This is a genomic window from uncultured Thalassolituus sp., assembly GCF_950066645.1.
Taxonomy (GTDB): domain Bacteria; phylum Pseudomonadota; class Gammaproteobacteria; order Pseudomonadales; family Oceanobacteraceae; genus Thalassolituus.
This window is the reverse complement of record NZ_CATMFB010000005.1, coordinates 170,596-218,147: the sequence shown is the minus strand read 5'-3', so window position 1 is coordinate 218,147 and position 47,552 is coordinate 170,596. Positions and strand designations below refer to the sequence as shown.

39 protein-coding genes and 4 tRNA genes (1 of these 43 running past the window's edge) are annotated in these 47,552 nt (G+C 54.1%); 16 read left to right on the top strand and 27 right to left on the bottom strand.

Annotation, left to right across the window (positions count from 1 at the left end):
- Positions 1–76, top strand: a tRNA-Lys gene (locus Q1L85_RS06695).
- An 85-nt stretch (positions 77–161) separates the two neighbouring features.
- A tRNA-Lys gene (locus tag Q1L85_RS06690) sits at positions 162–237 on the top strand.
- An 81-nt stretch (positions 238–318) separates the two neighbouring features.
- On the opposite strand, the gene Q1L85_RS06685 is transcribed toward Q1L85_RS06690, so the two are convergent.
- The 21 genes from Q1L85_RS06685 to Q1L85_RS06585 form a co-directional block, all read right to left on the bottom strand.
- On the bottom strand, positions 319–1,290 hold the full coding sequence (locus tag Q1L85_RS06685) for a lipopolysaccharide assembly protein LapB (protein WP_300426734.1): 972 nt from the start codon (positions 1,288–1,290) through the stop codon (positions 319–321).
- Between the two features lie 2 nt (positions 1,291–1,292).
- A complete protein-coding gene (locus Q1L85_RS06680) occupies positions 1,293–4,844 on the bottom strand; it encodes a DUF4157 domain-containing protein (protein WP_300432654.1) in 3,552 nt (1,183 codons plus the stop codon).
- A gap of 106 nt (positions 4,845–4,950) precedes the next feature.
- Positions 4,951–6,873 carry an ATP-binding protein gene (locus Q1L85_RS06675; protein ID WP_300426738.1) on the bottom strand — a complete coding sequence of 641 codons (1,923 nt, stop codon included), beginning with the start codon at positions 6,871–6,873 and terminating at the stop codon, positions 4,951–4,953.
- Positions 6,874–6,886: 13 nt separating this feature from the next.
- Positions 6,887–8,449, bottom strand: a complete 1,563-nt coding sequence (locus Q1L85_RS06670) for a hypothetical protein (RefSeq protein ID WP_300426740.1) — start codon at positions 8,447–8,449, stop codon at positions 6,887–6,889.
- 3 nt (positions 8,450–8,452) lie between these two features.
- Complete coding sequence (locus Q1L85_RS06665) at positions 8,453–12,163, bottom strand: hypothetical protein (RefSeq protein ID WP_300426742.1); 3,711 nt, start codon at positions 12,161–12,163, stop codon at positions 8,453–8,455.
- 10 nt (positions 12,164–12,173) lie between these two features.
- Complete coding sequence (locus Q1L85_RS06660; protein WP_300432651.1) at positions 12,174–13,898, bottom strand: hypothetical protein; 1,725 nt, start codon at positions 13,896–13,898, stop codon at positions 12,174–12,176.
- 52 nt (positions 13,899–13,950) lie between these two features.
- Entirely contained in the window at positions 13,951–14,847 is an 897-nt protein-coding gene (locus Q1L85_RS06655) for a hypothetical protein (RefSeq protein WP_300432649.1), read from the bottom strand.
- 11 nt (positions 14,848–14,858) lie between these two features.
- Positions 14,859–17,228: a phage tail protein gene (locus tag Q1L85_RS06650; RefSeq protein WP_300427255.1), complete on the bottom strand. Its 2,370-nt coding sequence runs from the start codon at positions 17,226–17,228 to the stop codon at positions 14,859–14,861.
- Positions 17,228–19,456, bottom strand: a complete 2,229-nt coding sequence (locus tag Q1L85_RS06645) for a putative baseplate assembly protein (protein WP_300427257.1) — start codon at positions 19,454–19,456, stop codon at positions 17,228–17,230. Before Q1L85_RS06645 ends, Q1L85_RS06650 begins: the two co-directional genes overlap by 1 nt.
- Positions 19,457–19,471: 15 nt before the next feature.
- Positions 19,472–19,867 carry a GPW/gp25 family protein gene (locus Q1L85_RS06640; RefSeq protein WP_300427258.1) on the bottom strand — a complete coding sequence of 132 codons (396 nt, stop codon included), beginning with the start codon at positions 19,865–19,867 and terminating at the stop codon, positions 19,472–19,474.
- A 2-nt stretch (positions 19,868–19,869) separates the two neighbouring features.
- Entirely contained in the window at positions 19,870–21,720 is a 1,851-nt protein-coding gene (locus Q1L85_RS06635) for a hypothetical protein (protein WP_300427260.1), read from the bottom strand.
- 8 nt (positions 21,721–21,728) lie between these two features.
- Positions 21,729–22,367 (bottom strand): phage baseplate assembly protein V, encoded by a 639-nt coding sequence (locus Q1L85_RS06630; protein ID WP_300427262.1) that lies wholly within the window; start codon positions 22,365–22,367, stop codon positions 21,729–21,731.
- On the bottom strand, positions 22,364–23,416 hold the full coding sequence (locus Q1L85_RS06625; RefSeq protein WP_300427263.1) for a phage late control D family protein: 1,053 nt from the start codon (positions 23,414–23,416) through the stop codon (positions 22,364–22,366). The genes Q1L85_RS06630 and Q1L85_RS06625 overlap by 4 nt, the downstream gene beginning before the upstream one ends.
- 5 nt (positions 23,417–23,421) lie before the next feature.
- Positions 23,422–23,586 (bottom strand): hypothetical protein, encoded by a 165-nt coding sequence (locus Q1L85_RS06620; protein ID WP_300427266.1) that lies wholly within the window; start codon positions 23,584–23,586, stop codon positions 23,422–23,424.
- A gap of 9 nt (positions 23,587–23,595) precedes the next feature.
- Positions 23,596–24,456, bottom strand: a complete 861-nt coding sequence (locus tag Q1L85_RS06615) for a hypothetical protein (RefSeq protein ID WP_300427267.1) — start codon at positions 24,454–24,456, stop codon at positions 23,596–23,598.
- The gene (locus Q1L85_RS06610; RefSeq protein ID WP_300427268.1) at positions 24,453–24,944 is read right to left on the bottom strand and encodes a phage tail protein; all 492 of its coding nucleotides are present in this window, start codon (positions 24,942–24,944) and stop codon (positions 24,453–24,455) included. Before Q1L85_RS06610 ends, Q1L85_RS06615 begins: the two co-directional genes overlap by 4 nt.
- Positions 24,937–26,436 carry a hypothetical protein gene (locus tag Q1L85_RS06605; protein WP_300432645.1) on the bottom strand — a complete coding sequence of 500 codons (1,500 nt, stop codon included), beginning with the start codon at positions 26,434–26,436 and terminating at the stop codon, positions 24,937–24,939. The genes Q1L85_RS06610 and Q1L85_RS06605 overlap by 8 nt, the downstream gene beginning before the upstream one ends.
- 7 nt (positions 26,437–26,443) lie before the next feature.
- Positions 26,444–26,905 carry a phage tail protein gene (locus Q1L85_RS06600; protein WP_300427270.1) on the bottom strand — a complete coding sequence of 154 codons (462 nt, stop codon included), beginning with the start codon at positions 26,903–26,905 and terminating at the stop codon, positions 26,444–26,446.
- A gap of 47 nt (positions 26,906–26,952) precedes the next feature.
- Positions 26,953–29,103, bottom strand: a complete 2,151-nt coding sequence (locus Q1L85_RS06595; protein ID WP_300427272.1) for a phage tail sheath subtilisin-like domain-containing protein — start codon at positions 29,101–29,103, stop codon at positions 26,953–26,955.
- Between the two features lie 21 nt (positions 29,104–29,124).
- Complete coding sequence (locus tag Q1L85_RS06590) at positions 29,125–29,907, bottom strand: hypothetical protein (RefSeq protein ID WP_300427273.1); 783 nt, start codon at positions 29,905–29,907, stop codon at positions 29,125–29,127.
- The gene (locus tag Q1L85_RS06585) at positions 29,907–30,494 is read right to left on the bottom strand and encodes a DUF4255 domain-containing protein (protein ID WP_300427274.1); all 588 of its coding nucleotides are present in this window, start codon (positions 30,492–30,494) and stop codon (positions 29,907–29,909) included. Before Q1L85_RS06585 ends, Q1L85_RS06590 begins: the two co-directional genes overlap by 1 nt.
- A gap of 642 nt (positions 30,495–31,136) precedes the next feature.
- Between Q1L85_RS06585 and nadA the strand changes: the two genes are divergently transcribed.
- A complete protein-coding gene (gene nadA / locus Q1L85_RS06580) occupies positions 31,137–32,174 on the top strand; it encodes a quinolinate synthase NadA (protein WP_300432642.1) in 1,038 nt (345 codons plus the stop codon).
- On the opposite strand, the gene Q1L85_RS06575 is transcribed toward nadA, so the two are convergent.
- On the bottom strand, positions 32,175–33,617 hold the full coding sequence (locus Q1L85_RS06575) for a M48 family metalloprotease (protein WP_300428121.1): 1,443 nt from the start codon (positions 33,615–33,617) through the stop codon (positions 32,175–32,177). It abuts the gene before it with no gap.
- A 129-nt stretch (positions 33,618–33,746) separates the two neighbouring features.
- Here Q1L85_RS06575 and Q1L85_RS06570 point away from each other — a divergent pair, with 129 nt between their 5' ends.
- The 7 genes from Q1L85_RS06570 to Q1L85_RS06540 all read left to right on the top strand — a co-directional run bounded on the left by Q1L85_RS06570 (position 33,747) and on the right by Q1L85_RS06540 (position 39,122).
- Positions 33,747–33,998 (top strand): sulfurtransferase TusA family protein, encoded by a 252-nt coding sequence (locus Q1L85_RS06570; RefSeq protein ID WP_300428122.1) that lies wholly within the window; start codon positions 33,747–33,749, stop codon positions 33,996–33,998.
- A gap of 1 nt (position 33,999) precedes the next feature.
- Positions 34,000–35,073 (top strand): AI-2E family transporter, encoded by a 1,074-nt coding sequence (locus Q1L85_RS06565; protein WP_300428123.1) that lies wholly within the window; start codon positions 34,000–34,002, stop codon positions 35,071–35,073.
- Between the two features lie 90 nt (positions 35,074–35,163).
- Positions 35,164–36,039, top strand: coding sequence for a 4-hydroxy-tetrahydrodipicolinate synthase (dapA, locus tag Q1L85_RS06560; RefSeq protein ID WP_300428124.1), 876 nt, complete (start codon positions 35,164–35,166; stop codon positions 36,037–36,039).
- 9 nt (positions 36,040–36,048) lie between these two features.
- Positions 36,049–36,702 (top strand): outer membrane protein assembly factor BamC, encoded by a 654-nt coding sequence (gene bamC / locus Q1L85_RS06555; RefSeq protein ID WP_300428125.1) that lies wholly within the window; start codon positions 36,049–36,051, stop codon positions 36,700–36,702.
- Positions 36,699–37,466, top strand: coding sequence for an MBL fold metallo-hydrolase (locus Q1L85_RS06550; protein WP_300428126.1), 768 nt, complete (start codon positions 36,699–36,701; stop codon positions 37,464–37,466). Before bamC ends, Q1L85_RS06550 begins: the two co-directional genes overlap by 4 nt.
- Before the next feature lie 55 nt (positions 37,467–37,521).
- On the top strand, positions 37,522–38,232 hold the full coding sequence (gene purC, locus Q1L85_RS06545; RefSeq protein ID WP_300428127.1) for a phosphoribosylaminoimidazolesuccinocarboxamide synthase: 711 nt from the start codon (positions 37,522–37,524) through the stop codon (positions 38,230–38,232).
- A 137-nt stretch (positions 38,233–38,369) separates the two neighbouring features.
- Positions 38,370–39,122, top strand: coding sequence for a TIGR04219 family outer membrane beta-barrel protein (locus tag Q1L85_RS06540; protein ID WP_300428129.1), 753 nt, complete (start codon positions 38,370–38,372; stop codon positions 39,120–39,122).
- A gap of 71 nt (positions 39,123–39,193) precedes the next feature.
- Here the strand turns inward: Q1L85_RS06540 and Q1L85_RS06535 are convergent, their stop codons facing one another.
- Positions 39,194–40,021: a hypothetical protein gene (locus tag Q1L85_RS06535; protein ID WP_300428130.1), complete on the bottom strand. Its 828-nt coding sequence runs from the start codon at positions 40,019–40,021 to the stop codon at positions 39,194–39,196.
- A gap of 154 nt (positions 40,022–40,175) precedes the next feature.
- Here Q1L85_RS06535 and Q1L85_RS06530 point away from each other — a divergent pair, with 154 nt between their 5' ends.
- Both Q1L85_RS06530 and Q1L85_RS06525 read left to right on the top strand, forming a co-directional pair.
- Positions 40,176–40,388, top strand: coding sequence for a hypothetical protein (locus Q1L85_RS06530; RefSeq protein WP_300428131.1), 213 nt, complete (start codon positions 40,176–40,178; stop codon positions 40,386–40,388).
- On the top strand, positions 40,378–41,139 hold the full coding sequence (locus Q1L85_RS06525) for an FKBP-type peptidyl-prolyl cis-trans isomerase (protein WP_300428132.1): 762 nt from the start codon (positions 40,378–40,380) through the stop codon (positions 41,137–41,139). The genes Q1L85_RS06530 and Q1L85_RS06525 overlap by 11 nt, the downstream gene beginning before the upstream one ends.
- A gap of 59 nt (positions 41,140–41,198) precedes the next feature.
- Here Q1L85_RS06525 and Q1L85_RS06520 read toward each other — a convergent pair whose 3' ends face one another.
- The 4 genes from Q1L85_RS06520 to galU all read right to left on the bottom strand — a co-directional run bounded on the left by Q1L85_RS06520 (position 41,199) and on the right by galU (position 42,719).
- Positions 41,199–41,450 carry a hypothetical protein gene (locus Q1L85_RS06520; RefSeq protein WP_300428133.1) on the bottom strand — a complete coding sequence of 84 codons (252 nt, stop codon included), beginning with the start codon at positions 41,448–41,450 and terminating at the stop codon, positions 41,199–41,201.
- A gap of 107 nt (positions 41,451–41,557) precedes the next feature.
- Positions 41,558–41,634 (bottom strand) — tRNA-Pro (locus Q1L85_RS06515).
- Positions 41,635–41,644: 10 nt separating this feature from the next.
- Positions 41,645–41,720: transfer RNA gene (locus tag Q1L85_RS06510), tRNA-Asn, on the bottom strand.
- Between the two features lie 162 nt (positions 41,721–41,882).
- On the bottom strand, positions 41,883–42,719 hold the full coding sequence (galU, locus tag Q1L85_RS06505; protein WP_300424904.1) for a UTP--glucose-1-phosphate uridylyltransferase GalU: 837 nt from the start codon (positions 42,717–42,719) through the stop codon (positions 41,883–41,885).
- A 329-nt stretch (positions 42,720–43,048) separates the two neighbouring features.
- Between galU and zwf the strand changes: the two genes are divergently transcribed.
- The 4 genes from zwf to eda form a co-directional block, all read left to right on the top strand.
- Positions 43,049–44,506 carry a glucose-6-phosphate dehydrogenase gene (gene zwf / locus Q1L85_RS06500; RefSeq protein WP_300424906.1) on the top strand — a complete coding sequence of 486 codons (1,458 nt, stop codon included), beginning with the start codon at positions 43,049–43,051 and terminating at the stop codon, positions 44,504–44,506.
- A 66-nt stretch (positions 44,507–44,572) separates the two neighbouring features.
- Positions 44,573–45,274, top strand: coding sequence for a 6-phosphogluconolactonase (gene pgl / locus Q1L85_RS06495; RefSeq protein ID WP_300424907.1), 702 nt, complete (start codon positions 44,573–44,575; stop codon positions 45,272–45,274).
- Position 45,275: 1 nt separating this feature from the next.
- Positions 45,276–47,102 (top strand): phosphogluconate dehydratase, encoded by a 1,827-nt coding sequence (edd, locus tag Q1L85_RS06490; RefSeq protein WP_300424908.1) that lies wholly within the window; start codon positions 45,276–45,278, stop codon positions 47,100–47,102.
- Positions 47,103–47,106: 4 nt separating this feature from the next.
- Positions 47,107–47,552: the 5' portion of a bifunctional 4-hydroxy-2-oxoglutarate aldolase/2-dehydro-3-deoxy-phosphogluconate aldolase gene (gene eda, locus Q1L85_RS06485; protein WP_300424909.1), read on the top strand. It continues 169 nt past the right edge of the window; only the first 446 of its 615 coding nucleotides appear in the window; its start codon is at positions 47,107–47,109; its stop codon lies off the right edge, out of view.

Below are 47,552 nucleotides of genomic sequence, written 5' to 3'. Positions count from 1 at the left end.
GGGTCGTTAGCTCAGTTGGTAGAGCAGTTGGCTTTTAACCAATTGGTCGCTGGTTCGAGTCCAGCACGACCCACCACTTCCACACGTTAAGTGGCATAAGGACTTAAGTTGCTGAATTTGTTGACATTTTCAAAGTATTCTTTAGAATGCACAGCAACTGGGGGTCGTTAGCTCAGTTGGTAGAGCAGTTGGCTTTTAACCAATTGGTCGCTGGTTCGAGTCCAGCACGACCCACCACTTATTCCGAAAAAGCTGAAGAGAAATCTTCAGCTTTTTTTTTGCTCCTCAGACAGGCGCTACATCTCCACGCGCTCTTCATCAGTGATGAACCTGCCTGATTTCTTCCAGTAGTTTCCCGGCGCGAGCCTGGTAGTCATTGTCTGTCTGAGACAGCTTGTTGAGTATACCGAACGCGCAGTCATCACGGTGCTCCCGTCGCAGCAGAATGGCATCGTAGTATCGGTATCTTGGTACTTGCCTGTATTCTGGCGAGACATCATCGAGCAGTGTCCGCGCCTCGGAGTTTCGTTTCAGCGAAATCATTACCACCGCCAGCTCGAGCTTGCAGGCATCGTCTTCCGGACTCAGCCTCAGAATCGCCGAAAAGTGCTCTATAGCCTGTGCTGTATCCCCCTCAGAGAGGTCAACAAGTGCGAGGTGGCGTCTGGCATTGGTATCCGTCGGATTGAGGGTTATCGCCCGGTTGAGAGCGCTTCGTGCATCGCCCAGATTATTCATCAGAAATGAGGCAATACCCGACTGTGCCCAGGCTTCGCTCTGGGAGGCGTCCAGTTGTATTGCCATGCGATACTGGCGTTGCGCTTCTTCAAAGCGTTTCTGAGCGGCCTGAGCGATTCCAAGGCGGACATAGAAGGCACTGTGGCCCGGTGCGAGGCTGACCGCTCTCTGCGCGGCATACTCCGCTGTGGTGTAATCACCGGCCAGTACCCGGAAGCGCGCGAGGGTGTCCCAGGCAATGGCGTTTGCCGGGTCCAGTTTTACCGCCTCATCGATGTGCTGCATCCCTTCGTTTACGTCCCCTGTAGCGATCAGCACCTGCCCAAGGTTGCAGTGAGTCATTGAAGACTGCGGATTAATGGAGAGGGCAGAGCGCAGATGTATTAATGCGGTAGGCCAGTTCTCCTGCTGCGCAAACAGAAATCCAAGGTTATTGTGGGCACTGGCATTGTCCGGGTCCTGATCAAGAACGCCGCGAAAGCACTGTTCAGCGTGCCCTGTTTTACCCTGCGACAACGCAGAAACGCCTTCATGAAGTAGTTCAGAGGTCATGGTCAGGTAATCCTTGATATCAGACCTTTAAGCAGGTCATTGGTGTTGATGTCGGGTACTTCGAATTCAATATCATCGGTCGAAATATCGAAAGGCTCGCCTTCGTGGTAGTGAACGGGCATTTTAATTCCGAAACGATAATCAGAGCCGAAGGTATAGGACGCAAACTGGAAGCGATCATCATATACGCTGAAACCAAATACCCGGACACTGACATAACCGCCAATATCAAAGGTAAAACTCGGTTGCGCATAGACTGAGAGATTGGCTGTCAGGTCCAGTCCGGTGGCGGGAGTCCAGTCAATGTGTACCCCGGCTTCTGCCGCTCCGGAAATTCCGAGTGTGCCACCGATATCGAGGCCCCCTGTGGCACTCGCACCTGTGATGCCCAGTCCGATACCTGCTCTCACTGACAGGCGCAGCCCCGCATCAGCAGGCACTTTAAGATGTGCGTCACCTGTGACTTTGGTGTCTTCTTCGCGTGCGGGGTTGTATTCAATTCCGATACGCAATTCGTCGATAACACCAGGGCCAATGCCGGCCGTTGCACTCAGGCCACCGCCAACTTCGGCAACGATTCCAGGAATGATGGGTGCCTGAACGGCGATGCTGAATATGGATTTATTAATTTCTTTTCGTGCAAAAATTTCCAGTTCGTCGGGAATGCCAATCTCACCAGACACAGTGACTTCACCATCAGGATCGAAACGGACACCCGCGGTTCCCTGCAGCCAGGGGGCAATCTGTATCGTCGCAGATCCTGAGCCGTACACCAGTAATTCACCACCGGGAAGGGGATCTCCTGAGGGTTGGCCATCTTCACCGACGGCACGGTTGCTTATTCCCACCATGACACGCCCGGACAGCATGCCACGCTGAAAAGCGCCGCTGAACTCTGCTTTAAAGCCGCCGTCTTCGTAACCAACGGTCAGTTCGGAATCGATGCCGGGAATTGCCGGCTGCGCCGTACCTTCACCACTGACTTTCCATTCCTCTCCCTGTTTATTCACTTTAACTTCGATGGAGCCGGAACGGATGGCAGGGTTTGCTGAAAGTTGCAGGCTACCACCTATGGTCAGGCCTTCTTCTTCAGAGTAATCGACTGTCAGCCCGGCCTGCTGGACTCCGGGAATATCAGGGTCGACAGTGCCTTCTGCAGAGAAATCTCCCTCTTTATATTCCATAGATAGATTTGCTGCCCGTATACCTTTGATTTTTCCTGGGTTATCTATACCAATTTCACCCCGGCCTCCCAGTTGATCTTCCTTGTACCAGAGTTCAATACTTGCCCGGTCAAACAGCTTGCTGTCGAAATCAAATCCACCCTCTAAAGCAAATCCCCCCTGAGTACTGGCTGCAGCTCCCAGATAGCCGCTACCAACTTTATCTACAGAAAAATCAGCGCGTCCTTCTATTCCAAGGCCTCGCTCCGTGCTGAAGAATACCGTCAGGTCACAGTTGTCTACAGTAAAGGGTGAAGGTACGTTTAATTCTTCCAGAGAAAATGTTTTGTACACCTGAACTTCAGTCCCGCTGATTCGAATTCGGACATCTGCCTGACTTATCAATGGGACCGTTGGCAGGACGCGTCCGTCGGCCTCGAAGCCAGCCGATGACAGAGTAAGAGAGTCCAGCTCTATCGGGCTCATGCCTGGAAGACGGAGGCTATTGCGTATTCCGCGGGTGTAACTGCTCGACTCAATGTACCCGGCATTCATGCCAGGTAGCTTCTTCACGTTCCAGTCCTGATTTGGATAATCAGGTGGTGTACCAACTTGCCGGTTCGCTGCTGTCTTTGCTTTGAACGCACTGATCGTCAGTGTGCCCAGATTACCATTCGTGACAGTTTGCAGGGGTGCCCAATTAATCAGGTCAACTCTTGGGATCCAGTTATCTTTTGGGGTGCTTATATCTGGAAGCGGGGTTCCTCCCTGTTCCGATGGATAAATAATAGGGGGCCCTCCTGCGCCTACCTGTTGGCGCTCAGCCTGGGTCATAGGTTGTAATTTTTGAACATGCTTGCCAGTGGTAATATCAGACAGTGACCAGTATCGACTACCATTTGCCGAGCCATCATGGGGAAGAGTCCAATCAAGTCCCCCAAAACTAACCTGATGCGATCGCTTAACTTTGCTCCAATTGGATTCTGTCGGTAGAGAAGCGTTCGGGTACTCTGTCGTTAGAGCTCCCAGTGTGCCTTTGATCTTTTCCCGGATTTCAGCTGCAATGGCTCTGCCTGCTCCCATATTGGCGTCACCTTCGAGAAGTTCGTAATTATCCTTATCGTCCTCACCATTTAGCTGCATCTCAAGAATATGGTCGACCTGAAAATTGGTGCCTTGTCCTGAATCATCCCATATGGGTATTTCAAGTCGCGTTTTAATATCTTCTGGTTTTCCGAATAGAAGCATCTGAGAATTATCTGAATGCTTAAAGAAATAAAAGGTCTCACCTGTCGCCTGATCAGTTTCGGCGGCTCCAGCTTGACTGGCCTGGGTGGTCATTGTATTTAACCTGGAGGTTGCAGATGTAGCTACCGCTTCTCGGAATTTTGTCGTTTGGGTAGTTCGTGGGCGCCGTCCCTTTCTTATATTAACCGTTGTTCCGAACAAGCTGCTGTTTCTGTTCTTCAGTGCGGGGACATTCAACTTGGGAATACTGAGTTTCTTAGCTCCGGGGGTTTGATCAATGACCGCTCCAGCAAAGGTTCCTGCACTTACAGTATATTGGTTACCTGTGGACTGCCGATTTCCAGTGCTCTGGGAATTTCTGTAGATCTTCCGCGTTACAGACTTCCCCTGTTGGACGACGTGGGTGAGTTCGTGGGCGATCAGTTCCTGTCCGCGCTCTGAGTCAGGATTAAATTCACCATTAGCAAAATAAATATCATTGCCAATAGCAAATGCGCGGGCATTCAGTTCTTTGCAAAGCTCATCTGCCTGCATATCCGAGTGAATGACAACCCCTGAGAAGTCTCTGCCAAACTGTTGTTCCATCTGGTTGCGAATTTTCTCGGGGAGCTGCTGACCATTTCCTCGGGTCTGTGCAATCCGGGCTTCGACGGCATCAAGCTCAGACTCATTATTTTCACTTTCCTGTTTGGCTTCACTTCTCCAGGCTTTTGTCTGAACGGCTTCCTCTTCTTCCTGGCGGTAAAGTTTGGTCTGCGCTTCTTCCTCTTCAGCCCTGAAGAGTTTTGTCTGAACGGCTTCCTCTTCTTCCTGCCGATAAAGTTTTGTCTGTGCTTCTTCTTCCTCAGCTCTGAAGAGTTTTGTCTGGATGGCTTCCTCTTCTTCCTGACGATAAAGTTTAGTCTGCGCTTCTTCCTCCTCAGCTCTGAAGAGTTTTGTCTGAACGGCTTCCTCTTCTTCCTGACGATAGAGCTTAGCCTGAGCCTCTTCTTCCCCAGCCCGTTTAATTCCTGCCCCCGTACTACCAACGCTGCGAGCAGCTGTGGCAATCTGGTTATTTCCGGATGAAATATTACGTTTTACATCAGCGGCGACGCGATCCGCCTCTTTTTCTTCACTGTCGCCGGGATCGCTAACCTGCATCTTTTTTTGTAACTTCTTTTGCAGATAAGCAGGCTTCCTGGCCTTATCTGAAGACTTCCGGCGAGCAGGAGTTGCTCCGGTCGCTTTTGAGGGCTTCTTAAGCGCTTTAGATTCCATGCTCGCCTCCGAGGTTCTGTAGTGCGGCTGGCAGACTGCGCCCAAGCTTCTGGTATTCACGACTGATGGCCGTAATCAGTACAGCTGCAGAAATGGCCTCAGTTTGACCTGCCTGATGTGCGGCGGCGGTAAGGACGGCATTACGAATCTGTCCACCCGCAAGATCAGTGTGGCTGGCAAGGCTTCGCAAAATGTTGTCGTCGGGCGAACGGTCGCCCAGGTGGCTTTTCCACAAGGCCAGGCGTTCGTTAAATCCAGGCAGGGGGAAGTCGATGATAATTTCGAGCCTGCGGTTGAAAGCAGGATCGATCCGGTCTTTATGGTTCGTGGTGAGGATGACAATGCCCGGATGGCTTTCAATTCTGGACAGCAGATAATTTGTCAGATTATTTGCGAAGCGTTCGCCACTGCTACGGGGATCAGTTCGCGTCCCGAAGACAGAGTCTGCTTCGTCAAACAGCAGAACGCAGTCTGCAGCTGCGGCTTCATCGAGCAGGCGGCCGAGGTTCTTTTCACTCTCACCAATATATTTGTTCATCACTGCTCCCAGGTCGACCCGGTATAGCGGTGCAGCCAACTGACTGGCTATGTAACTGGCGGCGAGTGTTTTGCCGGTACCACTGTCACCCACGAATAATGCTCTTACACCTGTGTTTTCGGTCGCTTTCATACTGGACCCCAGAGAAGACCACAGAGATTCCCGGTTTCTGGCGCGATGAATCAGCTCATGAATCTGTGACGTGATCAGAGGAGGAAATACGACGGCTCCTTCTGGCACAGAGCGGGTAATCAAGTGTCCGAGTTGCGACATCGAGCCGGTGGACACGTGATTACGTAAACTCCTGATGATGTCGCGATAATTGGTCTCTTCACAGTGTGTATATTGTTCAGCAAGCTTTTTGGCGAGTTCGCGGATTGTCGGTCCACTGAGGCGTGCATGTGCTGCCATGTCTCTGGCGATCTCGGTGTCCTTCAGACCCTGTTGCCAAAGACGTAAGCGCTGGTCCTGCGCTGGTACGGATATGTGAACGTCTACGCCTCGGGTTCCAGAAATACTGGCGTATTCCCCGGTAATCACAATCAGCTTCTGATCTCCCTCAGGAGGGCGTATCAACGTACTTTCACCGGGCGAAGGTGCAGCAGACGTCACAACTACCCACTCGGCCAGTTCGCTGGCTATTCTGAAAGAAGGGTCTTCATTCCATTGCTTGCTGCTGGCCTCGATGGCTTTGAGTCCCAACAGTTTTGCAATTTCGGCAGCCAGGATGCTGCGACCGCTGTTGAGTTGTCCGCGCAGGATAATACTCTGATGATCGTTCAGATCAGATGACAGCCGGGGAAGGGCGGTCTTTACGCTGTCGGGTAACAGGTCACGTTGACCAGAATTAATAAAGCGACATCCAGGCCAGGCGCGTTCCGAGCCCCTTAACAGGCTCCAGAAATTTCTGTTTATCTTTAATGATTGCAAGGGCAGTGGGCCTTCTCCCTCAAGCGTGAGGATTTCCTGTTCGATAAGCTCACTGCTTTCAATATCTAACGCATCCCAGTACGCGCTCTCGGGGAACAGAGCCTGAGCAATATCCGTTGCCAGATGGACGCTAAGGTATCCCGTATGTCCAGGCTGATGTAATTCCGCGAGCTGAAATGAAACTGCCGCGTCGCTTTCTGCCAGACCTGCAAGAAAAAGAATAAAAATCTCAGGGGCAGAGTATTTCTGAGTGCGTATCAGGTTTGCAGCGGGGCCTTCTGATTCCTGGTCTGATATTTTGGAATACCACTCCCTGAATGACGAAGTATCTGATGAGTCTTCCGGATCGAGCAACTTCAGATACAGTTCAAAACCTGTCAGCGCCCATTCTCTCAGTTCGGGAAAGGCCGGAGTCCGGGCTTTAATGAAGGCGAGATCGTTCATGGCACTCCCCCTGTTAAGGCTGTGATCGTCCCGGAGAGTACCCGGGTTCAAAGTTAATACGGACGACCTGTCCCAGCCAGGGCAGCCAGCCTGGTGTGTGATCCAGACCGGCGAGGCGTAGCTCTACACTGGCGGATTCTATCGCTGCGCTTATGGTGATCTGGTCGGGTGTGTCACGGATGTCTGCGTGCAATTCGAACAGATCTGAATTCCAGAGTTCATCACCGTAAAATTCTCTTCCTGTTTCGAGAAGTCGCCCCTGATCAGGCAAGGGAACTGATAGCATTGAAGGCTCCAGGCCGGCCTGTGCCCTGATAAAGTCGTAAACAGGGTCGGTGCAAAACAGTTCTGGACGCTCCAGAAGTTCTGCCAGCCCCAGCAGCCAACACCAGCCATTGGGCAATTCAGCCCATTGCTCTCTCATCAGGTTCTGGATTGGCGTGCGGTTGAGAAAATTCAGCAGAAAGAAAACGCCCGCGCGACGACTGAAAAACTGTGGGTAGGAGATTTCATCAATGGAGTTCAACCATTCTGGCAAAGCCAAGGGCTCATTTTCTGATTCTTCTGCTGCTTGCTGGTGTGAGGTATGCCGTTCAGAATAAGTGGTGTCAGAAGGTGGGGATAGTGTCGAGTCCAGACTGATGGTTGCCCGTGGATGCACAGGCGCTGTTCCAGGTTCGTTCTGTACAGAACGAGGAGAGGCATCGAAGCCCTCACCAGCTAGCTTTTCCGAGCGTTCTGATATGTCTGGCAGACGACTGTCGTTTGAGCGGTACTCGACGAACTGTCTATTTGTATCAGCTTTAAAGTCGGCAGGGCGTAACAGCGTCAGGCCTAACACAGAAAGTATTTCATCAGGGCTTTGTAACAGCATCAACGGCAAAAACTGCTGAGCGAGGATAAAAGCAATCAGGTAGCAGTGTTCGATACTGCATTGAGGCAGCGAAACCTGCCTGCGCCATTGTTCTGCCAATGCGCGTGGAATATGACGGTTAATTGTCTGGAGTATTTCAGGAGATACTGGGTGATGAGCACTTCCCATAATCCTTTCTGTTGGGTGGGAGTAACCCAGACTTGCAGTCACAGTGGCGAGAATAGCGACGCAGTCGTCACCCGAGAGTTGTTGCATGAACTGCGCAACCTGATTCCGTTGACAGAGTATCGATAATGCATGACCGACAGAGGCTGGAAATTCTTCACAGATCTGACGTATCGCTGCACTTCGGGGCTGGTGCTGGTACTGATGCCACTTGCGCCAGTACCAATGTCGGACAAGATCTCCACGTGCAGCATCAAGAAGGAGTTCGGCGAGCATCGTACTCTGGCATGAGAAACTTTTTGCATTATTTCCAAAGTCGTGATTTTCGATGTGCTGACGGGCGAGAGCACACAGTCTTTCCGTTATTTCATCAGCGTCGGCTGAGACTTCCAGACGCCGGATGAAAATGATGCGTTCACTGCTGGTTTCGGGCCAGTCTGCCAGCGCCAGGTCACGCTGAAGCTGACTCTGTAAGTGTTGCGGCGCCCGTACCTGCAATGTATGTATCCGGGTGGATGTCGTTGAGCGTGAAAACATAACTCACCGCACCCTGCCAATCACTGACACATTCGCAGAAAACTCTATGCTTTCGCGCAGCACTTTGCTGATGCGTACCCGCGTTCCTTCGGCGTCGTTTTCTTCGACGGTGATTTCCGCGGCGACTTCCTGTTCGTGCGTTAATAATTGCAGGACTTTTCCGGGAACAACCTGGCGGTTGAGCGCAACGCGGAAAAACTCACCCGCACGGAATAACCCAGGGGCCGCCGAAATCGTACCGCGAACGATTTCCTGAGGATTGCCAAGCGAGGCATAAATGACTGCGGCACGAATCATATCCCGCATGGTCTGCCTGCTGTCTTCATCTGCCTCTTCAATCAATTGCCTGAACCACCAGTCGATCAGCTCGGCAAGGGTCCGGGTGGTGTTGAAACTGCTTTCTTCAGCCAGTTTTAACCCCGGCCAACGGCTGATTGCTTCAACCGGCAAGCGGTTATCTTCGGCGAGCTGCCCCCAGCGCAGACGCACAGAACCCGGCAGTGCCGCAAGTGTATCCTGTAGGCAGATCTGGCACTGCTCCAGTTTTTCCAGCAGATCACGCCCTGCATGACGAAGGCGACGATTACTGTGATTCTGAATATCTTCCAGTGACAGAACAGAAGCGATAGTTGCCGGACGAACCTGCAGCAGGTTTTCGGGAACGGACACTGCGGCCCAGCGACTTATCCGCTTCTGACTTTGTTGCGCCATGTTGGTAAAGGCTGCACTGTCTGAGGTTGAGCGCAGCGCCATATTACCGCTGTTGAAAGACTGAGTGACCTTATTGGCGGCAAACAATGGGAGCGCATTATTCAGCCGGGTTTCGCGCATGGTTTTAATCAGTCCACCATCGGCCATTGCCATCAGTCGGGGCTTCAGTGAGGCCGTAGCTTTCCAGTTGCTGAGCGGAATTTCACGCACAGTTTTCCAGAAAGTGAGCAGGGCATCAGGAAGTTCGGCGTCGGCGTCTGGCTCACATCCGGGAACCAGATCATCAGGGTTATCCCGGCGCAAAGGGAGAGGGTCAGGCAGACGCCGGGAGACTTCGGTCTGACGTACCCTCACATACCAAAGGCTTTCAACCTGTGTGGTGAGTATCCGGGTACGCTCATTATTGGCGGCGAAGACCCGCTGCCAGTCTTCGTCGAGCAATTGCTGAGCGACGCTGTAATCACCGAGTGCTTCGTCAGCAATACTATCAAGTTGACGCAGTTTATGGCGGCTCTGAATAATTTCGACTTTGCGTTTTTCCTGACGGGAAATCAGCGCCTGTTGTTTCCTCAGAGCTTGCTGAAGGCTGTTTTCCAGCGTGTTATAGCGGGATTCCATAATACTGATCCAGCGCGTGAGCACTTTGCCAGCGGTGAATAGCGCTTCATAGCGTTTCTGGTTTGCAAACAGTCCGCGCAGATGTTCTCTCCTGGGCTCCTCATCAGCGTTGTCGTCAAGGTACTCGTTCAGTGCAGTATCGATATCTTCAGCGAGCTGCGTTGGTGAACGGAGTTTAAGAACATCTTCATCTTCGACAGCTTCCGAGCCACTTTCACTTTTATTCAGCTTCAGATCGTGACGTATTTCCTTGAATTCATCGTCGTCGGAAAACAGATCATCAATGGTCTGAAGCAGATCTTTCATACCCGAAAAGGTTTTGTTGTATTCGCTGACGTCCGGGCTGATGTGATCCATGACCCCGAAGCGGAATTCTTTGGTATTAAATGCGGGTTTACTTACCGCTGCTTTGGGTGCTTGCAGTCTGCTCAGGCGGTCCTGGTTAATTCCCTGTTCGAAGGCGGAATATTTATCCGGTGCAGAGTAAGTGAAAACAGTTTCTTTGCTTACAGGCGAGGTGATTTCTGCTGCGGTGCGTAACGAGGCCTCTTTAATTGCCAGTCTTTTTATCTGATCGTCGGTCAGCCCTTTGTATTCTGCAAGGCGGAGTTCTGTTGCGGTACTGGTACGTTCTGTCGTGTTGGCTTTTACGCTGGTGGACGCGGGTGCTGCGGCCGAGTCGACTTTTGCTGCGGCGCTGCTGGTTTCCTCGGGCACCATATCGGTATTGAGCGTGGCGTAAGGTAGCCAGCGCGCGACCTGCAGGCCCTTACCATCGCCGGCGACCCCGCCAGCAAGTGCCGCCAGAGAGACAGTCTGTGAATCCAGCTGCTGTCGTTTTAACAGCAGAATATCGCGCGTACGTTCAAGGCGTGTACGCAGTTTCCGAATTTTTTCTTCGAGTGTATCGAGAACATTTTCGGTAACTTTATACTGACCGAGCAGACCATAGCGGGTTCGCTCGGCGGGAGAGGGCGGCGTATTAACACCGTCGCTGTTTTTTGGTGCCCAGGTATCAAAAGCCTTTGTTGGTTCGGGAGCTTCCTTGTCGTAAGGAGGGGGCAGGCTTTGTGACGCGATACCCAGCCTTTTTCCGGCGGCGATTTTCAGTTGGCTGAATATCTGGGCAGGCAATGCGGGCGGTGGAGTCGGTTCTGGGAGGTCCAGTTCGTCGATGTCTTCGCTATTTAATGGCTTTTCGTCAGCATCCAGTACGACATCGTCGGAGACGTAGTAAAGATCCCGGAAGGCTTCGGACCAGGCCAGCCAGCGCACGTAAGCGGACTGGCAGTAAGTAAAAATATCCTGTTCCAGACGGGCGTCGGTTGCTGGTTTATCAAGAATATCAGCCCGGTAAACCGAACGTTTCATCGGCAGTACAAGCCGGATCCGGTCACCCGCAGAGCGCTTAAGGTCAATCACCCGCCGAGGCAGGTGTCTTTGTATTAAATCGTCCAGAGTATCTTCTGAGACCGGAATCATATCGATACCGAGGTGAGCGGGCAGGCCCACGACGCTGGGGCGATCCCCGGCAATATCCTCAAGCCATGCCAGCGGCAGGCGGCCTGCCGCTGGCAGGTAGCTCAGGGTGAACTGGTTGCGCAGAAAATCCGCTAGCGACTGAGGCGGAACGAGATCCCGATACCTGCGCATCAGATGTTCTAACGCAATATGGGTCTGGTTCTGTAAGGCGAAGTAGCCTGCGTCCGGGTGCGCGTAGTAACGACCAGCAGCCTCAGAAATCCACTCAAGTCTTGCCCCGTCACTGGTGTCATCAAAGGCAACTAAGCCAAGTACGACGGAGAAAGAATAGCGTGGCACGGATTCAACCCGCATGGCGCAGATTTCGTTCTGAAGCTGTTTACCCGGTTTGGATCTGACTTCTTCCTGAGTGACTGACAGGCGCTGCAGGCGCAAAGACACCATAGATACCAGCCTTGTATCCCGGGTCGGATCGAAGGCGGTTCGTTGGCACGGGTCTGCATTGGGTGGGTCGATACTGGCGTCGTCCTGGTGCAGAGTCAGGTAATACACGCCGGCGACATTATTGGCCTGAGATTTATCCAGATAATCGTTCAGCAGTTCCTGCCAGCTACACCGCAGCGGAGATCGTAGCGTCAGCGGAATCCCCTCTGGGGTCACTCCAGACCCTGGGGTGACGATCAGATTTATTTCATCAGCTGGTCCGGATTCATCCCGGTACTGAAGATTTAAACCGGATAATACGCCAGCGTTTTCGGATGTCAGCAACGCCGCCAGGCGGGCTTTTACATATTGTTGGCGCTGATCGAATTCGTCTTCACCTAAGTGACGTCCGGCAAAGAAATGCAGACGTTTTAAATCAGGATGACTGACGACGGGGCGGTGTAATGAGATCATAGTCATGGGCGATTCCTCAGACCGGAGTAACCTTTTCAGTCAGTTGTTTTACATCCTCCATCAGCGCATCATCGGCTCCTGAATCTTTGAGAAGCCCGTAGAGAATGTTGCCGGTGTTGTAGGGATGCCCATCGTCGTTAGCGAACAGCTCACTCGATACCTTATCCAGCATTTCGCGCTCGGCGCTCAATAGCAGGGTGCGCCATAGAATCGGGTCAAACCAGGGGCTGATACGGATCAACAGCAACAGAATCCACTGTACGGTTTCAGCTTTACGGCCGTAATTTTCGGTGAGTTTCTGGTATGCCTCGAATTCCCGCTCTCCTTTCGGTTGGCGATATTCGACCACCGACCAGAGGTTAAAGTAATTCAGGAATGCTTCGCCGTCGTCATAGCCCGGACCATCGATGTCTACCGGTGGTACGTAATCATCGACCGGGGGCGACCCCACGGGATCGCTGAAACCGTCTGCGATAACAATTCCGCTGACGCGGGTCTCGGCTGCGCGTGCAGGACGACGGACATAAACAATATTTTCCTGCTCACTGACTGCAAAAATCTCGCGCCAGGTATCGGCATCGGTATCTATTTCGTGGGGGGCAGGTCGTGGGTACAAGCTGAGTCGCAGAGGATCTGTCGACTTGAGGCGACGCTCGGGTAATTCAGTCCTACGTTCCAGTTGTGTGGCGTATTGCCCGAAGCGGTTGTTGGTCAATGGCACCAGCACCATGACATCGACAACATCTTTCGAATTCAGGTCCAGCGGGGGTAAGTGCAGAGATTCGCGAATTAACAGATCCACTTCAGCCATCCGCACGGGGGCGACATGAACATTGAAATGATCAGGAAAAAAACTCTGAACGCCACGCTCTGCATCCACACAGGCTTTTGGCATTGGGCCCGAGGCGGGCATCAGACTGAAGTATTCAGAAGCTGCAAAATTCTGGGATAAAGACGCTGACCGGCGATAGTCCATCACATCGTTAAATAACTGGCGATACTGGCGGAAAAGATCTTCGCGTTGTGCGCGCGTATCGTTGTGCTGTCGGGTCGGGTGTCGTAACAATTCGCTGTCGAGCCACAGCGGCGTATCATCACGGATAGCAAGAATTCCCAGGGGCAGACTGTCACCCGGAATCAGCGAATCGACCAGCTCATTATCCTGTAACGTACGTATCAGACTGGCGCGACTGTGCAGGGCATCCTGCTGAGATAACGGCAGAGGCAGAGGAACCAATCCAAGTTGTACGGCCTCTGTCACCGATGCGTAATCGGCACCTCGCTTACTGACCAGATCTGTCGGAAATATCTCGGCGAGATCGGTCGCTACTTCGGTATAGTTGAGTACGACGGCATAGAGGCCGCGATTAAACTGACGGTATTTCCCATCATTAAGTTGTGAAATCAGTGCTGAGTCTGTGACATTAACGGTCAGGGTTTCATCCAGCTGAAGAATTCGTCCCAGGCGGGTAATACCGCTACCTGGAGAAAGTGTCAGAATCCCGGAATAGAAATCGAAATTCAGCTCCAGGCCTGCTGCTACCCCCTCACCAATGACTTTGCCAGCTTCGCGCAGGCGCTCATCCAGATACACCTGATCCCGCTCCAGATCTTCTGCCGTCAGCAGTCGTCCATCAAAGTAATGGGTGCGACTGAGGCGCGAGTCGATATCGGCAATTTTTTCCAGTGGGCGACTGGCGGCCAATGGGTTTCCCAGTGGTTGGAAAAGAATCTCTGTCATGTCTCACTCCTTGCGGGGGCTTGTGCCCCGGTAAATTCCGTATCCCGATGCATTACTGGCGGTGTAACCAGGCCAGTTGACTGGCAGTGGCGATAAAAGGGCGCACCAGATTGTTGATCTGAATACGCTCGGGGTTAACGATGATGTCGTCGGGTTGGCTCACTTCCAGGCGGATACGGGCCAACAGAAGTCGGGCACCGGATTCGAGTTCATCCGCGAGGTTGCGGGTGCTCAGGCCGTTTCCGTCCAGGGCATGCAGTAATCGAGCGTGCAGCGCCAGTTGCGCACCAGCCGCAGCGCTGGCAGCGGTCGCTGCCTGAAGAGTGGCATCTTCTTCGCTGCTCAGAACGGGCAGGGTATCTGTTACCGGGACATGGCTTGCCCAGGGCTGATAGCGGTTATCTTCTGTGGGGGGGCGCTCCGGAATCAGCTCTAACTGAACGCTGTCTGCGGTACGGCTGGGTTGTACCGCGTCTGTACTCAGGTTGAGTTTACGTGCGAGCACAGGCTGCCGGGCGAGTGCGCAGTCCTTATGGCGGATAGTGACTTTGAGCCACAGATGTCCGGGGCCACCGTCATAGCCTTCGAGCAGACTGGCCTCAGTCTGGGCATCCAGCCACTGACGAAGATCGATGCAGTAAGTCTCATGCAGCATGACTTCCCGGCCCAGGCCATCGATGGCGATTCCGGGGCTGACATGAAGCCGTACGCGAGTGTTTTCGTTTGCATCTGCATGAGACTCAGGCGACATACTGACATTTAGTCCAGCCAGGGTGCCAAAGCCCTGTAACCAGTATTGATGACGCGTCAGCCGGCGACGGTGATAGGCCTGCTCGTCGCGGGTCGCTTCCAGGCCAAGCATCATGCCGGCTTCGTATGAAACCCGGCGTAGCGGTTCTGCCAATTGATCGTCCTGTTCTAATGTCGGGAGATCGTCCATATCAGCCATACCGGCCTCCTTCAGGTCATCGCGCCGCCAGAGCTCTGGCGGTGATTAATATCGGCGGGAGAAAATGCCAGTGGATTAACCAGCACTCCTTCGCGACCGATACGGGTTTCATTAACGGTTACCCGGACGTCAGCCGGGCGGGGTTCTATCCAGGTATCGACGTTCAGCAAGGGTGACGTACCGAGGATGAATGGGTGCTGAGTTTCGATAATCTGCCATTGCAGGTGTACAGGAAGCTGATCGGCAAGTAGTCCTTCAACTTCGTGTCGCTGTTGGCGGGCATCGCCGTGAAGAAGAATGCTGAGACGGTGCGCGTATTTTTCAAAAAAAGCAGCGACGGCAATACGTTCGTCTTCGTCAGCCAGTTCCGGCGCGAACAGGGTGAGAAACTCTCTGGCGTTCATGTCCGAGAGGATAAGGCTGTCGCCGATAATACTGTTGCCGGAAATGCCAGTGCCCAGGGTCAGAGGGTGGTCGCTGTCATCCATACTCACACCAAGAACGGTTGCCATAGTGCGGCGCAGCCGGAAATTTTCGACAATGACCACAGAACCTTTCTGGACGCCACCGTCGGTGGCAATATCGAGGGCCAGATTCAGTCCCGGCAGCGTCCCTTTGTATTGTTGGATCAGGGTCTGGTGCTGGAGCCAACGGCGTTTACGGGCTTCAGGCCATTGTGCAGGGAGAGGTCTGCCCAGCGTTTCGGCCAGCCAGCCAAGATTTGAACTGGGTGCCGTTGCCGGGTGCAGTAATTGCTCTGCGGCGGCAATACGGCCTTCGAGCGGTGTCAGAATACTTTCAAAACCTGCCAGCAGACGCTCCCGGACATCTGCCCCGTTTGCCGCCCCGCGACTGTTGTCAGGGTCGACGGTCTGTTCCTGACGGAAAAGCTCGGGGAGGTACGCCTCCTGATAGGAGAACCGCGGTCCATATACCCGGATGGCGTGAATTGCGGGCGCTGTCCGACCATTACTGGTCATGTGAAGCTGTAGCTGGAGATAGCGGCCATTCATGGTCCGCACCGGTCCTTCGGGGCGCTGAAGCAGTATTTCAAACAGCCCCCGACGTCCTTTCTCATACCCTGACAGAGCGGGCTGATAAGCGAGTTCCGACGGCAGTGGATTCCACACGGCTTCAGGCTGCATCAGAATGTCTGTCGCCCCACGGGCGTCGGCATCGTCATACACCCGAGCTGCAATGCGGATACTGCATCCGGCTGGAATGCAGGCATCCAGATACAGGCGGTGCCAGGTTGTGCCCGGTGCGCCGGAGTCGAGCACTTCTTTCAGCAGAGCTGAGGCGCTTTCCTCATAGCGTGGCTGGCGCAGGGCATGAAGTTCTCTTGGGCGTGGACTGAAGCCTGGATATTCGTCAGATTCCGGAGCCTGATAGCGCAGCTGCCCATCGGCACTGCTGGCAAAGCGCGGCTGAGCCAGTCCGAGCATGGGATAACGCTCATAAATCAGGATGGCTTTGCCTGTGTCGGTATCGTCACCAGCAACGAGGCTGACCACCGGACAGTCGCGTTGACGGAAATCAGAGTCGCCCGGATCGGGCAGAGCCAATAGTGCCAGGCGACTGCCATCTGCCGTCGCCATATCGACAGCGAACGGGCAGGCTTCGTCAATCTCGTAAGCGCTGATAGAGGCCTCTGGATCGGCGTCCAGCGGACGACAGAGGATAATCTGTTGCCCCAGGCCATTGTGCGCGAGGATACACAGACTAGATTCTACGCAGGCCAGAGCGAGGCCGTGCCAGCCGGCAGGTAATGTCTGAGTCCAGCGATGTGCGAGTTCCCCGGGGTTTACTACCTCAGGTTCAAAGCGTGACGGCACTGCTGCATAGGGGGCTGGTAATGGTGATCCTTCACAGAACATAAGGCTGCCTTCAGACAGACACCAGATTCCCTGGCCGGGATCAATCAGTGCGCGACGTGGTGCTTCAGGCAGACTGCAACGGCTTAACCAGCGTTTGCCCAGATGGAAGAGGGTGAGGCCGTGAAGGTCCGCATCATCTGAAAACGGCAGGGCCAGTAAGCCGGATTGGCTGAGCGCCATATCAGTGAAGTGGGCACCTTCGGGCGTCTCAACTTCCTGCTTGAGGTCGTTTTTCAGAGGCTGCCATCCCCCACCGCTGTTGAAGATAACTTTGTCTGCATCTTCGTTAAGACGGGCAACCTGATAATGTTCGTCAACCGCCATAGGCGTTGCTGTCTCCCAGGCAGTCAGGCCTGCATCAGGTTGACTCGAGGGCAGACGCAACTGCTGCTTCTGGCGTAATGTCAGAGTCTGATGGCGTGGGTGCCACTCCATCCGGCTCGATCCCTGCCGCAATTCATCAGCACTGCGAAGCAGGAAATAGGGGGTGTTATTCGCATCCATCAGCAGACATCCGGTATCACAGGTACGGCAACCCCATGCTCTGAGTCGCCGTTGTTCTGGTTGCGCATTCCCTGAGGCAGAGGTGGAATCGCTGATCCGCCTGCCCCCGTGCTGTTGTCACGAGCACTACCGACGTGGATGCCGGCAAGTTGTGGTAACTGATAGTCGTCCAGTACCAGGCTTTCGTTTGCCGTCAGGCGTCGCCAGAATGTCCGGCCGTCTTCATCCTTTGCCTGAGTAAAGAGTGCAATACCAGCCACCGAAAGAACCCCCGGAATCCGCGCAGCCTGAACGAGAAGTTCGTTGGCCCGCACGGCCCGACCCAAAGGCCAGCCTTGTGCATCACTGCCTCCGGGTGCCAGAGGAGAGAGATATTGGGTGACAGCGTCTGACACCTGATTCATGGTTTCCTGCTCGGTGCCAGGATCGCTGACGGTCACGAGTACACTGACAGCCATAGGAACGAACTGGGGACTGAGTACGTAAAGCTCCGTGCCCACCAGGACGCGGTTGATCAGGTAGTTAAAGACATCTTTCAGTAACCCTCGGGTGGGGCGCGGCCATTGGTTTACGCTCACTTCGCCCGGCGGCAGAACAAATACACTGATGGCGCCCGGTACATCGCGCTGTGCCGCAGCCAGTGTTGAACCCGGCAGGAAACCTTCCCGCACTTCGGCTCTGGCAACCGGGCTGACCGGATTATTCAGGCACAGAGTGCGGAAATCGGCGCTGGTGACAGCGCGATTCCGGTGTGTCAGAAACTGAGGAATCCGCTGTTCTGCCTGTGTCAGGGTTTCAGCATCCCTTCCGCCTGTCAGAGGCCAGTCATGGCGAACGCGCAGGCGGCTACTGCCATCGACTAATTCTTTCACGCTGCCAGCAGGCAGATTTCCCTCGCTGCCGCCGCCATATCGATACGACGCTGCGCGGATACGCGCCCCCCGGGGTGGGCGTTTGCCAGAGCCTGATCCGTCACCAAAGTAGAGGTAGCCTGTTGCGGGGTCCAGTCGTACAACTCTCGCTTCAGGTCCCTGACCGGAGGTGAAGTCGAGTGCTGTCCAAGACACCCAGCGGCCGTTTTCTTCCACCTGAATATCGACAGAGTTCAGGTCGATGTCCGTGTCGGGTAGTTGTGCAATCTGTTCGGGCTGACCGGTGCCGGTGGTCAGTAACAGGTCTTCTCTGAGTCCCTGTGTAATGACTTCGGCGGCATTGATGCCGAGATAGCCAAGTTCCAGATCCGGTTCATCCGGGCAGCGCAGACGAACCCAGAAGGCAACACGCCCGGCGACTTCTTCATCCTCCGGTGCGGGCGGCAGGAGATCGGTACCGTTAAACATAGGATCGGCTTCAGCGAAGCTCGCAAACAGATCGCTGTTCTGCGGCAGCTTGAGCCGGACGACGCCTGCATTACGGCCTCCGGCAGAGGTGTCTGACATGACTTCAAGGGGCAGAAAGCGCGTACTGCCATCCGCACCGGGAGCAACCAGCTCCCATTTGAGTGGTCGCGGGAGAATATCTTCACGGCTATTGATTATTTCAGCCTCTTCCGCCACGACGTTATCAGCCGGCGCAATAGCGACGCTGAGTCTTAACCCTGCGAGTGACTCTCTGAGAACCGTCATCTGCCCGGCCAGTGCTTTCGGGGCGATACAGGCAAGGTAGAGGCTGTTGTCGAGGGTATTGCTTAGCGTCAGAGTCTCTTTGCCTGGAAGATAGCGTTGTGACCGATAGGGTTGCGGGATCTGGCCGCGACGCAGACCGTACTGCTCGTGCAGGTCCTGGAGCGAAATATTCAGATCCGCCAGCTCGTCTTTCGTCAGCAGTACCTTCGCCAGTATCTGAGCACTGAGGCAGGTTGGCTGGAGTTCCCCAAGTGTGGTCAGTGCGATTTTTCCAGCCCGGAGCTGGCTGCCGTCGCGGACTAATGGCGGCAGCGAGGTGCTGGTCGGGCTGCCATCAATACAGATAAAACCGCGAGCAGGAACCGCCGCCCGTACCGGTATCTGCAACAGATTGAGAAACACGCGGCGCTGGCGTTCCGGAACCAGATTCGCCCGATAAATGATGGTTTCTGTCAGCCAGGCAAACAGATCAATAAAAGCATGAACCGGGTCTCCCGGGCCGACCTGCGTCAGCTCGGGCAGGTGCCCTGCCAGTCGGGCTCGGGCTTCGGTCACAAGATCATCGAAGCGGCGGTCATCCAGATTAGGTACAGGTAACGGCATGGTAATCGATCCTCCTTACACGCCGAGATTCAGGCGCAGTCCCAGCGACGATGGGACCTGGTTATGCCGCAGGCGATAACGGACATTGATGTGTACCTCTGCCAGACTTCCGCTGACCTGGCTGACATCAACACCATCGACAATCACGCGGGTCTCCCAGACCGTCAGTGATTTGCGGACAACACCGGCAATCAGATTGCGGGTGGTTTCATTATTTGGCTGGTGAATAAAACGCGACAGCCCTGCGCCAAAAGCGGGACGCTGAAGTCTTTCACCGGGCCGGGTGAGCAGAATATTGAGCATGCTTTCACGGACGCTCTCGTCATTTTCTGACCAGGCGAGTTGCCCTTCGTCAGATATTCCACCCAGTGGCCAGCTGATAATGTTCGGAATAGGGGCGCGTGGGCTCATGATCATCGTCCTTTCGGTATCGAAGGAAACGGCAGGCAGATTTTTACCCACGGCATCCAGAAGAAAATAATGTTCAGCAGAGAGACCATAATCATCAGCAGGATCATGGCCACTAATGTCACGACTGGAAGACTGAACGAGCAGATCCATTGCACAGTTGAGGCTACTGAGGTGTCGATATTGACGGTGTCTTCACTGACGCCTTTTTTCAGCTTCAGCGCATTGACCAGTGCGAAGGTGTCCCCGGGTGTAAGAATACTTGCGCCTTTGGCCATACCTCGTTTCAGGTCTTTAAGAGATGGCATAGGGATCAGAGAAGGGCGGCTGGCCATCGGATCGAAACTGGCAGCCACACGGAATAAATCCGACTGAGCGAGTGGATCAGCCCAGGTGATCTGTTCTCCACCCTGATCTGTCACTGAACGCAGGAATGGAATAATCCGATAGTTATCCTGACGGCCCTGTCCGAACTTAGGCAGTGGAATTTCACGGGTTGTTGCCAGAGTAAGATTGCGCAGGCGGGCACCCAACTGTTGTCGTAGTAACTCGGCATCGCTTTCTGATACTGACAGTGAATAACTGAGCACTCCATTGCCGTCGGCGTTGGGCAAGGGTGGGAGTTGAGGCAGATTTTCGATGCCTCCAACACTGTCTGCGAGTACCTCGACGTCCGCGATCCAGCGTACCAGAGGGTTATTTTCTTTCTGCGCGAAGCAGTCTTTCAGATATTGCCCAAGACTCAGGCCCGCAGAGACAAACTGCAATGACAGAGTGCCGGCGTTAAGCGTTTGCTGAAATACTTCGTTCACACCTGAGAAGGAAGAAAAAAATGAAACCGGCAGCACGGGCATCTGAAAAAACAGATCGGGATTATAAAAATTCAGACGGTCACAGGCTTGCTGAAGCCCTGAATTATCAGGCAGATTTTCTTCACCCAGATGATAGCGATTGACGAGCTGTGACAGCATAGTGGCAAGCGCCACTGTAGGCCGTCCACGGTTGACCTGCAGACCATCGTCACTGTTCCAACCCTCTGTTGGAACACCAGATTTATAGCCAAATGGCCAGGGAAGGTTGGCGATAGATAGCTGATTAATTTCTTCGGCTTCATCGTCACTGAGTTCGGGTTGGCGTTCGTAATAGAATCCACCCAGCGGTACATAGCCAAACAGAAGTGTGCGGCATTTTCCCTGCTTATCTTTTATTTTCAGTGGATGAAGAGGGTGAATTTCTTCTCCGCTGTAGGTGTTCTGATCTTTGTTGCGATGAAGCACGCCGTTGCGGCACAGACGACGGCTAAGATCGGGGTCATCTTTCAGCAACCCCCGATGTTGCCAACCTACTGCTTCGCCATCTTCCAGAATCCAGCCGAACTGTTTTTTCACCTGAGTAAATTGCGGTTTACCGCGGCTGCGGGCATCGCTTTTCTGGTTCAGCGTCAGCCTGTTGAAAACCCCTTTCTTCTCCGCAATATCCTGCGTAAAACCGTCACCTTCCTTGTTTCTGAGCGGAATTTTTACCAGAGATTCTCTGCGGATCACAAACCCTGAGGATGCGATTTTCGCGGGATCGAGTGCAGGCTCTCCGAGGCGGTTACATGCCACTTCGCAGCAGACAATATGAAAGGCCCGGTGGGTGGGAAGACGTAATACCGGGCGGTCGTCAAAGTCGCTGTGGCGTTCTTCTTCCTGCCATTCACTGAACTGGATGCCCGAAAAACGCTGTTGCTGAATATCCTGCTGAAAACGCGCAATAAAATCGGCGTCAAGATAACGAAGTAAGGTGGCCTGGCGTTTATTTTCGAAGAATGCAGGCTTAAGGATAACGTCGTGGAGTTTATGCTGACTGTTCATACGTCACCTCACCAGATATTCCCGGCGCCGGGTGTGTAGGTCGTGCCTACCACTGACGTCGCTATGATAGTGTCGCACTGGACCACCCCACTGAAGCGGGACATACCCGCATCTACCTGAACCATGCTGGCGCTGACACTCACGTTGGTGGCATTAATATTCACCGGGCCACCACTGTCGATACTGATGTCCGAAGCGGAGAGCTTGATACTCTGGCTGCCGCGTTCTATGGTCAGCTCGCCGCCGCCGCTCTCATCAATCGTGATGTGGTATCCGGAGCGGGTGGTGAGTGACACATTGGGCTCTTCGTCACTGAATTCCAGAACCGTACCGGCGGGGGTTTTGATCACATAATGATCCTGTACGGCATCGGCTTCTGCAGGTTGACTGTCTGATCCCTGCCAGACACTGCCCAGAACCATTGGCATGTCGTGACTGATAAAGCTGACCACCACGATTTCGTCGACGCGAGGAATAAAACTGGTGCCATAATCCGGACCCGCAGAAGGCACAACGACACTGGCCCAGAGCTCCAGTGGGGTAGATTGCAGGCGCACTTTTACACGACCGCGCTGGTCCGGATCACTGTTGTCCGTGACCTGCGCCAGTTGCAGCGACTGTAACTGTCCGGGAGTGTGGACGTTCATGCAGGGCTCCAGTCTGAACGGTTAACTTTAATGTGGGTCTCGAACCCCGAGCGCCGATCAAAGCGATGGGTACAATGGGCAACCTGATAACGTCCGCTGAGTCGTGGTGATACACCGCTCAATTCAACTTCACGGCCACTTCTCAGGGCAGCATCCCCCTGACAGATAATGTCACCTTGAATAAACCTGCGGGCCTGGCGACGAAAATGGGCTTTGGCATAGGCCTCGGCCTCAGCGACCGAGCGGGCGAAGGGTTGGGGGATGGTCTCTTCGCCTTCCCAACTGAGGTCGCTCAATGTATCAGCCGCGCTGGTGGCGGAAGGTGCCGGTGTCATGCTGTCGCTGCTATGGTCGACAGCTTCTCCGGTCGCCAGGTTGTATCCCTGGCTGATGGAGGATTTTGGCTGGTGGTTCAGGTCAGCAGTCAGTCTTACCTGAATAGCATTGTCCTGCGCACTGAGTTCTACCGGAGCACTGTCACTCTCTTCTGAACGGGCACGGAGTGACCCGTCGCTGATCCGGGGAGAAATATCGAAGCGGTCACAGATGCGCAGCATAAAGGCCAGATCACTTTCATTAATCTGGTGCCAGCTATCGACGATGCCAGAGACCTGAACGTCGGTAGATAAACCAAGGTCTCCAGCCAGCGCTTGAATCACGTCGTCGGGGGATTGCTCTTCATAAACACGGTTCTGACGTTTGCGCGCCAGACGGTGCAGTTTATCCTGCAATAACAGAGTAAGGAGAGGCGCGCCTTCGCCGTATTCCTCTTCAATTGCGGTCACTTCTCCGCTGAAAATCACGACCGGCTCCGGTTGTCCCATCTGTATGTCGATTTCCGCTCCCGGCAGAATGTCTGCAAAAAGAAAATCGGGTTCCTGGCCACCTTCCGGGGTACCCCAGTTGCTGAATGACAACTCCGCGTGAGCAGAGCCTCGCAGCACCTGGTTGACTACCATGCTGCCGAGGGCATCGCTCACGTCACCGCGCTCTTCACCATTCACCATGATGATCGGGGTGCTGTTAAAAAAAGCCTCAGGAGTCGTCATGTATTTCAGTCCACTAATAAACGTTTCTGGCGCTGCTGCTGTTTGTCCAGCAGTCGTATTAAGTCTCGTGCTACCGGTGGCATGGCTTGTTGCTCTGCTGGCTGCGTGGCGCTGCTCTGCACGTTGGCAGAGGGCACGTCGGCAATTACTTCATCGATAATGACTGGCATATCTGCTCCTTATTCAAAGCCGACACCGGCATCCGTGTTGACGCGCAGCAGTGCGGCGGCGCTGATGGACGCACTGACTCCGGCTGTGCTGTTGGCACTGGCATTCATGGAAACGCTGGCACCGAGACCGGCGCTGATGCCAGCGGATAAACCGCCCTGGGGGCGACACCCCGGTGTGGGCTTAGCCAACACCGATACGCCCGGCATGCGGGGGTGTTCGATGTCGTTGTATTTCGCGGTATCGCGCCAGTTATCTTTGCCTTCGCTGGGGCCTGGGACGGGGGTGTCTTCCTGTTCAGGTTTTGGTTTTGCCTCGTCGTCCTGACCGGTCGGTGACAGTTGCGGCAGAGCAGGGCTGGCCGGTTCGACCCCGTCGGTGCGCTGGCGGAACTGAAAACGGTCTTCTTTCAGTTTGAGAGCGAGCTTGGCGCGCAAAGGTCGTCCCTGCGGAGAGAAATATTCGAGGGTTTCGTCGTAGCTCTCGACCATGCCGATAAATTCGAAGCTGCCCCACTGGAACAGGCAGCGTTTGGGTGCCTTCATATCGCTGCCGGATTCTTCGGGCTTAATAAAGGTTTCAGCGACCCGGCGGGTCAGATCGCGGACATCAGAGCCTTCAGTAAAATCATCCCCTGCATCTTCATCCGCACGGGTGGTATCAAACAGCAGATCAAGCGACAGGGTTGATGAGCTTTTATCGACGAACTGTGCAGCACTGCTGCTGCCATCTCGCTCGTTGGCCTTCAGCGTATTAGACAGAGTGACCTTCAGGCTTACCGGGTTAAACTGCACATCGATGGCGTTATCCATATCCGGGTCATCGTTTTCACCGGTAACTGGAATCAGTTTGCCGCGTTCCGGATGGCTCATGGCTGTGCTCCTTGTGCGCTGTCGTTCGCCTGACGCTCCAGTTCAAGCCCTTCGTGAACCAGTTGAACTTCCTCTATTGCGACCTGGCTTGATGTGGAATTCAGGTCTGGCCCTTTGAATTTTGTTGCCATTACTCCCTGTAATTTCCAGGTCATGACCGGGTTTTCACTGCCGCCTTTTCCGGGGTTGCCTAACACGATGATTTCACCATGCAGGCGATAGCCATAGTTGGCACCGCGGGTGCTGGCATCAAACCAGCTCCAGAGATCATTGACCGATGTCACTCCCCGCTTCAGTGTCATGGGCGCGAACTTGGTCTGTCCCGCCCGTTGCAGCTCGCCCCAGTTACGGCCACCTTCCTGAATGGCTTTGGGTTCCATCGTCAGCTCAAAGCCACTGACTTCACTGAAACGGCCGCTGCACAGCAACTGGTTATTGCCACTGTTGTAAAGGTTGACCTTAAAGCGGAAAGGAACAAATTCAGACATGTCCGATCTCCGTCTGCCAGTCGCTGCCGGTGTTGGTAAAAGTCAGGCGGATGCGGTCGATTGGCAGTGCTGGCGCTATTTCAATTTCGAGCAGCAGTGTGCTTTCACCTGAGGGAATCTGACGTAACGTAAATGCGTCTTCGGCGCGTTGTCCCCGGAGTGCGCCGCGCTGCCAGAGGGTGCGAAGAAAGCGCTCAATCAACAGCCGTGGGCGGGGGTCCGATGCATCGGCACTGAAGACGAGTTGCTCTCCGAAGCGCGTAAGTTGTCGGCGCAGATAACCGAGAAGGCGCATGAGCTCGGCTGAGCGGAAACCATCAAAGCGACTCAGGTCGGTTGAATTCAGATAATCATCGGCAGGTAATGCCGGTACGCACAGGCGCTCATCATCCAGTTCTACCCGCTGATTTCTGCGCTCCAGCAGGGAGATGCCCGGAGCATCACGAAGTGTCAGTAACTGCGCGCGGTTCAGCCTAGGGTAAGGGAAGTTAGCCGAGCTGAGAGGCGTGCCTGCCACCGAGCGCCACGGGCCTTTCTGCAACGCAGTGGCAGACTGGCTACCACTGACGATACCGGTCGGTGAGAGTAACGGCCGTCCCTGACCCCGGAGATAGGGATACACAAACTGGATCTGTCTCAGCACTGAGGGGGTGTCAGATGTGCGTAACTGATTCAGTATCGCCAGAGCCTCTGTGTCGGCACCGGGAGTATCCGACTGCTCAAGGTATGCCAGAGGCAAAGTCATCAGACATTGAATATCGGGGCGATAACGACTCAGCCACGGCAGAATATTCTGTAACACCTGACGGAAGTTCAGTGGATCAGGCAGATCATCCAGCGCCATTTCGTCGTCGTTGCGTCGCTCCCTGTGGTCGTCATCAAGCGACTGAGAGCAGGGCAGAAATGCGGGTTGCGGATTATCCAGCCGGACCCGGGGAACATCGGGGAGTCGGGCAGGAATCTGTAGCCGTTCCAGGTCTGGCAGGCAGATTTCGCCGATCTCCGGAATAACGAGCAGGCTTGCTAACCCCTTGAGACTGGAGACATCGGTCAGGTTGGTTTGCACAGATGGGAAGAACCCTGCCTGAAACTCTTCTTCCGGGATGGCAATAATCCAGAGCTTGCTACCGCCATTCGCAAAAAAATCATCGACACAGGGCGCAAGCCAGCTACGACGTCCGGCGAGAACACTGTGATAAAGAGCATTCTCGGTTGCTGCCTGAGGGAATATGTCGTGAAACTCCGACGCCGAGCGCAGCGGAATAGGGAGGTGATGCAGGCTGGCATTGTCCGGATCAGCCATGATCGAGTGCAGTTGCTCTGCAAACCCGGCTTCGCGGATTTCCTTGAGCGCATCTGCCAGTGCCAGCAGTCGCTGCGCGCGTACTTTCCCCGGACAATGTCCAAGCATCGCCACCTGTAGCGGCAGTTCTGTCTGACGCTCAGGACGGGGGGTAAGGACGACGCGTGCGGCGAGTGCTTCCTGCATCATGATCCGGTTATTCCTGCTCGATATGTTCGACAGACAGCACCAGTTCTTCCATTGCGACATCACTGCCGCCTTTGGCTGTCAGGGTTGGGCCTGTCCATTTGATCGGCATGGCGTTGATCAATTTCCAGGTGACCACCGCTGACGAACTGGTCGGATCTTCGTTTTTGAGTTTTATCGTTACGTTGCGTTTAGCGCCGACATTACCGGCGCGGATTTCTTCGAGCCAGCTATAGATATTGCCTGCGCCTATGACGCCGCGCTTCAGAGTCACATCGCCGGATTTATGAATGGCCGGGATCTTACTGACGTAATTTACCGGTGAGTTACCGTTACGGTACTCTGCAACGGTGACTTCTGCATTGAGGCCGGAAACCTCAGAAAAACCACCGGCAATTTCACCTTCTGTGCCGTCGTCGAGATTAACCAGATAGTTAAATACGCTGTACGGCGTTTCACGAAACTGTGCCATGTTCAGGCTCCTTTATCTGTCCCCATTCCGGGGGAATGAGTGATAGATCAGCTGTCAGCCGTTTTCTGACCGATCCGGAAAATCACGAATTCGGCCGGAGTCAGAGCAGCAACCCCTACCTCGCAGACCAGGCGTCCGTTATCGAGATCATTCTGGGTCATAGTGCTGCGGTCACAACGCACGAAATAGGCGGTTTTCGCACTGCCGAGTAAGCGCCCGTTGGCCCATTCGTTGTAGAGAAAATTCTCGATGGTGATGCGGACGTTGTCCCACAGGCGCTCGCCGTTGGGCTCGAACACGACCCACTGAGTTGATTTTTCGATAGAGCGTTCGAGATAGAGGAAGTAGCGACGGACGTTGACGTATTTCCACTCCGGATCGCTCGACAGAGTCCGCCCGCCCCAGACGCGATGCCCGCGGCCTGGGAAAGAGCGCAGGCAGTTAACCCCGGCGGGATTAAGCAGTTCCTGCTGGAAGCGGTTAATCTCCTGAGCAAAGCCGAGTGCGCCGATCACAGGTTCGTTCGCAGGTGCCTTGTGGACGCCTCTCTGTACGTCGGTGTTGGCATAGACACCCGCAATAAAGCCAGCGGGAGGCAGGGCGACAGAAGGCAGTGTGCCACGAGGGTCGGCGGCAGTTACCCAAGGGTAATAAAGGGCCAGACGGCTGTCGTCGAAGTTGCTGCGGAATTCCCTGATTTCAGACAGAGACATCCCCTGACGGCTGTCGACAATACCGACGCGGTAGCGCATCTTCCGGCAATGCTTCTGCATTTCTGCGACGACAGCCTGGTGGTTTGTGGCATCGGCGGATGCGGCTGGGCACATTACGATGGAAATATCTTCAATATCCTCGAATGCAGCAAAGCCTGTGCTGCCGGTCACTTCGTTAATTTCACCACCGTAGTGTACTGCCGCAGGTGTATTGCCATCGTTACCGCCGGTCAGGGTAATCAGATAGCGGGGGCCGTCGACTGACATCGGAGCGGGGCTCATGGCACCTGCGTCGAACAGATCGTAGAGGGCGGTGATAATATTGGCGCCGGTAATACTGTCAGCGAGCTCACACTGAACCGGGCTGGTCAGTGCGTCATAACGTTTGGCTGGGGATTCTGCCAATCGGGTGCTGAGGCTGTTACTGCCAGATGGAGCGGTCGAAATGTCTGCGTAGGTGTAGATCACAGGGCCTTCGGCGCCGCCGTTACGGACATTAATATCGAAAGAACGCTGAACCATCATAGTCCGGATGCTGCCAGAGGCCGCCGCTAATGCGCTCAGATTCAGACTGATTGCAGTAGTGACGCCCGGATTCAGACCTGAGGCATCGACGGTGAATACGGTGCCTGCGGCATTTAACGTTCCACGTAGGGTGGTCAGTGTTCCCCAGTGAGTACCGGTAAAAAAGGCGGACAGGTCGGTTTCGGCACTGAAGTTGAGTACCGCTGACGTACCATCGGCGAGTGCGCCGCTGGCCGGGCGACGGGCCTGGACCTTAGTGAAGGTAACACTGGTATCACTGTCGTTAACCAGACCGGCTTCAAGCAGGTGGTTACCACCATCGAGCAGTGTTGCCGGAGTGACGCTGGCGCCGTTGTCATCGGTAATCTGACAGAGGCCGTCGACAATTTCGTAACTGGTACCGGATTTCCGCACCAGGCCACGGATACTCAGCGGTAACGCCTGGGCACTGGTATCTGAGGCGGTAGCATCTTCACCCAGCCCGGAGGCATCGATGAAGACAATTTCGCCATCGGCTGGGGCTGAAGTGACGACACTGAGCAACAGGTTTTCACTGTCGCGCCAGTCGATTTCCAGCGTGACATTACCCATGGCACCGGGGAAGCGGCTGGAGAAAGTCACATGGCCATTACTGTCTGCCACACTGGCAAAGCCGTCTGTCGGGTTGGTGTAGTTGGCCACACGCGCAACAAAAAGCTGCTTACCACCTCCGTCGAAGAAGGCTTTTGCGGCAAGCGCGGTATAGTTGAGCACTGGCGTTCCGCCCAGACTGAGGTCCGAGACATCGCCATACATGCGGGTAAATTCAGAAAAACTGGTGACAACTTCGGGCATTCCACGCAGAGGGCCTGTCCGGGTCGGACCCGCAATGGCAGCCACACTCGTGCCTACACCCTCAATGGATTTGGAGCGAAAGCTCACTTCCTCTACAAACACACCCGGGGCTAGATATTCAGGCATGGTCTTCTCCTTTCAGACGGGTCATACAGGTTGCACAGCAAGATAAGTCCTGCCGTCAGACCGCAGGGTTGATAGTTCACCGGGTACTGCCGAAAAACCGATGGATTGAGAAAAACTGGCATCGTCAGGAGCACCCAGCTCCATGGCGATAAAATCGTCGGGGTTACTGATCTGGTCTGCGCTGGTGTCATTTCTGCCGTGGATAGTCAACGTCGCGCTGTAATCATCAATACCTTCAGCCAGAGGCGGCAGTCGCAGAAACGGCAGAAGCAGCTCGCCACGGGCATCTGCCTGGGCGCGATAAATCTGAGTTCCCAGTCCGGGTACTGAGATGCTTGCTGTGACAATTGCCCAGGGCAGGGGAGTGGCGTCGGCGGCACGGCCCAGTGACAGCCGCAGACCACCTCCGCGGTTAAAGCGTACGGCCACCGGTGCGGGATAAAGTGTCAGGGCATGTCCGGTGGGCGGATTGTTGCCTGCGGTGACTGAAAATCTTCTCGGAAGGTAATGCCCGCCCGGATCTGACACTGTGCCAGCCAGTGTGTAGGTGCCGGCGGTCGTAAATGCCTTGTCGGAATCGTCTGCGACGCCATCTGAGACAGACGCACCCGCCCGGCGCCAGAAGACGCACTTACCCGTACCTTCCCGCATGGCCAGATCACGGGGCGACTGAGACAACTCGAGCTGCAGTGGCCTGGCGACTCTGCGCATCGCTGAAATGTCGGCGGCACTGCTGCCGTCCAGCCAGAATATCTGATCACTGGCATGGAGAATGGTGGATTCGAGAACCTGAATCTGGCGCATCAGACACTCCCTCCGGCAAGTACCCGACTGACCAGAACTCCACCTTCCGTACGTTGTGGCTGAAGTCGCAATCGGACAGTCTTGGCGACGTAGGCCATGGTTGAGGTATAGGGCGATTCAAATACATCCCAGATACGCATCAGGTCTTCTGTTGTTGTGTCTTCCGGGGTGATGGTCAGCACCTCGTTTTCCCCCCAGCCGGCATCGGACGCCTGCAGGTGTGAGATATCGAACTGGCTGTGATTCGCGAGTTCGACCATCGCCCAACTCATCAGATCAGCTTCTATCGCGGCACTGCCGGCGTTGGCAATCAGGAGGAAGTGCAGGTTCAGCGGCAGCTCTGCGCTGGTATCGCTGAGGTCATTGCCACGTGGGGCGAAGTACCGGCTACGCCCGTGTTCATCAATGGTGATGCGGTGCAGGTAGATGCCCAGCATGTTGCCGGTCAGGCGATTGGCGATGTCACTGCTGCCCAGAATCTCGACCTTGGCATTGGTGGGGCCATCGCTGAGATCATCAGGCAGGCGGCTCTTGAAGAATGCTTCAAGTGCTCTCAATACGCCCTGTACTCCCTTGTACGATGCCATACGTGCTCCTTCACGAATCTGAATCTGTCCGAGGTTCAACAGCGGGGTTTTCGCTGGTTCGTCGGGCAGCGGCAAAATAGAAGCACGCTGAAAAAAGCACGGTCAATACAACACTAAAGTGTGGCGTCAATGTCCTGGTGGCGCTGAATGGCTAGTGAAAATTGAATAAGGATTACCGGTAAATGTATGAGTCTACTTACGCCATTTTTGTCGTCGAAAGACATGGGGGCGTGTGCTTTTTGCTCTGCTGTATGATCTAACCCAGTGAACTCAATCGACTTTTTATTTCAGAACAGATGTTTCTGGATTTCTGGTGAGATTTTCCACAGCGGCCAGACCAGCACAGGCCAGAACTGTGCCAGACTGAGGTGGAATGAGACATTACACGCCAGTGAAGAGGGGCAGTATTTGCCGCAGGATTCTGCATGTTGTCGTCAGGTGTCCAGCAAAATCTTTCAAACAGGCCAAAGTGACAACGCACTGAGGATGCCGGTTCACGATTGAAAAACTGGCCCTTTGCACTTATTTAAGAAGAGTGTGGTAAAATCGCGCGCTTATTTTTATCTGCGCGTTGTGGTTCTGTATGAGAGAAACAGTCCACAGTCACACGCCAGCCGTTGATAATTTACAGAATTGAGCACCATGAACCTGACCCCTGAGAATTTGATCCGTGAGCACTGGGCCCGTCAACCAGAGGCCCGCAGCGAAGCTGATAAGGCGCTGCTGATTGAAGAGATCCGCCAGCTGCTGCGCCAGGAGGATGCCGTGATTGTTGCTCATTACTATACAGACCCTGAAATTCAGGCTCTGGCGGAAGAAACGGGTGGGTGCGTTGCGGATTCTCTGGAGATGGCGCGCTTCGGTCATGATCATCCGGCCAGTACTCTGCTGGTGGCTGGTGTTCGCTTTATGGGAGAAACTGCCAAGATTCTGAGCCCGGAAAAGCGCATTCTGATGCCGACACTGGAGGCCACCTGTTCCCTCGACATCGGCTGTCCGGTGGAGAGCTTCTCAGAATTCTGCGATCAGCACCCTGACCGCACTGTGGTGGTGTACGCAAATACATCGGCAGCGGTGAAAGCACGGGCCGATTGGGTCGTGACATCGAGTATTGCGCTGGACGTTGTCAATCACCTCAAAGAGCAGGGGCAAAAGCTGATCTGGGCGCCTGACAAGCATCTTGGCTCGTACGTCGAGCGCGAGACCGGGGCTGACATGCTGCTCTGGGACAGCGCCTGTATCGTGCATGACGAGTTCCGGGCGAAAGGCGTAGAAGACCTGAAGAAAGTGTATCCGGACGCTGCCATACTCGTTCACCCGGAATCTCCCGAAGCCGTTGTTAAGCTGGCGGATGTAGTTGGTTCAACCAGTCAGTTGATCGCAGCTGCGCGTGATCTGCCGAACGACACTCTGATCGTTGCCACGGATAAAGCGATTTTTTACAAGATGCAGCAGGCGGCGACAGGCAAACTGCTGATTGAAGCCCCTACAGCTGGAAACGGCGCGACCTGCCGCAGCTGTGCTCATTGCCCGTGGATGGCCATGAACGCTCTCGATAATATCCGTGATGTGCTTAAGTCAGGCGATCAGGAGATTCTGATCGATGAAAGCGTTCGTCAGAAAGCGGTCGTCAGTCTGCAGCGTATGCTGAATTTCAATAAACCAGTGACGGCAGCCTGATCAGGGTCTGCCGCGACTGTCTTTTAAAGGCTCGACGACTTTCAGTCGTTCCCGGATAGCCGCTTCTCTCTGGAAGTCGCTCAGGCGAGCCGCCTCTTTAATGGCCGAGCGGAGTTGCTGCGCGGCTTCCTGTTTGCGGCCGCTGTAGAAATAGCTTTCCCCCAGTGCCCGGTAGGCCAGTACAGAATCCCCTGAGGTTGATGCCGTTTTACTGAGAGTTGCCCAATACGCCGGGTTTTCCGGATAATCTTCAGTGATTTTTTTGAGTATTGCGACCGCTTCAGGCGCTTTGCCGCTCCGGTCGAGTAACATGGCCTGGGTCAGTCTCAGACTGAGATCAGCGGGATAATTCCGACGCGCTTCTTTCACCATTGTCAGTGCCGTACCGGCATCGCCCATCTCGGCCGTTAACTGTGCGCGCAACGCGGTGACGGCGGGATGAGCGTAGGTAATCTGGTCTGCATAAGCTGCACCTTTCTTCCAGTCTTCGCGATTAAAGGAGAGTCTCGCCAGGGCGTACAGAAGTGCATTTCTGCTGTCGTGATTCTCTGAGGTGTCAGGGCCAGATTTTTCCAGGCGCCGTTCAAGCTCAGCGAGTGCTTCATCTTTCAGCTGATAGCGTGCCTCGGCAAGTAACCTGAGCACCTGAAAACTGAAACTGCGCTGTCGTTGCTTTTCCGGGTACTGTGCTGCACGGCCGGCGGCATCGGCTACCCGCGCGCTTGTCAGTGGGTGGGTCATCAGAAACTCAAGTGAGCTGCCACGATAACGGCTTGCCGACATCATGTTGCTGAACATATCTGTCATTGCATGGGCATCCATTCCGCTGCGACTCAGGGTGACCATGCCCAGACGGTCGGCTTCGCGTTCAAAGTCGCGGCTATAGGCCAGCTGATTCTGTATAGCGGCGGCCTGACTCCCGACCAGGCCTGCTACGCCGGCGTCCGTATTGTTAGTTGCAATAAGAACGATACTCGCCAGCAAGGTTGCCAGCGTTACCGGGTCGCGACGCTGAGCCGCCTCGACCTGGCGGGCGAAATGACGCTGGCTGAGGTGTGCCAGCTCGTGTGCCAGTACAGAAGCGACCTGATCTTCGTCGTCGCTGTACAGCAGTAGGCCCAGGTTAATACCCACGATCCCCCCGGGTACCGCAAACGCATTCAGTTCGGGACTATCGACAACAATGATCGAGAGATCGGTATCCTGTAAGCCGGAGTGTGGAACAAGCTCGTAGACCAGGTCGCGGAACCAGGTAATAGCAAGCGGATCATCAATGGTCGGAGCCTGAGAGCGGAGGGCGCGCAACCACTCCTGCCCCAGCTCTTTTTCCTGATGAAGTGATATCAGGCCGGAGGTACTGTCTCCCAGTGAGGGAAGCTCCTGTGTGGCAGATGTGCTTCCTGCGGATGCCAGCAGCAGAAGGAGTGTTAGCAGACGTTTCAAGTAAAATGGTCCCGGCCAGTAGTTGCTTTGGTCTTTCTGTGACTGTGCACAAAAAACGGGGTTCCGTACAGCATACAGAAGTCTTGTGCTGCCGTATAATCAGCGCGATTGATGTCAGGAGTATAAAAGGTGACTGGAGAAACCGGAGAGTCCGGGGCTGGCAATGATCTGGATCTGACAGGGCTCGAATGTCCGATGCCGCTGTTACGAACTAAACTTGCTTTGCGGAATCTCAGTGCCGGAGAGACCATCCGGGTAATGGCGTCCGATCCCGGCAGTGCCCGGGATATTCCGAAGTTTATTGATATGAGTCCACACGAGCTGTTATCCGTGGACGAGTCAGAAAGTCTCTATTGTTTTGTAATCAGGAAAGGGGAGTAACATGCTCAAGGTAGTACGGCGCTGGATTGACCGGTATTTCTCAGATGAAGAAGCGCTGACACTGATGTTGATCCTGATTGCCCTTCTTCTCGTCATTCTGGCGCTCGGCAATGTACTTGCTCCTTTTCTGACGGCTGTTGTGGTCGCTTATCTTCTGCAAGGGGCGATGAACTACTGCAAGCGTCGCGGTATGGGACATCTTTCTGCCACGATCGCGGTATTTCTGTTGTTCATGACCGTTATGTTGACGTTGATCCTGATTATCCTGCCCGCCACCTGGAATCAGGCTGTTCAGTTTATCTCCGAGATTCCGCGCATGGCCTCAAAAGGGCAGGAGCTGATGATGCTGCTGCCAGAAAAGTATCCTGAGCTGGTGTCGGTCGACCAGGTGAAACAGTGGACTAAGCAGATTACCGATGAACTGGCCTCTCTCGGGCAGTTAGCGGTGACCTTCTCACTGAGTGGGATCGCCGGGTTGATGGGGTTACTGATTTACTGCGTACTGGTGCCTATCCTGGTGTTTTTCCTGCTGAAAGACTCCACCCAGATCGTGAACTGGATGACGGCGTTTCTGCCCAGTAAGCGGAATCTGCTGACAAACGTCTGGGCTGAAATGGACGTTCAGATCGCCAATTATATCCGGGGTAAGGCGGTTGAGATCGTCATCGTTGGTGGTGTCAGTTACATCGCATTTGTGATTTTTGGACTGAACTATGCCGCGCTGCTGGCAATTGCTGTGGGATTCTCTGTTCTGATTCCCTATATCGGTGCAGCGGTCGTCACTGTACCGATTGCCCTGGTGGGCTACTTCCAGTGGGGATGGAACGAAACTTTTTTCTGGTTAATGGCGGTTTATGCCGTAATTCAGGCGCTTGATGGCAATGTTCTGGTACCGCTGCTTTTCTCGGAGGTCGTGAATCTACACCCGGTTGCAATTATTGTTGCTGTGCTGATTTTTGGTGGTCTCTGGGGCTTCTGGGGTGTGTTTTTTGCCATTCCGCTGGCGACTTTATTCAAAGCGATACTGAGAGCCTGGCCGGTTGCACTGTCTAACGGGCCAGATGTCAGTAACTGACTTGTCAGTGGCAGGTTGCGCCAGTAGACTTGCCCCTCTGTTCACCACGTCCTCCGGGCGGATAATAAAAAATTCGGGAGACTTCCTCAGATGATTACCGGCAGTATCGTTGCTCTCATTACTCCAATGCACGCAGATGGCGGCGTTGATTGGGAGAACCTTGATCGGCTTGTGGAATTCCACATCAAGGAAGGCACAGATGCGATTGTCGCCGTCGGCACGACAGGCGAGTCAGCCACCCTTACAACGGATGAGCATGTTGGCGTTATCGAACGTGTCGTAAAAACCACCGCAGGACGTCGTCCTGTGATTGCAGGTACCGGGGCTAACAACACGGTAGAAGCAATCGAACTGACGCAGGAAGCTAAGCGCGTTGGCGCTGATGCCTGTCTGTTAGTGACTCCTTATTACAATAAGCCACCTCAGCGTGCTCTGATTAAGCATCATGAAGCTATCGCGTCGGCGGTTGATATCCCTCAGTGGCTGTATAACGTTCCCGGCCGTACGGCCGTCGATATGCTGCCAGAAACGGTTGCCGCTCTGGCTGATATTCCGCAGATCACTGCTGTGAAAGAAGCCACGGGCGACATGGAGCGCGCGCGTCGTCTTATCGAACTTGTGGGTGACCGTATGGCGGTCTATTCCGGCGATGATGAAACGGCGTACGAACTGATTCTGCTGGGTGGTAAAGGCAATATTTCTGTGACAGCAAACGTTGCACCGGCCATGATGCATGAACTCTGCATGCTGGCGCTGGATGGCAAAGCGGATGAAGCCCGCGCGCTGAACCAGAAACTGATGAATCTTCATAACTCAATGTTCGTTGAAGCGAACCCGATCCCGGTTAAATGGGCGTTACACCGTATGAACCGGTGTGACACTGGTATCCGCCTGCCATTGGTAGAGCTGGATAACGCCCTCAAACCTAAGGTCGAGCTGGCGCTGACAGAACTGGGCATTATCTGACGGACAACAATGCGAACTTTTCTTCTCCTGCCGCTGGTGTTTATCAGCGGCTGCAGCTGGATCTTTGGTGATACCTTTCACAACCGCGCGCTGGATTACCGGCAGGCAGAAGAGGCGGCCGCAACCCGTCTTCCTGACGGCATCAACCTGAGCACTTATGACAGGTATCCGATTCCTGATGAAGGCAAAGACGGAGATCTTGGAGAAGAGTTCAGGGTGCCGGTACCGGTCGCTCTTGAGCTTGCAGAAGCCGCGGACGAGCAGGCAACAACGCTGAGCGAATACCGTAGTTTCGCACTGAACCCGCGTCTGGACCGGGATGGCGCAGGTACTGAGATTCTGTCCCTCGATTCGTCCTTTGCGGTGTCCTGGGCACGTGTTGCGGATGCACTTACGGCGTCTTCCCTGAAGGTCAGTGACCTCAACCGCAGTCTTGCTGTCTACTACCTGGACCTGCCTAACCCTGAAGCTGAGAATGATGAACGCAGCTGGTGGGGGAAGCTCTGGGGTAAACGTATTGAGCCTGAAGTGACTTACGAGCTGAGAATGGTTCGTTCTGGCAATGGTGTCTATCTGACGCTGCTGCAGGACGCAGATACACTGGCAGATGCTGGCCTGACCCGGACTGTGCTGAAAGAAATTTACGACCAACTGGTGAAGTGAGATACATTTCCCTCGGCAGTGGCAGTCGCGGAAATGCGACACTGGTTCACTGCGGTGCCCACGCTATTCTTATCGACAGCGGCTTTTCCCGTAAGGTACTGCTGCAGCGCCTTGCGGCTGCAGAAATAGATCTGTCAGTGATCAGAGCTGCGTTCGTTACCCATGAGCATAGCGACCACGCAAAGGGCATTACCTCCTTCTGTGAGCATCTCAACATTCCGTTTTACGCGTCCTTCGGGACGGCACGTAAAATGGAGTGGACGGCGCATCCTCTCTGGCAATGTATCGGAGCCGGGGCGGCCGTTCAGATTGGCAGTCTGGCAGTGACCCCCGTTGTCGTTCCGCATGACGCTCATGAGCCTCTTCAGTTTGTGATTGAGAATGCACAAGGCCTGAGGCTTGGTATACTATCCGACCTTGGCGCAGTGACCCCCCATATTGTGGGTGCTTATCAGGGCTGCCACGCATTGCAGGTTGAGGCAAATCACGATCCCGGAATGCTTGAAACCGGGCCGTATCCACCGGTTCTGAGAGCCAGGGTCGCAGGGGATTACGGTCACCTCAGCAATGCTCAGTGTGCAGACTTCATTGCCCGGGTTCGCTGGCCCGGGCTCCGGTTCGTGACGGCCGGCCATATCAGCGAAAAGAACAATGACCGGAATCTGGTACGCCAGATTCTGGCGCCTGTGCTGGAATGTCACCCGGATGAGGTACACCTTCTGGAGCAGGATGACCTGTCAGGCTGGTTCAGCCTGGCGGACTGAATTTACATTAACGAATACCGGCACGCCCGGTGAAACCAGTTTTCCGGAGAAACCTATGGAAAAGCGCGAACTACTTTACTCAGGCAAAGCAAAGTCTGTGTACACCACTGATGACCAGGATTACATGGTGCTTGAGTTCCGTAATGACACTTCTGCGTTTGACGGCAAGAAAGTAGAGCAGCTGGACCGTAAAGGTATGGTGAACAATAAGTTCAATGCCTTCATTATGAGCAAGCTGGCGGAAGCTGGCATTCCTACCCACTTCGAAAAACTGCTCTCCGATACGGATTCGTTGGTTAAGCGTCTCGATATGGTGCCGCTGGAGTGTGTTGTCCGTAACGTTGCCGCGGGAAGCCTGGTACGTCGTCTTGGGGTGGAAGAAGGTAAAGACCTTAACCCGCCTACGTTTGAGCTCTTCCTGAAAAATGATGCGCTGGGCGACCCTATGGTTAACGAGTATCACGCCCGTTCTTTTGGTTGGGCTGAAGAGGCGACCATTGAGAAAATGAAAGAGCTGACCTTCAAGGTGAATACAGTCCTTAAGCAGCTTTTCCTGGATGGCGATATGCTGCTGGTCGACTACAAGCTGGAATTCGGTATTTTCAACGGTGAAGTCGTACTGGGTGACGAGTTTTCGCCGGACGGCTGCCGTCTCTGGGATAAGAACACCCGCGAAAAACTGGATAAAGACCGCTTCCGCCAGGGGCTGGGTGGTGTTGTAGAAGCTTATGAAGAAGTAGGTCGTCGCCTGGGTATCCAGTTCTGATAAATACGTCTCTCAATGTGACTGTGCCAACGTTTTTTTATTGAAACGTTGGCATTTTATTATGCTGTGTGCCAATTTATCACAGCAGTAACACAGTAAGAGTGTTGCGGAACACGACATAAGAACAGGAAATTCCAATGAAAAAAACAGCACTTGCGGCGTTTCTGGTCGCGATGACACCGGTGGCTTCTCACGCCGATCTTCTTTTTACGGTAGGCGCAAAAGCCAATATGTGGAGCCCTGAGCCATCTGGTCAGATTGACGAAGGTGTTTCTGTTGATGAGTCTGCTAATGGTCTTGGCCTGGACGGTGAAAGTGGCACTCAGATGACAGTGTTCTTTGAGCATCCCATTCCTATGCTGCCAAATGTACGCCTGCGTCAGACCAGTCTTGATATGACAGGCGACGGCACTCTGTTTACAGAGTTCAACGGTCAGGTCTTTGCTGGCAATATCGATAGTGAATTAGACCTGTCGCATACAGATGCTACTTTTTACTGGGGCTTACCGCTGCCGATTCCTTACGTAGATGTGAATTTCGGTCTGACTGCGCGTATGTTCGATGGCTACGCCAAAGTGCAGTCGGATGTTCAGACAGAAGAAGTTGATCTGGACTTCGCGTTACCTATGGGCTTCCTGGAAGCACAGGTAGGTTCGCCGTTTGGTCTGTATGCTCAGGCAGAATTCAATGCGATTGGCTACGACGGTAACTCTCTGACCGATATGTCTTTCACGGTCGGTTATGACCTGCCGGTCCCTGTCGTGGATCTGGGACTTGAAGTCGGCCATCGTACACTGTCGATGAAAACCGATGCAGATACGACCGATATTGAAACTGATTTCGATGTATCGGGTCTGTTCTACGGTGCTTCACTGGCATTTGGTTTCTGAGTCTCAACGCGAGAACAGAACATAAAAAAACGAGCCTTATGGCTCGTTTTTTTATGGGTAGCAGATCAGGATTACTTATCTTCCCTGACAAACTCTGCCAGTACGGAATCAGTGCCCCGGTGGCCGATCACGACACTGACAATATCACTACGGATGGCATGAATCGGATGCTGGCGGTACTGGTGTTCCAGGCGGCAACGTTGCAGCGGGCAGAATCGAAAACCGATCTGCATCGTCAGTGCCCGTTCATTCGTGAACTCGTATGCCTTTTCCGGACTGACGTGCCAGCTGATATCTTCGAACAGACCCGGTTCCCAGCGCCAGCTGCTCTGCATGGTGACCAGCGATGGATAATCCTTGAAATTAAGAGCTGCAGCGACCCAACGCTGCCCGTCTTCTTTTTCGACTGTCTGTGACAGGCGATTCAGCTCAGTCTCATTTTTCAGCGTAAATTCCAGAACTGACTTGGCAATCTGACCCGGTTGGTAGGCTGCATTCTCGTCGGGGAAGATGGCGCTGTAGACCTTGCTGTTGGGCAGATTGCGCATGCCGACGATGACAAAACTTTGCTTACCGGCGCCATAGTTGTATTTCGCTGCCTGCAGCTCGAACTCAACAAAGCGGGTGGTGCCGGCACGCAACTCCTTGGTCAGCTTGCCTTCGAAGAGTCCATCAATCATCGCGTCATCAAGGTAGTTGCTTGCGTCCCACGCTTCTCTGGCTTCGTTAAGGCGACTCTGAATTCGCGCATCGCGCTCTGCAGCCAGTCGCTCAGCTTCCTTGCGGGCTTCCTCCAGTCGTTGAGCTTCAAGCAGTTGTTGCCTGAGGAGTTCTTCTTTGGATGGGCCGCAGCCCGCAATTGTGAGCAGACACAGCAGCAAAGTAACGAGGCGAATCATGGTGAATCCTTGTAAATTTTGAGCATGATTATAACGGGCTGACAGCGGAATGTGGGACTTTTGTCACGACTTGCATCATCGGTGGCTACAGTGGACAAAGCTGCATGTCTGTGACACCCTTCAGACAGCTTTTTTTCTGCCAGAGGAGCAGAGGATGCGTCTGAGTGTGTTATTAATTCTGGTGGTCGTAGCTGGCTGTAACTGGGGGAGGGAGTCGCCTCTGACCAATATCAAGGATGCAGAGTTACGCAAGCAGAATTACCGGTGCCAGATGGCTGGAGAGCTGTCGGCAGCGGAGATTCAGATTTGCAAGAATATCCGTCGTGAATGCGACAAGCGGGCAAGCAAAGGAAATTATGTTTGCTGACCGTGAGGTGTTTCCGGGGATGACCCGTGTGTATTTTAATGACCAGCAGGAAATAGTAATGAAGCTTGTAAAAATCGTTCCAGCCATCGCGCTGGGTACACTGTTATTGACCGGTTGTGGTCAGGAGGAAAAAGTGAAGTTAGAAACCAATGCTCAGAAAATGAGTTACGGTATCGGCCTGAATATTGGCCGCCAGATGCAGCGTGAAGGCGCCGAGCTTGACGCTGATGCAATCGCTGCGGGTATCCGTGATGTGATGGCTGGTGCTGAAGAGCGTCTGAGCATGGAAGAAATTCAGTCTGCGTTCATGGCAATGCAGGAAGAAGCCGAGCGCAAGCAGAAAGCGCTTGATGATGAAGCTGCTCAGGCCAGCAAAGATTTCCTGGCTGAAAACGGTAAGCGTGAAGGCGTGAAAACGACTGAGTCTGGTCTGCAGTACGAAGTGATGACTGCCGTAGAAGAAGGTGAGTCACCAGCAGCGACTGATCGTGTTCGTGTGCACTACCACGGTACTCTGATTTCTGGTGAAGTATTTGACAGCTCTGTAGAGCGTGGCGAGCCAGCAGAATTCCCGGTTAACGGTGTTATCCGTGGTTGGATTGAAGCCCTGCAGCTGATGAAGCCTGGCGAGAAGTGGAAGCTGTTCATCCCTGCGGAGCTGGCGTACGGCGCACGTAGCCCAAGCCCTGCAATTCCAGCCAACTCTGCGCTGGTATTTGAAGTTGAGCTGCTGGAAATCGTTAAAGACTGATTTCTGCTGCACAATAGAAAAAGCCCGCATCAGCGGGCTTTTTTGTGCCTGTCGACTGTTCAGTCAGCGACGGCTTCTTCTGCTTCTTTGCAGGTATCTTCAAGTGCGTCTTTTCTCAGGCCGCAGACATTCATATGCTCGAGGGTCCGCTCGAGGCTTTCCAGCTGTTGATCACTCAGACGGGTGACAGAACCACAGACCCGGCAAGTGATCTTACGCTCATCACGGATCACGGCAGCGGGTCTGGAGGTGTAGGATTTGCACTCAGCGCAGGGGAGTGGATACTGAACGACGGCTGCTACTAAAGACATAAACTACCACAACAAAAGCTTACTGTTGGGCGTAATTTATACAACAAAATGAGAACTATTTGAAGTTTGAAAAGGGGGACAAAAGAAGACAATGCAGGAAATCTTGATGGTCGGGGTAGAGAGATTCGAACTCCCGACATCCTGGTCCCAAACCAGGCGCGCTACCAGACTGCGCTATACCCCGAATGCTGTGTTGGCTCCCCGAGCTGGACTTGAACCAGCGACCAACGGATTAACAGTCCGCTGCTCTACCGACTGAGCTATCGGGGAACATCTCAACAGCGGGACGAATATTACGGATATCGCTGTGGTGAGTCAACACTTTTTTTAGGAGAAAAGTGAAGAAAAAACAAAAAGATAGCGTAGGCGTGAGGCTTCGGTCAGGAGTCCGGCAGGGCATTCTTAGCCTCTGCCGGAGATACGTCGAGAAAATCAGCTGCCTTTCTTGAAGATGTTCTCGTAAACGTAGTTTGTGGCTTCAACAAACCCGTCGATACTGCCGCAGTCAAAACGCTTACCGCGGAACTTGTATGCGAGTACACAACCTTCCTGAGCCTGCTTCAGCAGAGCATCGGTGATCTGTACTTCACCGTTTTTGCCAGGAGCGGTGTTTTCGATCTTGTCGAAAATATCTGGGGTCAGAATGTAACGGCCGATGATAGCCAGATTACTTGGCGCGTCTTCTTTGGCTGGCTTCTCTACCATGTCAGTGACTTTGTAGAGACCATTTTTCATTTCTTCGCCAGCAATCACGCCGTACTTATGTACTTCATCTTCAGGCACTTCCTGAACGGCAACGATGGAGCAGCGGAACTGTTTGAAGATTTTTACCATCTGAGCCAGAACGCCTTCGCCGTCTTCATCCGGTACGCACAGGTCATCGGCGAGAACAACGGCAAATGGCTCATCGCCCATCAGGTACTTACCGGAGAGAATGGCGTGGCCCAGGCCTTTCATGTGGTTCTGGCGCTTGAATGCGAACTCATTGTGGTCAATCAGTTTACGGATTGAGTTAAGCAGGCCTTCTTTACCTGTACCTTCGATTTCCTTTTCGAGCTCGTATGAAATATCGAAATGGTCAGCAATGGCACGCTTACCTCGACCAGTAATAAAACCAATGCGGTTCATTCCTGCTTCTGCGGCTTCTTCTACGCCATACTGTACGAGCGGTTTGTTAACGATCGGGAGCATTTCCTTAGGCATTGCTTTCGTCGCAGGGAGGAAGCGTGTGCCATAGCCAGCGACCGGGAAGAGACATTTGCGGATCATCGGGATCTTTCCTTGTTCAGACATAGTAATCAGGTACCTCTTTACTGCGGCAGATTATGGCAGATTTGTTACGTTTTTGCGTCATTGGCCGGTGCCGCCGTGAAAAATTTTCGGGCAGAGAACTTCCCGTCCTGAATCATGTTGGTGCAAGTATGATGCCGACGGTACAGAATCTGCTTATCTTGACTAATATGACATTAAGGCCCGATAAAATCAGGGCTCAGCTGATCGGGCAGGAAGGTCAGGTCGGTTGAAACGGGTGTAAGAGAAGAATTGCCGATATCTGAGGTGTTTCTCGTTGCACTGAAAAGTAACACTGGAGGTAAGTGATGCACATAAATGCACCGTTTGAACTTGTTCTCTTTGGTGGTCTGGGTGACCTGGCGCTGCGTAAGCTGATGCCGGCTCTTTATATGTTGCATCGGGATGGTCGTCTGCCCGACGGTGTGATCTATGCTGTGACGCGTCAGGACATGGAGCGTGGGGACTTTTCCCGCGTGATAGAGAAGTCTCTGAAGTCGCACATCGGCAACGAGTATCTGGAGCTGGAAGTACTTGATGCGTTTATCGCTAAAGTTCAGTGCCTGACAATGGATGTCACGGATGAGGGGGCGTACAAAGCGCTCCGTAAAACCTTCTCACAGGAAGACAGCAATCGTCTCTACTACATGGCCACCGGCTCTGATCTCTATACCCCGGTGTGCAGGGGTCTGCACAGTGCGGGTCTGATCACTCCACAAAGTAAGATTGTTCTGGAAAAGCCGATCGGGCATGACCTGGCATCGGCCAGGGCGATCAACGATACGGTGGCTGAGTTTTTTAAAGAGAATCAGATTTACCGCATTGATCACTACCTTGGAAAAGAAACCGTACAGAACCTGATGGTGTTGCGATTCGCTAACTCACTGTTTGAATCACAGTGGAACCAGCATTACATCGACCATATTCAGATCACTATCTCTGAATCACTGGGGGTTGAAAAGCGAGCGGGCTTTTATGAGCACGTTGGCGCCATGCGCGATATGTTTCAGAACCATCTGCTGCAGCTGCTCTGCATCACTGCGATGGAGCCGCCCGCGAGGCTGGAGCCGGACGCCGTTCGCGATGAAAAAGTCAAAGTGCTGCGGGCACTTAAGCCGATTACCGGTAATCTTATATCCGATAATGTGGTACGGGGGCAGTACGATGCGGGCGTTGCCGATGGCAAAGCCGTTCCGCGTTACCGGGACGAGCCAGGGGTTCACCCTAAGAGTCAGACCGAAACCTTTATCGCGGCAAAGGTTGAGATTGATAACTGGCGTTGGGCTGGTGTTCCGTTTTATCTCCGCACGGGCAAGCGACTGGCAGAACGTGCTTGTGAAATTGTTGTGCATTTTAAAGAAATTCCACACTCTATATTTCCGTTGCAGCACAAAAATACCATGGCGAATAAGCTGATATTCCGCCTGCAGCCCGATGAAGGTGTACGGCTGATGTTGTGCGAAAAACGCGTCGGTCCGGGGATGAATGTCCGGCCGATGAACCTCAGCCTGAATCCTTCCAACCACCGCCAGACGCGGGTTCCGGAAGCCTATGAACGGTTACTGTTTGACGCTCTCAGCGGCAATGCGACGCTCTTTCTGCGCAACGACGAGTTGCTTGAGGCGTGGCGCTGGGTGGATCCGATTCTCAGTTACTGGACTGAACTCGACCAACGCCCTGAACCCTATACCGCTGGCTCCTGGGGGCCAGCGGCAGCGACCCTTCTTCTCGCAAAAGATGGGCGCCTTTGGGATGAAAACAGCTGATAATGAATGAACATTTCTCCCACTGACTGTCACACTGACAGTCAGCCCGGAGTAAAGGAGGCCTTTATGGCAGAAAACCGTTTTAAATCCGCTGATGCGCTTGCAAAACAACTTGCGGAAGATCTTGCCAACCGGATTCGCGAAGCCATTGAGGCTCGGGGGAGAGTATGCATCGCAGTCAGCGGGGGCACGACGCCTGTACGTTTTTTTGAAGAGCTCTCAAAGCAGAAGCTCGACTGGAGCAAAGTGCTGATAACGCTGGTCGATGAGCGCTGGGTCGGAGAGGAGGACACCGCCAGTAATGCCCGTCTGGTGCGTCAGCACCTGCTTATGAATCAAGCGGCCGCTGCTTACTTTCTGCCGCTGAAAAATAAAAGTGCATCGCCGGTCGATGGCTTTATGGAATGTGAAAATAAACTGCATGAACAGATCACCCGACTGGATTTTGCGGTGTTAGGTATGGGCAATGATGGGCACACGGCCTCGTGGTTTCCCGGGTCTTCGTCATTGTCACGATGCCTTGATGAGAGTGCTGGCGCCTGGTGTTGTCCTGTGACGGATGAGCCAGCTGGCTTGCCTCGTATGACCCTGACGTGGGCCTTGCTGTCGAATTGCCGCCACCTGTATCTACATTTTGAGGGACAGCAGAAAAATGCTGTGTATCAGCAGGCACTGGAGGAGGAGGGCCGGACGGATATTCAGGCGATGCCGGTCCGCACGGTTCTGACTCAGTCTCAGGTTCCACTCACCATTTTCCGGAGTGAATAATATGCATCCAGTCGTTGCGGCAGTCACAGACCGTATCCGGGAACGGAGCCGGTCTCTGCGTGAGTCCTACCTCACAGACATTGCAGAGGCTGCGGCGGAGGGGCCTGTCAGGACGGGGCTCAGCTGTACGAACCTCGCTCACGATTACGCCTCAGCGACTGATGATGAAAAACTTATTCTACGCAGCAGTGTACGGGCGGCGAACATTGGTATTGTTACCGCATACAACGACGTTCTCTCGGCCCATGCGCCATACCGCCACTACCCTGAACAGATCAAGCAGGCACTCGCTGAACAGGGCCATGTCGCTCAGGTCGCGTCCGGAGTGCCAGCGATGTGTGATGGCGTCACCCAGGGGCAGAGCGGTATGGAGATGTCTCTGTTCAGTCGGGACGTCATTGCGTTGAGTACTGCAGTAGCCCTGTCTCATCAGGTGTTTGACGGTGCGCTGATGCTTGGGATCTGCGACAAAATTGTCCCGGGTCTGTTAATGGCTGCGCTCCGTTTTGGTCATCTCCCCTGCGTATTTGTACCTTCCGGTCCGATGCACAGCGGTATCAGTAATCAGGATAAAGCAAAGGTGCGGCAGGCATACGCCCGTGGCGATGTTGATGATGAAGAGTTGCTCAAAAGTGAAATGGGCAGTTATCACAGCGAAGGTACCTGTACGTTTTACGGCACTGCGAACTCGAACCAGATGCTGATGGAAATCATGGGGCTGCAGTTACCGGGCTCCTCTTTTGTTCCTCCAGGTGGCAACCTCCGGCGATTACTCACGGCTGAGGCAACCTCGGTTGTCACACGTATCACCGCGCTGGAAGCTGGCTATCTGCCCATCGGACAGATGATCGATGAGCGTTCAATGGTCAATGCGATGGTGGGGCTTCTGGCCACCGGTGGGTCGACAAACCACAGCATTCACCTGGTCGCCATCGCACGTATGGCCGGTATTCTGATCGACTGGCAGGACATGGCCGACCTTTCAGAGGTCGTTCCTTTGCTGACCCGGATGTACCCTAATGGCAGTGCCGACGTGAATGCCTTTCATGAGGCGGGAGGCATGCCATTTCTGATCCGCGAATTACTCGATGAGGGCATGTTGCATGGGGATGTCAGAACCATTCTGGGAGAAGGGCTGCAGCAGTGGTGTCAGATGCCGTATGAAGATGATAAAGGGCAGTTGGCATGGAAAGCCGTGGCGGCAGAATCCGGAGACCTGACGGTCCTGGCGCCTGCTCATGCGCCTTTCCTGCGGGAGGGCGGAATGAAACTGGTTAGCGGTAATCTTGGCCGCGCCATGATGAAAGTCTCGGCAGTACCTGACGACCGTTGGGTAATCGAAGCCCCTGCAAAAGTATTTACGGATCAGCAACAGGTACTCGACGCCTATCGCGCCGGCGATCTCAATCAGGATGTCATCGTGGTCGTTAAAGGCCAGGGGCCGCGCGCCAATGGGATGCCTGAACTGCATCAGTTAACCCCCGCACTGACCAATCTGCAGGAGCAGGGATATCGGGTAGCGCTGGTGACGGATGGTCGGTTGTCCGGAGCATCCGGTAAGGTCCCTGCAGCGATTCACCTGTGCCCGGAGGCACTGACGGATGGGCCTGTGCATGCGGTCAGAGACGGAGACATGATTTGTCTTGATGGACACAAAGGGCTGCTGCAGGTTATTACCCCCGGGTTTGAACAGCGGCTTACGGAGGAAGTACGTGCTCCGCTGGATGTGTCTGCCAGTCGCAAAGGCAACGGTCGCGAACTTTTTCAGGGCTTCCGGATGTTGGCGGGACCCGCCGATCAGGGAGCCATCAGTCTTGGATGGGAGTAAGTCTATGTGGGATCTCTGGTTGCAGCGCACAAAGCCCGTCGTGCCTGTCATCGTAATAAATGATCTGGATGATGCTGTGCCTATGGCGCAGGCGCTGGTCGATGGTGGTGTTCATCTGCTTGAGGTGACTCTCCGCACAGAGCATGGTCTGGAAGCAATCCGGGACATCCGTGCCAATGTCCCTGAAGCGATCGTCGGTGTCGGGACAGTGACGAGTACGCAGCAGTTCCATGATGCACTGAAAGTGGGCGCTGAGTTTGTTGTCACCCCTGGATTTACGGCAAGCCTGCTGCAATGTGCTCAGGAGTGGGGAGGCCCATTTCTGCCCGGTGTTGCAACGACCAGTGAAGTCATGCAGGTTCGGGAAGCCGGTTTCAGCCGGATGAAGTTCTTCCCTGCAGCTGCCGCAGGTGGCAGGGACATGCTCCGGTCTATCGGTGGCCCTCTGGG

What these genes read in the sequence shown, in the direction of transcription:
- Q1L85_RS06675 (WP_300426738.1), bottom strand. Translation starts at nt 6,873, where the DNA reads ATGAACGATCTCGCCTTCATTAAAGCCCGGACTCCGGCCTTTCCCGAA.
- bamC (WP_300428125.1), top strand. Translation starts at nt 36,049, where the DNA reads ATGCGAACTTTTCTTCTCCTGCCGCTGGTGTTTATCAGCGGCTGCAGC.
- galU (WP_300424904.1), bottom strand. Translation starts at nt 42,719, where the DNA reads ATGATCCGCAAATGTCTCTTCCCGGTCGCTGGCTATGGCACACGCTTC.
- Q1L85_RS06650 (WP_300427255.1), bottom strand. Translation starts at nt 17,228, where the DNA reads ATGGATGCGAATAACACCCCCTATTTCCTGCTTCGCAGTGCTGATGAA.
- Q1L85_RS06600 (WP_300427270.1), bottom strand. Translation starts at nt 26,905, where the DNA reads ATGGCACAGTTTCGTGAAACGCCGTACAGCGTATTTAACTATCTGGTT.
- Q1L85_RS06620 (WP_300427266.1), bottom strand. Translation starts at nt 23,586, where the DNA reads ATGCCAGTCATTATCGATGAAGTAATTGCCGACGTGCCCTCTGCCAAC.
- Q1L85_RS06635 (WP_300427260.1), bottom strand. Translation starts at nt 21,720, where the DNA reads ATGAACAGTCAGCATAAACTCCACGACGTTATCCTTAAGCCTGCATTC.
- Q1L85_RS06530 (WP_300428131.1), top strand. Translation starts at nt 40,176, where the DNA reads ATGCGTCTGAGTGTGTTATTAATTCTGGTGGTCGTAGCTGGCTGTAAC.
- Q1L85_RS06665 (WP_300426742.1), bottom strand. Translation starts at nt 12,163, where the DNA reads ATGACTATGATCTCATTACACCGCCCCGTCGTCAGTCATCCTGATTTA.
- Q1L85_RS06535 (WP_300428130.1), bottom strand. Translation starts at nt 40,021, where the DNA reads ATGATTCGCCTCGTTACTTTGCTGCTGTGTCTGCTCACAATTGCGGGC.
- Q1L85_RS06610 (WP_300427268.1), bottom strand. Translation starts at nt 24,944, where the DNA reads ATGTCTGAATTTGTTCCTTTCCGCTTTAAGGTCAACCTTTACAACAGT.
- Q1L85_RS06615 (WP_300427267.1), bottom strand. Translation starts at nt 24,456, where the DNA reads ATGAGCCATCCGGAACGCGGCAAACTGATTCCAGTTACCGGTGAAAAC.
- Q1L85_RS06520 (WP_300428133.1), bottom strand. Translation starts at nt 41,450, where the DNA reads ATGTCTTTAGTAGCAGCCGTCGTTCAGTATCCACTCCCCTGCGCTGAG.
- Q1L85_RS06525 (WP_300428132.1), top strand. Translation starts at nt 40,378, where the DNA reads ATGTTTGCTGACCGTGAGGTGTTTCCGGGGATGACCCGTGTGTATTTT.
- Q1L85_RS06565 (WP_300428123.1), top strand. Translation starts at nt 34,000, where the DNA reads ATGCTCAAGGTAGTACGGCGCTGGATTGACCGGTATTTCTCAGATGAA.
- Q1L85_RS06640 (WP_300427258.1), bottom strand. Translation starts at nt 19,867, where the DNA reads ATGAGCCCACGCGCCCCTATTCCGAACATTATCAGCTGGCCACTGGGT.
- Q1L85_RS06590 (WP_300427273.1), bottom strand. Translation starts at nt 29,907, where the DNA reads ATGCGCCAGATTCAGGTTCTCGAATCCACCATTCTCCATGCCAGTGAT.
- Q1L85_RS06645 (WP_300427257.1), bottom strand. Translation starts at nt 19,456, where the DNA reads ATGCCGTTACCTGTACCTAATCTGGATGACCGCCGCTTCGATGATCTT.
- Q1L85_RS06625 (WP_300427263.1), bottom strand. Translation starts at nt 23,416, where the DNA reads ATGACGACTCCTGAGGCTTTTTTTAACAGCACCCCGATCATCATGGTG.
- Q1L85_RS06540 (WP_300428129.1), top strand. Translation starts at nt 38,370, where the DNA reads ATGAAAAAAACAGCACTTGCGGCGTTTCTGGTCGCGATGACACCGGTG.
- Q1L85_RS06680 (WP_300432654.1), bottom strand. Translation starts at nt 4,844, where the DNA reads ATGCAGGTTAGCGATCCCGGCGACAGTGAAGAAAAAGAGGCGGATCGC.
- Q1L85_RS06585 (WP_300427274.1), bottom strand. Translation starts at nt 30,494, where the DNA reads ATGGCATCGTACAAGGGAGTACAGGGCGTATTGAGAGCACTTGAAGCA.
- Q1L85_RS06660 (WP_300432651.1), bottom strand. Translation starts at nt 13,898, where the DNA reads ATGACAGAGATTCTTTTCCAACCACTGGGAAACCCATTGGCCGCCAGT.
- Q1L85_RS06605 (WP_300432645.1), bottom strand. Translation starts at nt 26,436, where the DNA reads ATGATGCAGGAAGCACTCGCCGCACGCGTCGTCCTTACCCCCCGTCCT.
- edd (WP_300424908.1), top strand. Translation starts at nt 45,276, where the DNA reads ATGCATCCAGTCGTTGCGGCAGTCACAGACCGTATCCGGGAACGGAGC.
- dapA (WP_300428124.1), top strand. Translation starts at nt 35,164, where the DNA reads ATGATTACCGGCAGTATCGTTGCTCTCATTACTCCAATGCACGCAGAT.
- Q1L85_RS06670 (WP_300426740.1), bottom strand. Translation starts at nt 8,449, where the DNA reads ATGTTTTCACGCTCAACGACATCCACCCGGATACATACATTGCAGGTA.
- Q1L85_RS06595 (WP_300427272.1), bottom strand. Translation starts at nt 29,103, where the DNA reads ATGCCTGAATATCTAGCCCCGGGTGTGTTTGTAGAGGAAGTGAGCTTT.
- Q1L85_RS06630 (WP_300427262.1), bottom strand. Translation starts at nt 22,367, where the DNA reads ATGAACGTCCACACTCCCGGACAGTTACAGTCGCTGCAACTGGCGCAG.
- Q1L85_RS06685 (WP_300426734.1), bottom strand. Translation starts at nt 1,290, where the DNA reads ATGACCTCTGAACTACTTCATGAAGGCGTTTCTGCGTTGTCGCAGGGT.
- nadA (WP_300432642.1), top strand. Translation starts at nt 31,137, where the DNA reads ATGAACCTGACCCCTGAGAATTTGATCCGTGAGCACTGGGCCCGTCAA.
- purC (WP_300428127.1), top strand. Translation starts at nt 37,522, where the DNA reads ATGGAAAAGCGCGAACTACTTTACTCAGGCAAAGCAAAGTCTGTGTAC.
- zwf (WP_300424906.1), top strand. Translation starts at nt 43,049, where the DNA reads ATGCACATAAATGCACCGTTTGAACTTGTTCTCTTTGGTGGTCTGGGT.
- Q1L85_RS06655 (WP_300432649.1), bottom strand. Translation starts at nt 14,847, where the DNA reads ATGGCTGATATGGACGATCTCCCGACATTAGAACAGGACGATCAATTG.
- pgl (WP_300424907.1), top strand. Translation starts at nt 44,573, where the DNA reads ATGGCAGAAAACCGTTTTAAATCCGCTGATGCGCTTGCAAAACAACTT.